This window comes from Thermoflexus sp., from assembly GCF_040289485.1.
Lineage (GTDB): Bacteria > Chloroflexota > Anaerolineae > Thermoflexales > Thermoflexaceae > Thermoflexus.
Genome location: NZ_PSLG01000009.1, coordinates 8,896 through 59,915 on the forward strand (window position 1 = coordinate 8,896; position 51,020 = coordinate 59,915).

52 protein-coding genes, 2 tRNA genes and 1 pseudogene are annotated in these 51,020 nt (G+C 69.9%); 26 read left to right on the forward strand and 29 right to left on the reverse strand.

All coding sequences use genetic code 11. From position 1 onward, the window contains the following. The first annotated feature begins 46 nt into the window (after nt 1-46). Both C4313_RS02685 and C4313_RS02690 read left to right on the forward strand, forming a co-directional pair. A complete protein-coding gene (locus tag C4313_RS02685) occupies nt 47-364 on the forward strand; it encodes an anti-sigma factor (protein WP_352428334.1) in 318 nt (105 codons plus the stop codon). 34 nt (nt 365-398) lie between these two features. Continuing rightward, nucleotides 399-1,982, forward strand: a complete 1,584-nt coding sequence (locus C4313_RS02690) for an amidohydrolase (protein ID WP_352428335.1) — start codon at nt 399-401, stop codon at nt 1,980-1,982. A gap of 13 nt (nt 1,983-1,995) precedes the next feature. On the opposite strand, the gene C4313_RS02695 is transcribed toward C4313_RS02690, so the two are convergent. From C4313_RS02695 to C4313_RS02745, 11 genes are all read right to left on the reverse strand, one after another. Continuing rightward, nucleotides 1,996-2,835, reverse strand: a complete 840-nt coding sequence (locus C4313_RS02695; RefSeq protein WP_352428336.1) for a DMT family transporter — start codon at nt 2,833-2,835, stop codon at nt 1,996-1,998. Next, nucleotides 2,832-3,827 (reverse strand): tRNA (adenosine(37)-N6)-dimethylallyltransferase MiaA, encoded by a 996-nt coding sequence (gene miaA / locus C4313_RS02700; RefSeq protein WP_352428337.1) that lies wholly within the window; start codon nt 3,825-3,827, stop codon nt 2,832-2,834. Before miaA ends, C4313_RS02695 begins: the two co-directional genes overlap by 4 nt. Before the next feature lie 13 nt (nt 3,828-3,840). Continuing rightward, nucleotides 3,841-4,071, reverse strand: a complete 231-nt coding sequence (locus C4313_RS02705) for a hypothetical protein (protein WP_352428338.1) — start codon at nt 4,069-4,071, stop codon at nt 3,841-3,843. Between the two features lie 12 nt (nt 4,072-4,083). Continuing rightward, nucleotides 4,084-5,481 carry a GTPase HflX gene (hflX, locus tag C4313_RS02710; RefSeq protein ID WP_352428339.1) on the reverse strand — a complete coding sequence of 466 codons (1,398 nt, stop codon included), beginning with the start codon at nt 5,479-5,481 and terminating at the stop codon, nt 4,084-4,086. A 94-nt stretch (nt 5,482-5,575) separates the two neighbouring features. Next, complete coding sequence (locus C4313_RS02715; RefSeq protein WP_352428340.1) at nt 5,576-6,751, reverse strand: aminotransferase class I/II-fold pyridoxal phosphate-dependent enzyme; 1,176 nt, start codon at nt 6,749-6,751, stop codon at nt 5,576-5,578. 53 nt (nt 6,752-6,804) lie between these two features. Then, a complete protein-coding gene (locus C4313_RS02720; RefSeq protein ID WP_352428341.1) occupies nt 6,805-7,629 on the reverse strand; it encodes a PHP domain-containing protein in 825 nt (274 codons plus the stop codon). Beyond that, nucleotides 7,626-7,886, reverse strand: a complete 261-nt coding sequence (locus C4313_RS02725; RefSeq protein WP_352428342.1) for a stage V sporulation protein S — start codon at nt 7,884-7,886, stop codon at nt 7,626-7,628. Before C4313_RS02725 ends, C4313_RS02720 begins: the two co-directional genes overlap by 4 nt. 210 nt (nt 7,887-8,096) lie before the next feature. Then, a complete protein-coding gene (gene infA, locus C4313_RS02730; protein ID WP_088572070.1) occupies nt 8,097-8,333 on the reverse strand; it encodes a translation initiation factor IF-1 in 237 nt (78 codons plus the stop codon). A gap of 85 nt (nt 8,334-8,418) precedes the next feature. Further along, nucleotides 8,419-8,787 (reverse strand): septum formation initiator family protein, encoded by a 369-nt coding sequence (locus C4313_RS02735; RefSeq protein ID WP_352428343.1) that lies wholly within the window; start codon nt 8,785-8,787, stop codon nt 8,419-8,421. Nucleotides 8,788-8,836: 49 nt separating this feature from the next. After that, nucleotides 8,837-8,920, reverse strand: a tRNA-Leu gene (locus C4313_RS02740). Between the two features lie 114 nt (nt 8,921-9,034). Beyond that, the gene (locus tag C4313_RS02745; RefSeq protein ID WP_352428344.1) at nt 9,035-11,299 is read right to left on the reverse strand and encodes an NADP-dependent malic enzyme; all 2,265 of its coding nucleotides are present in this window, start codon (nt 11,297-11,299) and stop codon (nt 9,035-9,037) included. A 467-nt stretch (nt 11,300-11,766) separates the two neighbouring features. On the opposite strand from C4313_RS02745, the gene C4313_RS02750 reads away from it, so the two are divergent. The 11 genes from C4313_RS02750 to C4313_RS02800 all read left to right on the forward strand — a co-directional run bounded on the left by C4313_RS02750 (nt 11,767) and on the right by C4313_RS02800 (nt 20,628). After that, nucleotides 11,767-12,867 (forward strand): M24 family metallopeptidase, encoded by a 1,101-nt coding sequence (locus C4313_RS02750; protein ID WP_352428345.1) that lies wholly within the window; start codon nt 11,767-11,769, stop codon nt 12,865-12,867. A 27-nt stretch (nt 12,868-12,894) separates the two neighbouring features. Next, entirely contained in the window at nt 12,895-13,938 is a 1,044-nt protein-coding gene (locus C4313_RS02755) for a hypothetical protein (RefSeq protein WP_352428346.1), read from the forward strand. A 69-nt stretch (nt 13,939-14,007) separates the two neighbouring features. Then, complete coding sequence (locus C4313_RS02760) at nt 14,008-14,220, forward strand: hypothetical protein (RefSeq protein ID WP_352428347.1); 213 nt, start codon at nt 14,008-14,010, stop codon at nt 14,218-14,220. Between the two features lie 64 nt (nt 14,221-14,284). Next, nucleotides 14,285-15,283: a 2-hydroxyacid dehydrogenase gene (locus tag C4313_RS02765; RefSeq protein WP_352428348.1), complete on the forward strand. Its 999-nt coding sequence runs from the start codon at nt 14,285-14,287 to the stop codon at nt 15,281-15,283. A gap of 136 nt (nt 15,284-15,419) precedes the next feature. Then, nucleotides 15,420-15,998 (forward strand): HDIG domain-containing metalloprotein, encoded by a 579-nt coding sequence (locus tag C4313_RS02770; protein WP_352428349.1) that lies wholly within the window; start codon nt 15,420-15,422, stop codon nt 15,996-15,998. After that, nucleotides 15,995-17,101, forward strand: a complete 1,107-nt coding sequence (locus C4313_RS02775; RefSeq protein WP_352428350.1) for a LysM peptidoglycan-binding domain-containing protein — start codon at nt 15,995-15,997, stop codon at nt 17,099-17,101. Before C4313_RS02770 ends, C4313_RS02775 begins: the two co-directional genes overlap by 4 nt. A gap of 53 nt (nt 17,102-17,154) precedes the next feature. Then, a complete protein-coding gene (locus C4313_RS02780) occupies nt 17,155-17,625 on the forward strand; it encodes a cold shock domain-containing protein (RefSeq protein WP_352428351.1) in 471 nt (156 codons plus the stop codon). A 13-nt stretch (nt 17,626-17,638) separates the two neighbouring features. Continuing rightward, entirely contained in the window at nt 17,639-18,436 is a 798-nt protein-coding gene (recO, locus tag C4313_RS02785) for a DNA repair protein RecO (RefSeq protein WP_352428352.1), read from the forward strand. An 84-nt stretch (nt 18,437-18,520) separates the two neighbouring features. Then, entirely contained in the window at nt 18,521-19,165 is a 645-nt protein-coding gene (locus tag C4313_RS02790) for an MSMEG_4193 family putative phosphomutase (protein WP_352428353.1), read from the forward strand. A gap of 54 nt (nt 19,166-19,219) precedes the next feature. Continuing rightward, complete coding sequence (locus C4313_RS02795; RefSeq protein WP_352428354.1) at nt 19,220-19,747, forward strand: DUF3090 domain-containing protein; 528 nt, start codon at nt 19,220-19,222, stop codon at nt 19,745-19,747. Between the two features lie 77 nt (nt 19,748-19,824). Then, a complete protein-coding gene (locus C4313_RS02800; RefSeq protein WP_352428355.1) occupies nt 19,825-20,628 on the forward strand; it encodes an SCO1664 family protein in 804 nt (267 codons plus the stop codon). A gap of 18 nt (nt 20,629-20,646) precedes the next feature. Here C4313_RS02800 and C4313_RS02805 read toward each other — a convergent pair whose 3' ends face one another. From C4313_RS02805 to proC, 6 genes are all read right to left on the reverse strand, one after another. Continuing rightward, a complete protein-coding gene (locus tag C4313_RS02805) occupies nt 20,647-21,690 on the reverse strand; it encodes a molybdopterin-dependent oxidoreductase (protein ID WP_352428356.1) in 1,044 nt (347 codons plus the stop codon). A 9-nt stretch (nt 21,691-21,699) separates the two neighbouring features. Then, nucleotides 21,700-23,496, reverse strand: coding sequence for a thioredoxin domain-containing protein (locus tag C4313_RS02810; protein WP_352428357.1), 1,797 nt, complete (start codon nt 23,494-23,496; stop codon nt 21,700-21,702). A 114-nt stretch (nt 23,497-23,610) separates the two neighbouring features. Then, nucleotides 23,611-24,399 carry a GGDEF domain-containing response regulator gene (locus C4313_RS02815; protein WP_352428358.1) on the reverse strand — a complete coding sequence of 263 codons (789 nt, stop codon included), beginning with the start codon at nt 24,397-24,399 and terminating at the stop codon, nt 23,611-23,613. Further along, a complete protein-coding gene (locus tag C4313_RS02820) occupies nt 24,372-25,409 on the reverse strand; it encodes a carbohydrate kinase family protein (RefSeq protein WP_352428359.1) in 1,038 nt (345 codons plus the stop codon). The genes C4313_RS02815 and C4313_RS02820 overlap by 28 nt, the downstream gene beginning before the upstream one ends. Nucleotides 25,410-25,424: 15 nt before the next feature. Further along, entirely contained in the window at nt 25,425-25,952 is a 528-nt protein-coding gene (locus C4313_RS02825) for a TIGR00725 family protein (RefSeq protein ID WP_352428360.1), read from the reverse strand. Beyond that, the gene (gene proC, locus C4313_RS02830) at nt 25,927-26,781 is read right to left on the reverse strand and encodes a pyrroline-5-carboxylate reductase (protein ID WP_352428361.1); all 855 of its coding nucleotides are present in this window, start codon (nt 26,779-26,781) and stop codon (nt 25,927-25,929) included. The genes C4313_RS02825 and proC overlap by 26 nt, the downstream gene beginning before the upstream one ends. Nucleotides 26,782-26,942: 161 nt before the next feature. On the opposite strand from proC, the gene C4313_RS02835 reads away from it, so the two are divergent. Continuing rightward, nucleotides 26,943-27,884, forward strand: a complete 942-nt coding sequence (locus C4313_RS02835) for a hypothetical protein (RefSeq protein ID WP_352428362.1) — start codon at nt 26,943-26,945, stop codon at nt 27,882-27,884. Nucleotides 27,885-27,894: 10 nt separating this feature from the next. Here C4313_RS02835 and C4313_RS02840 read toward each other — a convergent pair whose 3' ends face one another. The 6 genes from C4313_RS02840 to C4313_RS02865 all read right to left on the reverse strand — a co-directional run bounded on the left by C4313_RS02840 (nt 27,895) and on the right by C4313_RS02865 (nt 33,694). After that, on the reverse strand, nt 27,895-28,659 hold the full coding sequence (locus C4313_RS02840) for a response regulator transcription factor (RefSeq protein ID WP_352428363.1): 765 nt from the start codon (nt 28,657-28,659) through the stop codon (nt 27,895-27,897). Nucleotide 28,660: 1 nt separating this feature from the next. Further along, on the reverse strand, nt 28,661-28,906 hold the full coding sequence (locus tag C4313_RS02845; protein WP_352428364.1) for a hypothetical protein: 246 nt from the start codon (nt 28,904-28,906) through the stop codon (nt 28,661-28,663). Between the two features lie 17 nt (nt 28,907-28,923). Then, nucleotides 28,924-29,421, reverse strand: a complete 498-nt coding sequence (locus tag C4313_RS02850; RefSeq protein WP_352428365.1) for an FHA domain-containing protein — start codon at nt 29,419-29,421, stop codon at nt 28,924-28,926. Continuing rightward, complete coding sequence (locus C4313_RS02855) at nt 29,418-30,908, reverse strand: DnaJ domain-containing protein (protein ID WP_352428366.1); 1,491 nt, start codon at nt 30,906-30,908, stop codon at nt 29,418-29,420. The genes C4313_RS02850 and C4313_RS02855 overlap by 4 nt, the downstream gene beginning before the upstream one ends. Continuing rightward, nucleotides 30,905-31,693 carry a PP2C family protein-serine/threonine phosphatase gene (locus tag C4313_RS02860; RefSeq protein ID WP_352428367.1) on the reverse strand — a complete coding sequence of 263 codons (789 nt, stop codon included), beginning with the start codon at nt 31,691-31,693 and terminating at the stop codon, nt 30,905-30,907. The genes C4313_RS02855 and C4313_RS02860 overlap by 4 nt, the downstream gene beginning before the upstream one ends. Nucleotides 31,694-31,831: 138 nt before the next feature. Next, the gene (locus C4313_RS02865; protein ID WP_352428368.1) at nt 31,832-33,694 is read right to left on the reverse strand and encodes an outer membrane protein assembly factor BamB family protein; all 1,863 of its coding nucleotides are present in this window, start codon (nt 33,692-33,694) and stop codon (nt 31,832-31,834) included. Nucleotides 33,695-33,838: 144 nt separating this feature from the next. Between C4313_RS02865 and C4313_RS02870 the strand changes: the two genes are divergently transcribed. The 4 genes from C4313_RS02870 (at nt 33,839) to hisB (ending at nt 38,695) form a co-directional block, all read left to right on the forward strand. Next, nucleotides 33,839-35,827: a helicase-associated domain-containing protein gene (locus C4313_RS02870; RefSeq protein WP_352428369.1), complete on the forward strand. Its 1,989-nt coding sequence runs from the start codon at nt 33,839-33,841 to the stop codon at nt 35,825-35,827. Nucleotides 35,828-35,942: 115 nt separating this feature from the next. Next, nucleotides 35,943-36,962, forward strand: coding sequence for an ATP phosphoribosyltransferase (gene hisG / locus C4313_RS02875; RefSeq protein WP_352428370.1), 1,020 nt, complete (start codon nt 35,943-35,945; stop codon nt 36,960-36,962). Between the two features lie 37 nt (nt 36,963-36,999). Further along, on the forward strand, nt 37,000-38,118 hold the full coding sequence (hisC, locus tag C4313_RS02880; RefSeq protein WP_352428371.1) for a histidinol-phosphate transaminase: 1,119 nt from the start codon (nt 37,000-37,002) through the stop codon (nt 38,116-38,118). After that, nucleotides 38,105-38,695 (forward strand): imidazoleglycerol-phosphate dehydratase HisB, encoded by a 591-nt coding sequence (hisB, locus tag C4313_RS02885; protein ID WP_352428372.1) that lies wholly within the window; start codon nt 38,105-38,107, stop codon nt 38,693-38,695. Before hisC ends, hisB begins: the two co-directional genes overlap by 14 nt. A 26-nt stretch (nt 38,696-38,721) precedes the next feature. Here the strand turns inward: hisB and C4313_RS02890 are convergent, their stop codons facing one another. The 6 genes from C4313_RS02890 to pdxS all read right to left on the reverse strand — a co-directional run bounded on the left by C4313_RS02890 (nt 38,722) and on the right by pdxS (nt 43,547). Continuing rightward, the gene (locus C4313_RS02890; protein WP_352428373.1) at nt 38,722-39,357 is read right to left on the reverse strand and encodes a LysE family translocator; all 636 of its coding nucleotides are present in this window, start codon (nt 39,355-39,357) and stop codon (nt 38,722-38,724) included. A 49-nt stretch (nt 39,358-39,406) separates the two neighbouring features. After that, complete coding sequence (gene glnA / locus C4313_RS02895) at nt 39,407-40,897, reverse strand: type I glutamate--ammonia ligase (RefSeq protein ID WP_503012442.1); 1,491 nt, start codon at nt 40,895-40,897, stop codon at nt 39,407-39,409. 193 nt (nt 40,898-41,090) lie between these two features. Beyond that, nucleotides 41,091-41,182: transfer RNA gene (locus C4313_RS02900), tRNA-Ser, on the reverse strand. A gap of 13 nt (nt 41,183-41,195) precedes the next feature. Beyond that, entirely contained in the window at nt 41,196-41,987 is a 792-nt protein-coding gene (locus tag C4313_RS02905; protein WP_352428374.1) for a hypothetical protein, read from the reverse strand. Nucleotides 41,988-42,025: 38 nt separating this feature from the next. Next, nucleotides 42,026-42,619 carry a pyridoxal 5'-phosphate synthase glutaminase subunit PdxT gene (pdxT, locus tag C4313_RS02910; protein WP_352428375.1) on the reverse strand — a complete coding sequence of 198 codons (594 nt, stop codon included), beginning with the start codon at nt 42,617-42,619 and terminating at the stop codon, nt 42,026-42,028. 28 nt (nt 42,620-42,647) lie between these two features. After that, nucleotides 42,648-43,547 (reverse strand): pyridoxal 5'-phosphate synthase lyase subunit PdxS, encoded by a 900-nt coding sequence (gene pdxS / locus C4313_RS02915; protein ID WP_352428376.1) that lies wholly within the window; start codon nt 43,545-43,547, stop codon nt 42,648-42,650. Nucleotides 43,548-43,749: 202 nt separating this feature from the next. On the opposite strand from pdxS, the gene C4313_RS02920 reads away from it, so the two are divergent. From C4313_RS02920 to C4313_RS02955, 8 genes and pseudogenes are all read left to right on the forward strand, one after another. Continuing rightward, the gene (locus tag C4313_RS02920; protein WP_352428377.1) at nt 43,750-44,103 is read left to right on the forward strand and encodes an Asp23/Gls24 family envelope stress response protein; all 354 of its coding nucleotides are present in this window, start codon (nt 43,750-43,752) and stop codon (nt 44,101-44,103) included. 24 nt (nt 44,104-44,127) lie between these two features. Further along, nucleotides 44,128-45,813 (forward strand): DAK2 domain-containing protein, encoded by a 1,686-nt coding sequence (locus tag C4313_RS02925; protein WP_352428378.1) that lies wholly within the window; start codon nt 44,128-44,130, stop codon nt 45,811-45,813. A 43-nt stretch (nt 45,814-45,856) separates the two neighbouring features. After that, nucleotides 45,857-46,693: a DegV family protein gene (locus C4313_RS02930; protein ID WP_352428379.1), complete on the forward strand. Its 837-nt coding sequence runs from the start codon at nt 45,857-45,859 to the stop codon at nt 46,691-46,693. 149 nt (nt 46,694-46,842) lie between these two features. Beyond that, nucleotides 46,843-47,550 (forward strand): TIGR01906 family membrane protein, encoded by a 708-nt coding sequence (locus tag C4313_RS02935; RefSeq protein ID WP_352428380.1) that lies wholly within the window; start codon nt 46,843-46,845, stop codon nt 47,548-47,550. A gap of 10 nt (nt 47,551-47,560) precedes the next feature. Next, on the forward strand, nt 47,561-48,532 hold the full coding sequence (locus C4313_RS02940) for a UDP-glucuronic acid decarboxylase family protein (protein WP_352428381.1): 972 nt from the start codon (nt 47,561-47,563) through the stop codon (nt 48,530-48,532). A 25-nt stretch (nt 48,533-48,557) separates the two neighbouring features. Then, entirely contained in the window at nt 48,558-50,159 is a 1,602-nt protein-coding gene (locus tag C4313_RS02945) for an O-antigen ligase family protein (RefSeq protein ID WP_352428382.1), read from the forward strand. Next, on the forward strand, nt 50,081-50,542 hold the full coding sequence (locus C4313_RS02950; RefSeq protein ID WP_352428383.1) for a GtrA family protein: 462 nt from the start codon (nt 50,081-50,083) through the stop codon (nt 50,540-50,542). Before C4313_RS02945 ends, C4313_RS02950 begins: the two co-directional genes overlap by 79 nt. A 70-nt stretch (nt 50,543-50,612) precedes the next feature. After that, nucleotides 50,613-50,807, forward strand: a pseudogene (locus tag C4313_RS02955) (SelT/SelW/SelH family protein); the annotation flags it as partial. Nucleotides 50,808-51,020 lie beyond the last annotated feature (213 nt).

A 51,020-nucleotide genomic window follows, 5' to 3' on the forward strand; every position in this document is an offset into this window, starting at 1 on the left:
TCTCTGGATCTTACCGACCGTGTCCGTTCCAGGGGCGGGTCCTCGCGTGGTTGTCTTGCGGGGCACGGAGGCGGCCCCAGCGGCCGAGGGCTATCTGATCCTGGAAGATGGCCAGGGCCTCCTGGTGATCCGCGGGCTGCCGCCCCCCCCAGAGGGCCATGCCTATCAAGTCTGGTTCGGGGACGACACGTCCCGTCGGATGAGCGGCGGTCTCTTCCGCACCACCGAGCGACGCTACGGCCTCTACCGGATCACGGTCCCAGCGGACCTTTGGGCTTACCGCCGCGTGGGGGTGACCCTGGAGCCGGAGGGGGGCAGTCCGCAGCCCACCGGACCCCGGATGCTGCACGGCCTCCTGCGCTAGGCCCGGGGACCCCATTTCCTCGGAGGAGGCATCCGTGCGCGAGGCGGATCTGATCCTCATCAACGGCCGGATCTACCCGTTGGACCCGGAGTCTCCGGTGGCGGAGGCCCTGGCGGTGGTCGGCGAGGAGATCGTGGCGGTCGGCGCAGCGGAGAGGGTCCGGGCCTGGCGGGGCCCCCGCACCATGGTAGTGGATGTGGGCGGGGCGGCGGTGCTCCCGGGCCTGATCGATGCCCACCTGCATCTGGAAGGCTATGCCCGCGCCCGGATGGGAGTGGCGGTCGACACACCGACCCTTGAGGAGGCGCTGGAGCGGGTGGCCCGGCGGGCGGCTCTGACCCCGCCGGGCGAATGGATCGTCGGCCGAGGCTGGCTCCAGGAGCCCTGGGGCCGCTTCCCCACCGCAGACGACCTGGATCGGGTGGCGCCGAACCATCCCGTGGCCCTGTGGGCCCGCAGCGGCCACGCCCTTTGGGCCAACCGCGAGGCCATGCGCCGGGCCGGCGTCACCCGGGAGACTTCTGATCCGCCCGGCGGGCGCATCGGGCGGGGGCCCGACGGCGCCCCCAACGGCCTGTTCTTCGAGCAGGCGACCGCCCTGATCGCCCGGGTTCTCCCGGAGCCCACCGTGGAGGAACTGGCCGAAGCCCTCTATGAGGCCCTCCACGAACTGGCGGCCCTGGGGCTGACGACCGTGCACAACTTCGACGGCCCTCGGAGCCTGGCTGCCCTGCAGGTCCTCCATCAACGGGGCGACCTCCCCGTGCGTGTCATCCAGCATCTCCCCCTGGAGGTCCTGGACCATGCCCTGGCTGTGGGGCTGCGGACGGGGTTTGGGGACCCATGGCTGCGGATCGGGGCGGTGAAGATCTTCGCCGACGGGGCCCTAGGACCCCGCACCGCGTGGATGCTGGAGCCCTATGAGGGCGAGCCCGAGAACGTGGGAATGGCCTTCACGCCGCCGGAGGTCATGCGGGAGGCAGCCCGCCGCGCCACCGCCGCCGGCCTGTGGCTGGCCATCCACGCCATCGGGGATCGGGCCAACCGGGAGGTGCTGGATCTGTATGAAGAGGTGCGGGCGCTGGAGGCCCGCCTAGGGATCCCGCCAGAAGCCCGGCGCCACCGCATCGAACACGCCCAGCGGGTCCACCCGGAGGATCTCCCCCATTTCGCCCGCCTGGGGATCATTGCCTCGATGCAGCCCATCCACGCCGTTTCGGATCGGCCGATGGCGGAGCGCTACTGGGGGAAGCGCTGTGCCACCGCCTACGCATGGCGTAGCCTGAAGGCCCATGGGGCGCGGCTCGCCTTCGGCTCCGACGCCCCCGTCGAATCGCCGAACCCCTGGTGGGGACTGCACGCCGCCGTGGTCCGCGAGGGCTGGTATCCAGAGCAGGCCCTCTCCCTCCTGGAGGCCCTGGAGGCCTACACGGTGGGCCCGGCGTGGGCTGCCGGTCTGGAGCGCCGGCAGGGACGGCTGCGGCCCGGGATGTGGGCCGATCTGGTGGTGCTGGAGGCGGATCCCTTCCACATTCCGCCGCAGGACCTGCCTTCGATGGGCGTGCGGGGGACGCTGGTCGGCGGCCGCTGGGCGTATCGGCGGCACGATCTGGGGTGAGGCGGGGCCGTTTTTATCCCCGCATCAGGATCCCCACCCCCAGGAGAATGAGGGCCGCCCCCAGGACCCCGAGGGGCCCTAACCGCTCTCCCCACACCAGGTAGGAAACCACCGCCGCGACCACGGGCTCCACGGTGGCGACCACTGCCGCCCGGGTGGCCTCCAGCCGCTGCAGGCCGGCAGAATAGGCCAGGTAGGCCAGGTAGGTAGAGCACACGGTGAGGAAAAGGACGGCCGCCCATGCCACCCCGTCCGCGGTGGGGAAACGGAGGGGGATCAGGGGCAGGAGGCTGAGGGCGCCGGTGGGCATGGCGTAGGCGAAGAGGGTGGGGATCTCGTAGCGCCCCAGATAACGCTTCCCGAACAAGTAGTAGAGGGCGTAGGTGAAGCCGGAGATCAGGCCCCAAAGAATCCCCGCGCCGTGGAGGCGGACCTCGCCGCCCTGGAGGCTGACGCCGGCCACGCCGGCCATGGTGAGGACCAGCGCCAGCCCTTGGCGGGGGCCAAGGGGCTCTTTCAAAAAGAGCCAGGAGAGCACGGCCACCCACGCCGGGGCGGTGTAGAGGAGCACGGCGGCCATGGCCCCGCCGCCGGCCCGCACGGCCAGTTGGTAAGCCGCGTAGAATCCTCCCACACCTACCAGCCCGAAGCCCAACACCGTGGGCAGGTCCCGTCCTGCCACACGGAGCTGGCCCCTACACGCGGCGTGGAGCCCGAAGAGCGCCCCGCCCAGCACGGCCCGCCAGAAGGCCACCTCCAACGGCGCCATGCCGTGGGCGAAGGCCAGCCGGCTCGTCGGGCCGATCAGCCCCCACAGGAAAGCCGCCGCCAGCATAAAACCATACCCGCTCATCCAGAGTCCTCCGCCTCCGAAGGATGAGGGGGCAGGGCCGGTCCTTCCCCCTCCGCCTCCCGCCTGAGTTCCCCGGCCAGCCATCCGGCGATCTCCTCCACCGTTTGGTGGCTGAGGTCGAACCAGCGGATCCGCGGGTCGCTCAGACGGAACCAGTTATACTGATGGTGCACGAAGGTCCGCGTGGCGGCCTTGATCCGGCGGACTGCTTCCTCCAGCGGGATCTCCCCCCGCAGGTAGGCGCCGATCTGGCGATAGCCCAGACCGGTCATGGCCGGCAGATCCCACGGATAGCGCTCGGCCAGCCGGCGGACCTCCTCCACCAGCCCCTGGGCGATCATGCGATCCACGCGCTCGTCGATGCGTCGGTAGAGTTCCGCCCGGGGCCGGGTCAGGCCGATCAGGATCGTCCGGTAAGGCGGGGGCTGCTTCCGCCGCTGGGCCGAGAAGGGCTGTCCGGTCCGGTAACAGACCTCCAGGGCCCGGATCACCCGGCGGACGTTGCGGGGGTCGATGCGGGCGGCGGCCTCGGGGTCCCGGCGCTGGAGTTCTTCGTAGAGGGCGAGGGAGCCCTCCCGGCGGGCCCGCTCCTCCAGGGCCTGGCGCAGCACAGGGTCCGGCGGCGCCGGAGGGATCTGCCAGCCTTCCACCACCGCCCACACGTAAAGGCCGGTGCCCCCCACCAGGAAAGGCAGCCGCCCCCGCCGGTGGACCTCGTCGATGGCGGCGTAGGCCAAGCGCTGGTATTCGGCCAGGGTGAGGGGGCGATCCGGGTCCGTGAGGTCGATCAGGTGATGGGGGACCCGGGCCCGCTCCTCGGGGGTGGGCTTGGCGGTGCCGATGTCCATCCCTCGATAGATCTGGCGGGAGTCCGCGGAGAGGATCTCCCCGTTGAAACGCTCGGCCAGGGCGAGGGCCACTTCGCTCTTGCCCACCGCCGTGGGCCCGACGATGACCACGAGGGGTCGAGGGGGGTCGGGGCGCAGGGTCATCCGGCCGGCCGCTTCAAAGGACTTCGGCGATCAGCCCGCCGAGCAGGGCCACGATCAGGCCCAGATAGAGGAAACAGTTGAAGGCCGCCACCGTCCCCAGGAGGGGCAGCCCGGGGACCAGGCGGTCCAGGAGCATCAAGAGGAAGTCCAGGGCGATCAGGGCGACCCCCACCAGGATGGGGAGACCCTTGTGGTGGGCCAAGAACTCCGCGGTCTGATCCACCCAGCGGTTGATCCGGGACACGGCGCCCTCGCCTCACGCCACAAAGATCTGTTGGGCGGCCTCCGACCCGGCGTGCTCCAGGTAAGGGCGGAAGGCGGCCAGCAGGCGGCCCGGCAGGCGTCCCGAGAGGGTCACCTCGTTATCAGTATGGGCCTCCCACTCCACCACCCCCTGTTCGTAGAACAGGGCGATGAGGTCCCCGCGGCCCAGGGGCAAGCGCACCCGAACCGGCGTCAGGCTCTGATAGAGGATGGCCTCCACCTTGCGCAGCAGGTCCTCAAGGCCGATGCCGTAGGCTGCTGAGATGGCGACGAAGTCCGGGTGCTCCGCCGCCAGGGCCCGGACCTGCTCCGGGTCCGGCATGCGGTCGATCTTGTTCAGGGCAGTGATCATCGGGATGTCCTGCACCCCGATCTCCCGCAGGGTCTGGACCACCACGCAGGCCTGTTGGAGGGCGTTGGGGTGGGTGATGTCCAGGACGTGGAGGATGAGGTCGGCGTCGTTGATCTCCTCGAGGGTGGCCCGGAAGGCGGCCACCAACGGGTGGGGGAGTTTCTGGATGAACCCCACCGTGTCGGTGAACAGGGCCACGCCACCGTTGGGCAGCTTCACCCGACGGGTGGTGGGGTCCAGGGTGGCGAAGAGTTGATCGGCCACCAGGACCTGGGCGCCGGAGACGGCGTTGAGGAGGGTGGATTTGCCGGCGTTGGTGTAGCCCACCAGGGCAACCACAGGGATCTGGGCGCGGCGGCGGCGCTCCCGATAGCGCTGGCGGTGGGCCCGCATCGCCTCCAGTTCCCGCTTGAGGTGGGCGATACGCTCCTTGATGCGTCGGCGGTCGATCTCTAGTTGCTTCTCGCCGGGCCCTCGCAGGCCGACGCCGCTGATGCCGCCCCGCCCGAAGGAGCCGCCGGCCTGCTGGGCCAGGTCCTGCCAGCGCCGGGTCAGACGGGGCAGCCGGTATTCGTATTGAGCCAGTTCCACCTGGAGGGCGCCCTCGCGGGTGTGGGCGTGTTGGGCGAAGATGTCCAGGATCAGGGCGGTGCGGTCCAGCACCCGGACGGCTTCGCCGAAGGCGTTCTCCAGGTTGCGTTGTTGGGAGGGGGAGAGTTCGTCGTCGAAGATAACCATGTTGGCGTTCATAGTCCGGACCAGGGCTTTGATCTCCTCGACCTTGCCCGGGCCGATGTAGGTGGCCGGATGGATACGGCGCAAGCGCTGCACCGCGCGGCCCACCACCTCCACGCCGGCTGTGCGGGCCAGTTGCGCCAGTTCATCCAGAGAGTCCTCCACCGACAACAGCCCCGGCTTCCCGTAGACCTCGATCCCCACCAACACCGCCCGGTCCACCGGGGCCACGGTTTCATACGCCTCGCGGCCGATCCTGCACCTCCTGCGCTCAGGGTGGGAAGGGGCGACCCCCCGGCTCATCGGGCCGGGCGGCTCTCCCGATAGGCAATCCAGATCGCCCATCCGAAGACCAGGATCTCCAGCAGGGCGGCGGCGACCAGATAAGGAACGTGGCTCATGGCGATCCCCGATGGAAAGCCTGGAGGCGCCGCATCGCCTCCTCCAGGCGGGGGACCGGCTGGACCAAGGAGATGCGGATGTAGCCTTCGCCGGCCTCCCCGAACATCGCCCCGGGGGCCACCGAGACCCCCGTGGCTTCCAGGAGGCGGGCGGCGTAGTCCGCGCTGCGCCATCCCTCGGGCAGGCGCGCCCAGATATAAATCGTGGCACGGGGCCGCTCGGCCGTCAACCCCGCCGCCCGCAGCCCCTCCACCACCACGTCCCGCCGCCGGGCGTATTCCGCGTTCCGTTCGGCCATCCACTCGTCGTCGTGGGTCAGGGCGATGGCGGCGGCCTCCTGGATCGGGCGGAAGTGCCCGGAGTCGATGTTGCTCTTCAGGCGGGCCAGGGTCCCCACCACCTCGGCGTTGCCCACGACCATCCCAACGCGCCAGCCGGCCATGTTGTGGGACTTGGAGAGGGAATAGAACTCGACGGCCACTTCCTTGGCCCCCGGGATGCTGAGGATGCTAGGGGCCCGGTAGCCATCGAAAGCCACGTCGGCATAGGGGTTGTCGTAGGCGAGGAGGAGGTTGTGCTGCCGGGCGAAGGCCACCGCCTCGGCCAAGAACTCCGGGGTGGGGCAGGCGGCCGTGGGGTTATTGGGATAGTTCAGCCAGAGGATACGGGCCCGGGCCAAGATCTCCGGTGGGATCGCACGGAAATCGGGGAACCAGCCCCGCTCCGGTCGCAAGGGCATGTAGAAAACGTCCGCCCCCGCGGCCAGGGCGCCGTCGGTGTAGGTGGGGTAGCCCGGCGAGGGGACCAGGGCCACATCCCCTGGGCCCAGGTAGGCCAGGCTCAGGTGGAAGAGGCCCTCCTTGGAGCCGATGAGGATGAGGACCTCTCGATCGGGGTCCAGGTCCACCCCGAAGCGGCGGGCGTAAAAGCGGGCCACGGCCTGGCGCAAGGCGGGGATCCCCCGATAGCCGGCGTAGCCGTGGGCGTGGGGATCCCGCGCGCTCCGCTCGAGGGCCTCTAGGATGAAAGGGGGTGGCGCCATGTCCGGGCTGCCGATGTCCAGGCGGATCAGGTCGCGGCCCTCCGCCTGGAGCTCCGCGATGCGTCGCTCCAGGGCGGCGAAGGGATAGGGCTTGAGCCGCCGCATCCGCTCCGCAGGGGCCGGAGGCATCGTCGCTTCCACCTCCAGGGTTTCCCCTATTTTAGCACGCCGCGCGGAGATTCTCAGCGCGGGCGGCGGTCCCGCAGCCGATCCAGGGTGTGGTCGGGGACCGGCAGGGTGCCCAGGAGGATGCGGCCGTCGGGCTCGGGGCCGTGGAAGTCGCTCCCCCCCGTAGGGACCAGGTTGTAGGTCTGAGCGAGGACCATCAGCCGGGCCGTCTCGTCGGGGGAGTGGTCCGGGTGGAAGACCTCGAGGCCGGCCAGGCCGGCCCGCCAGAGGACTTCGAAGTTCCCCGGGATCCCGGTGCGGCCTGGGTGGGCCAGCACCGCCACCCCGCGGGCGGCCCGCACCAGGGCGATCACCTCGCGGGGATCCACGGGGCGCCGGGGGACATAGGCCGGGCGCCCGCGCCCCAGCCAGCGCCGGAAGGCTTCGGCCTCATCGGTAACGTAGCCATGTCGCACCATCGCCCGGGCCAGGTGGGGGCGGCCCAGCACGTCCCCCCGCGCCAGTTCCACCACCTCCTCCCATGGCACCGGCAAGCCCAGTTGGGCGAGACGCTCCGTCATCGCCTGGATGCGCTCCACCCGCTCCGCCCGCATGGCCTCCAGCAGCCGCTGCAGGTCGGGGTGGTCCGGGTCGATGAAATAGCCCAGCAGGTCGATCTCCTCCTCCGGCCCCCCGACGCTGATCTCCACCCCGGGGATCACCTCCAGGGGGGTCCCCTGGGCCGCAGCCTGTGCCTCGGCCACGCCCGCTGTGGTCTCGTGGTCGGTCAGGGCGATGGCCCGCAGGCCGCGGGCGACAGCTTCCTGCACCACCCGGGCGGGGGTCCACCAGCCATCCGAGGCGGTGGTGTGGACATGCAGGTCCAGGCGGGGGCTCATCGCTTCTCGATCACGAAGCGGATCGCCGTCCGCTCCTGATCGTTGATCTTCACATCGGTGAACTCGGGGACACAGATGATGTCGATGCCGTCCTGGGCCAGGTAGGTACGGGCGATGCAGATGGCCTTGACGGCCTGGTTGACCGCGCCGGCGCCGATGGCCTGCACCTCCGCCCGCCCCCGTTCGCGGATCACCCCGGCGATGGCTCCGGCCACGGCTGTGGTGCGCGACTTGGCGGCCACTTTAATCGTGTTCATCGTGCTCCCTCCGCGAGGATCCAGGATGGTGGCAGGTGGTCCCGTTCCCTTTCGGCGGCTGACGATCCGTGCGGTTCCGCGGCGAACCTCCTCGGCTGGGGATGGCAACGGAGGGAGAATCCCGCCCGTTGCGGCCGGCTTTTTCCTAAAGATTATACTCACCCACGCCGCCGGCGCACGGAAGGAGATCCCCTGGGGGCCCCCGCGCGGTCACCGGGAGAGCCGGCGGACGATGCGGCCCCGGCTGAGGTCATAGGGGGAGAGTTCCACCAGCACCCGGTCTCCCAGGAGCACGCGGATGTAATACATCCGCATGCGGCCTGAGAGATGGGCCAACACCTCGTGGCCGTTGTCCAGGCGGACCTTGAACATCGTGTTCGGAAGGGTCTCGACGACCGTCCCTTCCACCTGGATGACGTCCTTGGCTTTCTCGCCGCCTTTGGCCATCGAGCCTCCCTGAGCGGTCCTGTTCATCTAGATTCTACCAAAATCTGAGCGATTCCGGGGCGGCCCCCTCGGTCGCTCGAACAGCTCAGCGGCCGCGAAGGAGAGCCTCCCAGGCCTGCCAGGGCATGGGGGTGGGGGTGGGCAGGGCCAGCGGGGTGGAGGTGGGGGTTGGCCGCGAAAGGCGGAAAGGGGTCTCTCGAGGGCGGACCATGCCGGCCTCCACGCGGGCCCAGCGAGCGACGAACTCGTCGCTGCGCACGTAGCGGGCCTCCTCGGCCAGGCGGGTGGCCTGGGCCTGCAGGGTGGCGATGGCCCGCTGGAGCCGTTCGGCCTGCTCCACCCGCCGTCGGTAGCGTTCCAGGTTCTCCCAGGCGTGGTCGGCCAGGAAGGCCAGGGCCAGCAGCACCGCCACCCGGACCAGCCAGCGCCCCCCCACCGTCCAGCCGCAGGCCACAAGCGTCCTCCGGAAACAAAAAATCCCGAAGGGCGATCCCTTCGGGCAGTGCCGGGGGCGGGATTTGAACCCGCACGGGCGTGCGCCCACTACGCCCTGAACGTAGCGCGTCTGCCAGTTCCGCCACCCCGGCGTTTCAATGTTAATTCTACCAGGGCCCATCTCGCTGTCAAATCCGCCCCGCCGATGGAGGGCCCGGACGAAGCAAGCGCCACCCGGGCCCGGAGCGTCAGGGATGCGGTGGCCCTCAGGCGGGGACGGGGGTCGGCGGTCGGGCCCGCTCCTGGGCGTCCAGCGCGGCGATGGCGGCGATGAAGACGATGTCCTGGACCTCGTCCCCGGTCTGGAGGACGTGGACGGGCTTGCCCATCCCCAGGAGGATCGGCCCGATGGCCTGGGCGTTGCCCAGCCGCTGCAGCAGTTTGTAGGCGACGTTGGCCGCCTCCAGGTCCGGGAAGACCAGGACGTTGGCGTCCTTCACCCGGCTGAAGGGGTAGCGTTCTTCGATGATCTCCGGCACCACCGCGGTGTCGGCCTGCATCTCCCCGTCGATGAGGATATCCGGCCGCCGCTGGTGGACGATCTCCACTGCCTGGCGCACCTTCTCGGAGAGGGGGTGGCGGGTGCTGCCGAAGTTGGAGAAGGAGAGCATGGCCACCCGCGGCTCGATGTCGAAGCGGCGGGCGAAGTCGGCCGCCATGATGGCGATCTCCGCCAGGTCCTCGGCGGTGGGCTCGATGTTCACCGTGGCGTCGGTGAAGAAATAGACTTTCTCCTTCACGATCATGATGTAAAGCCCGGCCACCTTGCGCACCCCCTCGCGGACCCCCACCACCTGCAGGGCGGGGCGGATGACGGCGGGGTAATCGTAGGTGAGGCCGGAGATGAAGGCGTCGGCGTCGCCCATCTCCACCATCATGGGGCCGAAGTAGTTCGGCTCCAGGAGCAGTGTCCGCGCCAGGGCCAGGGTCACGCCCTTGCGCTGTCGCTTCTCGAAGAGGCGCCGGGCGTATTCCTCCAGCCGCGGGAAGGTCGGCGGATAGACCACCTGGGGGCTGCAGCGCAGGCCCAGTTCCTCCATCCGCTGCCGGATGACCTCGGGGCGGCCGATGAGGATGGGCTGGCCGATCCCCTCCTCCTGCACCAGGGCCGCCGCCCGCAGGATCTTGGGCTCCTCCCCCTCGCCGAAGGCGATACGCTTGGGGGCCGCCTTCGCCTTGTTGATGATGAAACGCATCACCTGGGTGCCCTTGCCCAGCCGGGCCGCCAGCCGCTCCCGGTATTCCTCGAGGTCGATGCGGATGCGGGCCACCCCGGTCTCCATGGCCGCCTGGGCCACCGCCGGCGCCTCCCACAGCATCACCCGCGGGTCCAGGGGCTTGGGGATGATGTAATCCGGTCCGAACCGCAGGCTTTCCAGCCCGTAGGCCTTCAGCACGCTGTCGGGCACGTCCTCCCGGGCCAGGGCGGCCAGGGCCCGCGCCGCCGCCAGTTTCATCTCGTCGTTGATGGCCCGGGCCCGCACGTCCAGGGCCCCCCGGAAGATGAAGGGGAAGCCCAGGACGTTGTTGACCTGGTTAGGGTAGTCGCTGCGCCCTGTGGCGACGATGGCGTCGGGCCGCACCTCCTTGACCAGTTCGTAGCGGATCTCGGGGTCCGGGTTGGCCAGGGCGAAGATGATAGGCCGCTCGGCCATCGAGCGGACCATCTCCGGGGTGAGGACGTCGGCCACCGAGAGGCCCAGGAAGACGTCGGCGCCCCGGATGGCCTCGGCCAGGGTGCGGGCGTCGGTGTCGGCGGCGAAGCGCTCCTTGTAGGGGTTCATCCCCTCCTTGCGGCCCTTATAGATCACCCCCTTGGTGTCCAGCACGATCAGGTTCTCTTTGCGCACCCCCAGTTTGACCCACAGGTCGGCGCAGGCGATGCCCGAGGCCCCGGCGCCGTTGATGACCACCTTGATCTCGTCGATGCGCTTGTCCACCAGTTCCAGGGCGTTGAGCAGCGCCGCCGCCGAGATCACCGCTGTCCCATGTTGATCGTCGTGGAAGACCGGGATGTCCAGGGTGGCCCGCAGCGTCTCCTCGATGTAGAAGCACTCGGGAGCCTTGATGTCCTCCAGGTTGATCCCTCCGAGGGTCGGGGCGATGGCCTGCACCACTCGGATGAACTCGTCAGGATCCCGCGTGTTCACCTCGATGTCGATGGCGTCCACGTCGGCGAACTTCTTGAAGAGGACGGCCTTGCCCTCCATCACCGGCTTGGCGGCCAAAGCCCCTCGGTCCCCCAGCCCCAGGATGGCGGTGCCGTTGGAGATGACGGCCACCAAGTTCCCCTTGATGGTGTATTCATAGGCCAGGTCCGGGTTTTTCTCGATCTCCAGGACCGGATACGCGACCCCCGGGCTGTAGGCCAGGGAGAGATCCCGCTGGGTGATCATCGGCTTGGTGGGGACGATCTCCAGTTTCCCAGGGCGACCTTTCCGGTGATATTCCAGGGCGTCTTCGCGGAGCATGGGAACCTCCTGGGATTCGGGCTTTTCCCCTCGCCGAGCGGCTTTTACCTTATCGGATCTCTGGGGAGCCGGCAACACCCTGGCCAGGTCGCTGGCTTCCTTAATTTCATCAACGGCGCGGTGACACGGATGTTACACGAGAGAAAGGCCTCCCGGGCGTCGCGCGCGACCCGGGGGCCCGCCAGGGCCGGGTATGGGGGTCCGGTTGCTCTTCAAAGCCCGAGCGTATAGATGAGGTCTTCCCGATCCGGCGGCACGGACCGCAGCACGGCCATAGTCGGTGACGTGGGCCTCGGCGAAGCGATCCCCCTCCAGATGCGCCTGGAAGCCCTCCGGGGAGCGGACCCGGTAGGGCGCCTGGCGGTAGAACTCGCAGGAGATATCGGTTATAAAACGGGGGCGGCGGCTTGCGGGTCCGCCGGGGTTCGGCTACCATAAGGAATCAATCTGAACCGGGAGCCAGCGCGATGGCGGCCCTTCACCTCCGGCGCGTCGAGGCCCTGCGCCGGCGCATGGTCGAGGCGAACCTCGATGCCTTGTTCATCACCGCCCTGCCCAACGTCCGCTATCTGTCCGGCTTCACCGGATCGGCGGCTGTCCTCTGCCTCACCCGCCAGGGGGCCTGGATCCTCACCGATTTCCGCTACTGGGAGCAGGCCGCCCGCCAGGCGCCGGATTTCACCCTCTACCGCCTTCAGAACCGCCGGTTCTCACAGATCCTCCCGGAGTTCTGGAAAGAGATCGGTTCCCCCCGCCGCGTGGGCTTCGAGAGCGCCCATGTGACGGTCGACCAGTGGCTGACCTGGAAGGAGGCCGTCCCTGAGGTGGAGTGGGTCCCGGTGAAGGACTGGGTGGAGGCGCTGCGGGCGGTGAAGGATGCGGAGGAACTGGCTCGCATCCGGGAGGCCGCCCGCGTCGCCGACGCCACCATGGCTTATCTGCGTCGCCGCCTGAGGCCGGGGATGACGGAGCGGGAGGCGGCGTGGCTGGCCGAGCAGTATCTGCGCACCCACGGGGGGGAGGATGTGGCCTTCGACATCATCGTCGCCTCGGGCCCCAATGGGGCGATGGCCCACCATCGTCCGGGGGATCGCCGGCTGCGGGCCGGCGAGCCCATCGTGGTGGACCTGGGGGCGCGGGTGGATGGATATCACTCGGACCTCACGCGCACTTTTGTCCTGGGGCGCATGCCGCGGCGGTTCCGGGAGGTCTACGCGGTGGTGCTGCGGGCCCAGGAGGCGGCCCTGCGTGGGATGCGGGCGGGAATGACGGGGAAGGAGATCGACGCCCTGGCCCGGTCGGTGATCGAGGCGGCCGGGTATGGGGAGGCCTTCGGTCACGGTCTGGGCCATGGGATCGGGCTGGAGATCCACGAGAAGCCTGCCGCCGGGCCCATCGCGGAGGACCCGGTGCCGGCTGGCGCCGTCCTGACGGTGGAGCCCGGCATCTATCTGAGCGGGTGGGGTGGCGTTCGGATCGAGGACATGGTCGTGGTCGGCGAGGAGGGGGTCCGGGAGATTCTCACGCAGGCCTCCCGGGATCCTCTGATCCCGGCCCGATCGGCGTGATCCCCCAGAAGCGAGAAGGAGGCCGCCGTGGGAACGCTCATCCAGGCGATCGGGATCCTGCTCCGACCGCACCGTCGGACCCTCCTGGTGGGAGGAGGGGTCTTCCTGCTGGGCCTGGCCGTCGGCCTGGTTTACGGCTGGTATATCGCCCCGGTGGAATGGACAGACGCCGCGCCAGTGGATCTGCGCCTCGATTACCGAGATCGATATTTGCGCTTGTTGGTCATGGCCGTGCAGGGCGGTTTCCTTCGTCCGGAGGAGGCCCACAACTGGCTGGGGGAGCGCTGGCTTCTTCGAGACGCCGCCCAGCGCCTCCGGAGCCTGGCGAACCAAGAAGCGGACCCGGGGGGCCGGGCGGTCATGGCCCAACTGGCCGCCCTCTGGGAGCAACAGGCGCCGCCGTCGCCCCCTGCCCGAGGGGGAGGGGGATTCTCGCTTCCCACCTGTCTGCTAGGGCTAATCGGCCTGGGGCTGATCCTCCTGGTGTTCTTCCTCCTCTTTCGCTGGCGCCGGCCGGCGCCGGCCCCGGCGCGCCGCCCCGCGGCGGGGACGCCGGCCGGGACCCATGCTCCTGCGGCGGTCCTCGAGATCCCCGAGCGGCCGGAGGTTCGCCCCGGTGTTCCGGAGCCGCCTCTCTCCCAGCACCGGGTGACCTATAAACTGGGTGACGACGCCTTCGACCTCTCGTTCCCCATCGAGCTGCCCAGCGGGGAGTTCCTGGGCGAATACGGCGTGGCCATCTCCGAGACCATCGGGGTCGGGGATCCCGCCAAGGTGACGGCTTTTGAGGTCTGGCTGTTCGATAAGAACGACATCAAAACGGTGACCCGGGTGCTGGCCAGCGAGCACGCTTATCGGGATCCGGCCCTGCAGGCCCGGTTGCGGCCGAAGGGGGATCTGGTGCTGGCGACGCCCGGAGGCCGGATTGAATTGGAGACGCGGGACCTCCGGCTGGAGGCCCGGGTGGTGGAGATGGAATACGGCACGGGAGCGCTGCCTCCCAACAGTTTCTTCAACCGCCTTACCCTGGAACTGGCCGCGTGGCGGAAGGCAGCGCCCCCCGAGGCATGAGGGAGCGACGACCCTCGCAGGAGCGCGCGGCCGGACGGGGGATCCCATCCTGAGCCAGAAAGGAGCGCCATGGTTTTCCCAGGAGAGCCCGAAGAGGAGTTCTCGATAGAGACGCTGGCGGAGACCGAGCATTTCACCCTCTGGCGCAGTGCGGACCAGGAGGGTGAGATGCTTTTCCACCTGGAAATGGGCAACATGTCCATCCATCTCACCGAGGAGGAGTGGGAGGAACTGGTCTCGCTGGTGGAACAGGCGCTGGAGACGCTGGAGGGTGGCCGGTGAGCCCACCGGGAGGCGGCCTTCCCGGCGGCGGCCGTCTTCCCTCATCCCGAACGGAGGTCTTGCCATGGCCAGGCCCAAGGTCTACATCACCCGGCGGATCCCGGAGCGCGCTTACGAGATCCTGCGCGAGCACGCCGACCTCAAGATCTGGGACAGCGACCTGCCGGTCCCGCGGGAGGTGTTGCTGCGGGAGGTGGCCGATGTAGAGGGGCTGCTCTGCCTGCTCACCGAGAAGGTGAACGCGGAGCTCCTGGACGCCGCCCCGCGTCTGAAGGTGGTCAGCAACATGGCGGTGGGGTTCGACAACATCGACGTGGCGGAGTGCACCCGGCGGGGCATCCCGGTGGGCAACACCCCCGGGGTGCTCACCGAGGCCACCGCCGATTTGACGTGGGCCCTGTTGCTCGCCGCGGCCCGGCGCCTTCGGGAGGGCATCGATTACGTGCGGGAGGGCCGTTGGGTGACCTGGGGTCCGCTGCTCCTCCTGGGCCAAGACGTCTATGGGGCCACGCTGGGGATCATCGGGATGGGCCGCATTGGCACCGCCGTCGCCCGCCGCGCCCGTGGGTTCAACATGCGCATCCTCTACCACGACGTGCGCCGCAACGAGGCCGCCGAGGCTGAACTCGGTGCCGTCTTCGTGGACTTGGACACCCTCTTCCGGGAGAGCGATTTCATCACCATCCATACGGACCTCAACCCCTCCACCTACCGTCTGGTGAACCGAGAGGCCTTCGCCAAGATGAAGCCGACGGCGGTGCTGGTGAACGCCGCCCGGGGGCCGATTGTGGACACCGATGCGCTCTACGAGGCCTTGATGGAGGGTCGCATCTTCGCCGCCGCCCTCGACGTCACCGACCCGGAGCCGCTCCCCGCGGACCATCCGTTGTTGACCCTGCCGAACTGCATCGTGGTCCCCCACATCGGCAGCGCCACGGTGACCACGCGCAACCGGATGGCGGAACTGGCTGCCCGGAACGTGCTGGCCGGCCTGCGGGGGGAGCGGCTCCCCCACTGTGTGAACCCCGAGGTCTACGAACAGGCCCGCCCAGCCGCCTCGTAGACCCCCTGACGCCACCGGGTCGGGGCGGGCCCGCCGCCCGCCCCGACCTTGACAGCCCCATGGAACCGCCGCACAATCCTACCCCGATCCCCCTGCGTCATCGGCGGGGGCCATTTTGGCACTGAGGTAGGCGGAGATGCCCACGCGGGAGGAAGCCTGGGCCCTGGTTTGTGCGTTCACCCAGAGCGAGAACCTGCGCCGTCACATGTTGGCGGTGGAGGCCGCCATGCGGGCCTACGCCCGCTACTTCGGTGAGGACGAAGAGGTCTGGGGGATCGTGGGGTTGTTGCACGATTTCGACTACGAGCGCTATCCCCACGTGGCGCCGGATGGCCATCCCAACCAGGGCGCCCGTATCCTGCGGGAGCGCGGGTGGCCCGAGGACATCATCCGCTCCATCCTCTCCCACGCCACCGAGGTCACCGGCGTCCCGCGAGTGACCCTGCGGGACAAAGCCCTCTACGCCGTGGATGAACTCACCGGCCTGATCACCGCCGTGGCCCTGGTCCGGCCGGACCGCAGCCTGTACAGCGTGACGGTGCCTTCGATCTTTAAGAAATGGAAGGACCGGCGGTTCGCAGCCGGGGTGAACCGGGAGGACATCGAGCGGGGCGCGGCGGAACTGGGCGTCCCCCTGGAGGACCATGTGGCCCGGGTCCTCCAGGCCATGCAGGGCATCGCCCCCCTCCTGGGCCTGGATGGATCGTCGCGATGAGCGCGGCGCCGCCTGCCGGCCCCTTCCGCCGTTGCCCGCAGTGCGGCGTGCCGGTCTCCCAGCGCGCCCGCACATGTTGGCGCTGCCGGGCGGATCTCACCCGGCCCCCGGAGGTGGAGCCGGAGCCCGAGCCCCCCGTCCCATGGCGATCGGCCCTGTTGGGCGCAGGGCTGGTCCTCTTGGCCCTCATCGCCGCCGGGTGGCTGGCGCTGCGCCTGGCGCGGGCCGCGCAAACCCGTCCGACCCCCACGCCGGCCCCAACGCCCACGCCGACCTCGACCCTGCCACCGACCCCCACGCCCACGCCGACCTGGACCCCCACGCCCATCCCGCCGTTGCAGCACCAGGTCCAGGCTGGGGAGACGCTCTCCGAGATCGCCTTGCGGTATGGGGTTGCAGTGGAGGAGATCCGCCGGCTCAACCATCTCTCCGGGGACCTGATTGTGGCCGGCCAGGTGTTGCTGGTGCCGGTGTATACGCCTACGCCGATCCAGGCCACCCCGACGCTGCCGCCGGGGGTGACGCCTCCGCCCACTCCGCGGCCGGACAAGGTCCTCCACGTGGTGCAGCCCGGAGAGACCCTGTTGGCGATCGCCCAGCAATACGGGGTGTCCATGCGGGCCCTTCAGGAGGCCAACGGCATCGCCAACCCAGAGCGCATCCAGGCGGGCCAGACCCTGGTCATCCCCCTGGCGACGCCCACCCCGGCCCCGGGGCCCACCCCCACCCCGACCCCGGCTCCGACCTATCCACCGCCGCCACTGCTCCGCCCGTCGGACGGCGCCCTGGTGGAGGGGGCGGGCCTGCCGGTCCTGTTGCAGTGGGCCTCGGTGGGGCGGCTGGAGATCGACGAGTGGTATGAGGTGCGGGTGTTCCGGGAGGATGGGGGGGAAGTAGGGATGCTCCGCACCCACGCCACGGCCTGGCATCTCCCGGCCGCGTTGCTCCAGGCGGCCGTCGGCGAGGGGACGGGGCCGCACCGGTTCCGATGGACCGTCCAGGTGGTCCGGCGGGTGGTGGAGCGGGACGGCTCCGTCCGGTATGAGCCGGCGGGGCCAGCAGCCGCCCGGACCTTCCGCTGGCGTCCGGGGGGCACCCCGTGATCCAGCCTCTCCCGCGTCCCCGCGCGCGGGCGGATGGCCGGTGGAGGTGTAAGATGGAGGCAGGGAGCGCCCGCCGGTTGGACCTCGACGGGAGGTGGAGCGCGATGCCGTTCGCCGACAAGTTGCTGACCTGTGAGCGATGCGGACGCCCGTTCGTGTTCACCGTCACCGAGCAGCGGCGGATGGTGGAGGCCGGTCAGCCGCTGGTGGAGCCCACCCTCTGCCCGAAGTGTCGGGCGGAGGCAGCGCGGCCCCGGCGGAAACTGGAGCCTGGCCAGGTCTACGAGGGCCGGGTGAAGTGGTTCAGCCCGGAGAAAGGATATGGGTTCATCCGGTGCGAGGACGGCACCGAGATCTTCTTTCACCGCACCGGCATCGTGCGCCCCGGCCTGGTCCTGGAGGCCAACCAGCCGGTGACCTTCGAGGTGGAGGTGACCCCCAAGGGCCCGCAGGCCGTCCGTGTCACGCCCGTCCCGGCCTCCGCGGCCGCTGGCCCGGCCGAGGGCGGCCGGCCGCCCTCGTGATCGGCACCGGTCGATGGATCGGGGACGCCTGTATCGGACAGAGGCCATCATCCTGCGGCGATCGGACTTCGGGGAGGCGGATCGGCTGTTGGTCATCCTGACCCCCGAGTTCGGCAAGCGCCGCGTGCTGGCCCGCGGGGTCCGGAAGATCCGGAGCCGCAAGGCCGGCCACCTGGAGCGGTTCATGCAGACCTCGCTGCTGCTGGCCCGGGGGCGGGAACTCGACGTGGTCAGCCAGGCGGAGGTCATCCACGCCCATCCCCACCTGCGGGAGGACCTCGCCCGCAGCGCCATGGCCCACTACGCGGCGGAACTGGCCGAGGCCTTCGCCCCCGAGGGCGAGGAGGGCCGCGATCTCTACCGGCTGCTGGCGGAGACCCTAGACCGCCTGGACCGGGAGGAGGACCCGAACAAGGCCCTCCGCTACTACGAGCTCCATCTCCTGGAGGTGGCTGGCTTCCGTCCCCAGGTGGAGTTCTGCGTCCACTGCGGGGAGCGCCTCCGGGAGGAGCGGGGGCCTTATGGCTTCGACCTGGGGCGGGGCGGCGTGCTGTGTCCCCGGTGTGCGCCCCGCTTTCCGGCTGTCCGCCCCCTCAGCCGTCAGGCCCTCAAAGGCATCCGATGGATCCTGCGGACACCCTATCCGACCTTCCGGGCCTCGCCGATCTCCGCAAGGACCCTGGAGGAGATCGGCGAGGTGATCGCCCGTTATCTCCTGGCCGTCCTGGAGCGCCGCCCCCGCGCCGCCGCCTTCCTCGACCGGCTGGCGCCGCCGGAGCGTCCCGCTGGGGAAGCCGGTGCCTCCTCGTGATCGATCGGGCTGCTCCCGTTCGTGAGGGCGGAGAGGATCTGTATTATACTTGGCGTGGAAGAGACCGCGGCCGGGGTGGCCCGGATGGCCCTCATCCTCTTGATCCGCCATGCGGCGAACGACTCCCTGGGGAAGTGGCTGGCCGGGTGGACGCCAGGGGTGCACCTGAACGAGAAGGGCCGTCGGCAGGCGGAGGACCTGGCGGAGCGCCTGGCCTCGCTGCCCATCCGGGCCATCTACAGCAGCCCGCTGGAGCGCGCGGTGGAGACCGCCGAGCCGCTGGCCCGGCGGAAGGGGCTGCGCATCGAGATCGTCCCTGAACTGGGAGAGGTCCGCTACGGCGCGTGGACGGGGAAATCCCTGAAGCGGCTGCGGCGGCAGAAGGCCTGGCAGCGCCTGGTCAGCGTCATCAGCCGGGCCCGTTTCCAGGGCGGCGAGGCCATGGTGGATCTGGTGGCCCGAGCGGTGAACGCCGTGGAGGCCATCGCCGGGCGCCATCCTCGGGAAATGGTGGCCCTTTTCACCCACGGCGATCTGATCCGGGCGGTCACCGCCTACTACCTGGGGATGCCGCTGGATCTCTACCACCGCCTGATGATCGCCCCGGCCTCAGTGACGATCTTCTGGCTGGCCGAGGGGCCGCCGTTGCTGCTCCGGCTGAACGACACCGGGCCGCTCCAGTGGCCGCTGGAGGATCTGGCCGTGCTCTCGAAGGGGCGTAAGCGCTGACGGGGCCCTCGGCGGCCGGGCGTCCGCCCCCAAGATCCGTCCGGGCAGGAGGAGATGCCGCGCTTGATTTACGATCTGCGGCCGGTCGATCGGATCACCACCGACGCCGTCGGCGAGCCTGGGAGGCGCACTTTCTACATCCAGGCCCGCCAGGAGGACGTGCTGGTTACCATCCTCTGCGAGAAGGAGCAGGTGCGGGCGCTGGCCCGTTCCCTGGAGGAACTGCTGGAGGAGATCAACGCGAAGTTCCCTCGTCCCCTGGGCCGGGAGCCCGGCGAGGAGGAACTGCGCCTGGAGGAACCCCTGGAGCCCCTCTTCCGGGCAGGACGGATGGGGCTGGGCTATGAACCGCACGGGGACTGGGTGGTCCTGGTCATCCAAGAACTGCCGGAGGCCGATCAGGACCCCGACACGTTGCGGGTGGTCCGCTTCTGGGCGACGCGGGAGCAGATGCACGCCCTCAGCCGCCGTGGCGCCGACGTGGTCGCCCGCGGACGCCCCCTGTGCCCCCTGTGCGGCCGGCCGATAGATCCCCAAGGACACATCTGCCCGCGCCGCAACGGCAAGGCCGTGGTCTTCTGAATCGGGCGGCGACCCCGCCCACCGGCATCCGCCGGCACGCGAACCGGAGACCTCCGTTCCGATCGGCGATGGAAGAGATGGACGGGCGGAAGGGACGGATCGGACGGCGGCCCCACGAGGGTCGGGAGATCCCCATCCCGGACCCGCTGTCCCCCGATACGCCCAAGGATCGGGTCTTGCGGTGGCTGGCCGAGGGGGCGATCCGACCCCTGGGCGTGGTGCCCTGGGGCTCCAACTATACGTTCCTGGCCGCCGTCTACCATGACGCCGTGGCCGGCCTGGCCATCTACAAGCCGCAGCGCGGGGAGCAGCCCCTGTGGGACTTCCCGGAGGGCACCCTGTGCGATCGGGAGGTGGCCGCCTATGTGGTCAGCGAGGCCCTGGGCTGGGGGCTGGTGCCGCCCACCGTGCTGCGGGAACATGGCCCTTACGGTCGGGGAGCGCTGCAGCTGTTCATCGACGCCGACCCGGATGCCCACTATTTCACCTTCTGCGACGAGCCCGCCCTGCAACCGACCTTGATGCGCCTGGCGGTCTTCGACCTGATCGTCAACAACGCCGACCGCAAGGCCGGCCACTGCCTGCGGGACCGGAGCGGGCGGATCTGGGCCATCGACCATGGGATCTGCTTCCACGCCGAGCCGAAACTGCGCACCGTGATCTGGACCTATCAGGGGCAGCCCATCCCCGAGGACATCGTGGCGGAGGTCCGCGCCTTCTACGAGCGGCTGCGGGGGGACGCCGCGCTGCGGGCGGAACTGGGCCGGCTGCTCCGCGCGGAGGAGATGCGGGCCCTGGAACGGCGCACGGCGGATCTGCTGGCCCACCCGGTCTTCCCCCGCCCGGGCCCCTGGCGCGCCGTCCCATGGCCCATGATCTGAAGGAGGGGTCGGTTCGGACTACGGCGCGGCGATCACCACCCGTACCGCGTGCTGCTCGTCGGTGCCGTCGGGGAAGGTGCCGCCCAGCAGGCGGCCACGGCCCCGGGGCTGGACGTAGCCGTCGTTCTGGACCACCCGGGCCCGGATCACTGCCTCCCCGGCCGGGGGGTGCTCCCACCAATAGCGCCAGACCGTCCAAACATAGGGCGTGGGCCCGCGGGTCAGGGAGGCCTCCTGCCATGTCCGGCCGTCGTCCACGCTGACCTCCACCCGGGCGATGCCGACCGGTCCGGAGAAGGCGATCCCATGGATCTCCACCGGCCCGGCGGGGATCATCCCCGGGCGGGGCTGGTCGATGCGGGAGTTGGGCTTGATGATGGCCTCCTTCGACCAGCCCTGCCCCTCCCAGTAGCCCGTGTGCTCGCCCCGGATGAGTTCGATGCGCGTGATCCATTTGGGTTGCTTCATCCCGTAGCGCCCCGGCCACAGCGCCCGCAGGGGAAACCCGTGCTCCGGCGGGAGGACTTCCCCGTTCATCATGTAGGCCAGCAGGGAATGGGGGTCCTGGGCCAGCGAGAGGGGGATGCTGGTGTGGTAACCGTCGGCGGCGTAGAGGACCACCTCGCGGGCGGTGGGCCGGGCTCCTGCCCGCTCCAGCAGGTCGGCCATGCGCACGCCTTTCCACAGGGCGTTGCCGATGAGATCGCCGCCCACCGGGTTGCTGATGCACTCCAGGGTCCGCATCTCGATGACCGCCGGCATGGCGAGGAGGTCCGCGTAGGTGAGGCGGAGGGGCCGCTCCACCTCCCCGACGATCTCCAGGGCCCAGGCCTCCACGTCCACGCGGGGGATGGTGCTGTATTTCACCTCGTAGAATTCCGAAGTGGGGGTGATGGGGACGGCCGCCTCGACCGGCCACTGCTCCGGGCCCGGCAGCCGCACCGGGGTGTGGGGAACGGCTGGAGCCTCGGGGGAGGGGAGGCGACGGGCACAGGCGGCCGCCAGCGCTCCCGCGGCGCCACCGATCAGCAGGCGCAACACCTCCCGCCGTCGCCAGTCCATGCCGCCTCCTTATGCCTCCACCTCTTGCAGCCGCTGGCGGACCTCTTCGGGGGTGTGGGCGGGCGGGAGGCACCGCGTCCCCACGCAGACGTAGGCGGCTGGGGTCCCGTCGGGTGAGAAGCCCTGGGCCGCGATGGCCTGGCGGTCCCCCTCGGGATCCAACGGGATCACCACCCGGGTGAAGGGATCCCCCTGCCAGGCCGCCGCGAGCAACGCCTGGGTGCGAGGATCTTCCATCGGACCGATGACGTGGATCCGGATGGGCTCGGTCAGCGCCCGCTGCACCGCCAGCCCATAGGGAGCCGCCGCGAAATCGTATTTCCCATATTCCGCCTCGAAGGCCAGCAGGGTCCGCTCGGCGATCTCCCGCGCCCTCCGGTCGCCGGTCAGGTCATACAGCATGAGGTAGAGCTCGGCGGCGGCGGCGTTCTCGTCCAGGGGCTTCTGGCGGATGCGCAGGGCGCCGAGGGCCTGCGGGTCCTCCGGCCGGTCGAAGAACCCGCCCTCCGGGTCGGCCAGGGCGGATTCCAAATAGTCCCGCAGCCGCAGGGCCCGCTCCAAGAAGCGGCGGTCCCCGGTGCGCTGGAAGGCCATCAGGGCCGCCCGGGCGTAGTGGACCTGATCGCCCAGCAGTGGTGGTACCCCCTTCTGCGCGGCCCGCTCGCCGTGGACGTCCACGTAGTGGTCGAGGGCGCCGCGGGCCTCCTCGAACGTCAGATGCCACACAGCCTCCAACGTCCGCAGGGCCATAGCCGTGAGGTCCGGTTCCTTCAGCCGATCCCCAGCGATCAGCAGCGCGATGGCCATGAGGCTGTTCCAGTTGGTGTAGACGGTGCGGTCCACGGCGGGCGGCGGGCGCTGCGCCCGCTCCGGGCCCGAGCGGGCGTAGTAGTCTTCATCGGCGTCCTGGCTGCCCCAGAAGACCCCCCTTTCGGGATCGTAAAGGGTCCGCCGGACATAGGCCAGGGCCCGGACCGCCGCCGTCCGCAGCCCTTCGTCCTCCAGGAGGTCGGCGGCGTGCAGGTAGAGGGGGATGAGGCGGGCGTGGTCCTCCAGCATCTTCTCGAAGTGGGGCACGCTCCAATCCCGCGTGGTCGAATACCGGAACCAACCCCCCTCCACCGGATCGAACATCCCGCCATCGGCCATGCCGTGCAGGGTGCGCCCGACCATCTCCGCCAGCCGCTCGTCCCGTCGCCCGCCCCGTCGGTATTCCAGGAGCAACAGCCAGCAGGCGTCGGGGTGGGGGAACTTGGGGGCTTCGCCAAAGCCCCCGTAAACCGGATCGTAGTCCCGGGCGATCAGGCCGACCAGGTGCAGGGGGATGGTCCAGGAGAGCCGGGCGCCGGGCCGGGCCACCGGGCGGCTGAGGGCCTGACGCCGGCGGGCGATCTCCTCGGCCCGCCGCCGGATCTCCTCCCGGCCGGCCCGGTAGTATTGCAGGACTTGAAGGAGCACCTGACGCATCTGGTGGGGCGGGATGTAGGTGCCGCCGGTGAGGATCTCGCCATCCGGGGTCAGGAAGACGGTGGTGGGCCACCCGCCCATGTTATAGCGGGCGTTGATGTCCGGCCGGCGATCGGTGTCCACCCGGATGGGAACGAAATAGGTGTGGATGAGTTCGGCGATCTCTGGATCCGAGTAGGTGCCGGTGTGGACTGGATCACCGGGGAGGCCGCGGTCCATGACGTGACACCAGTGGCACCAGGTGGCAGAGATGCTGAGCAGGATCGGCTTGTCCTGCCCCTGCGCCTCCCGGAAGGCCTCTTCTCCCCACTCCCGCCAGCGCACCCGGCTCTCCCCCATGGCCCCTCCCGCGGGTTTCGGTCGTGCGCATCGTTTTCATCCTACAGGAGGCGAATCCGATGCGCAACTTTCCCCCGCGCGGCCGATCCATTTGGAGTAAACTGATAAAGCGCTTTATCCCACAAGGGGAGGTGGCGGATGCGCGGGCGTGGGGTTCACCACGCCGCCGATGATGGAGACGGAGAGTTCGGGGGCCTGGACGACCTCGGGAAAGCGCTCCAGGACGTGACGGGCGACCGGGCTCAGGACATGGGGACGGGTCAGCAGCACGAAGTCGTCGCCGCCGATGGGGCCGAGGAAGTCCTGAGCGGGTTCCCCCTCCTGGAGCAGGTGGGCGAAGCGCTGGAGCACCCGATCGCCCTCCCGGAAGCCGTGGCGGTCGTTGAAGGCCTTGAAGGCGTTGAGATCGATGTAGGCGATCCCGAAGGGCTGGCCTTCCGAGAGGCGCCGGCGGATCTCCGCCTCGATCTCGGGGTTGTCAGGGAGGCCGGAGAGGGGGTTGGTGGCCTGCTCCCGCTGGGAGCGGCGCAGGTGCATCTTCACCCGGGCCAGCAGTTCCGGGATGGCCACCGGTTTGGTCAGGTAATCATCTGCCCCCGCCTCGATGCCCTGGAGTTTGTCCTCGATCCGCCCCATGGCGGTCAGCATCAGGATGGGGACGGTGCGGAGGGGCCAGAGGGTCCGCAGCCGCCGGCAGACCGCGAAGCCGTCCATGCCCGGCAGCATCACATCCAGCAGGATGAGATCCGGCTTGCGGTCCCGGATCCAGTCCAGGGCGGCGGGGCCGTCCGCTACCGCCTCCACGCGGTAGCCGGCCCGGCGCAGCGCCAGCGCCAGCGACAGCAGTTCCCGCAGTGCGGGCTCGTCTTCGACGATCAGGATCGTGGCCTTGGCCTCATCCATGGTCCCCTGGCCGTGGAAATGTCGGGCGGCTCCGAGCCCAGAAGCCCCAGCGCCTCCTCCAGCGCATCGCCCCATGGCCGCCAATCCGGGCTCGACCGGGCGCGGGCCAAAAGCCCACGGACGGCGGATCGGCCGGGGAAGGCGCCGATGATCCCCCAGACGGTGCATGCGAGGGCGCCGGCGGCGTTGCCCAGCAGGGCCGCGGCGGCGGGGCTGGCCCCCCGGACCATCGCCATCAGAAAGCCGGCGGCGAAGGCGTCCCCGGCCCCAGTGGTGTCCATGGCCGCGACGGGGAAGGCCGGCGCCTGGAGCGTCTCTCCCATCCGCCCGAGGACCTGGCAGCCGCGGGCGCCCTGCTTCACGACCACCCAGCGCGGCCTCTCCTCCTGAAGGGCCTGGCAGGGGTTGGAAGCGAAGAGGAGGGCCGCCTCGGCCTCGGTGAGCAGGAGAACGTCGACCTGCCGCGCGGCGGCCCGCACGGCCTCCGGCGCCATCCGGCAGGCCGGCAGCCCGGGATCCAAGGCGCACAGCCGGCCCCGGCGCCGGGCCTCATGGAGCAGGGCCGTGGCCGTGTGGAACAGCGGCCCCTCGTCCAGGAGGGCATAGCCGGAAAAGTGAAAGGCCGTCGCCCGGTCGAGGCTCTCCCAGGCCGTGGGGTTCAGAGCGGCAAGCCGGCTGGCGCCGCGGTAGGAGATCATTGTCCGCTCCCCGTCCGGGGTGACCAGGATGGCGATGAGCGAAGTGGGGGCTTCGGGGCGGCGCTGGAGGTTGGAGATCTCCACGCCGGCGGCGGCCAGTTCCCGCAGGGCCCATTCCCCCAGCGGATCGGTGCCGACCGCGCCGATGAGGCCAGCGGGCCAGCCCAGGGCCGCGGCGACGGCAGCGGTGTTCGCCGCCGAGCCCCCCGCCCGCAGGCGCATCTGGCTCCCGTGGACATCCCCGCCCGAATCCGGCAACCGCGGGAGGGCCAGGAACAGATCGACGGTCACATCCCCGACGGTTAACAGCAACCGGCGCGTCCCCCGTTACGGACCGGCGGCGGGCCTCCCCCGGCGGACGGCCTCCGCCTGGGCCAGCGCGCGGGCGACCGCTTCCTCGGGGGTGGCGGCCGTCTCCAGCGGCACCGACACGCCGGGGCGGTGCACCGACCAGGTGCCCAACCCGATCACCGGGATTCCCCATTTCAGGGCTAGGGCGATCTCCGAAAGGGTCCCGAACTCCCCGCCGATGGCGATCACGGCGTGGGCGGCCCGCACCACCAGGGCGTTGCGGACCTCCCCCAAGCCGGTGGGGAGGGGGAGGCGGACGTAGGGGTTGGCCTCCCGGTGATCGATGCCCGGCAGGATCCCCACTGTCCACCCGCCAGCCTCCACGGCCCCTCGACAGACGGCCTCCATCACGCCGCCGCGGCCGCCGCAGATCACCACCGCCCCGGCCTCGGCCAGGCCCCGTCCCACCCGATGGGCCCATTCCGCTTCCTGGGGCGTGGCCTCGCTGCTCCCCACCACAGCGATCAACAGGGGCGGGTCAGCGCTCCAGCCGTTCCACCTCATCGGCCGCTCCCCGTCCCAACTGGCGGGATCGCACATAGGCGGCCCAGATCGCCCGGGAGATCACCGTGCGGAATCCCCCTTTCTCCAGATGATAGAGGGCCTCCGCCGTCGTCCCCCCGGGGGAGGTGACCTGGTTGCGCAGCGCCGCCAGGTGCAGGCCCGACTGCCGGGCGTAAAGGGCGGAGCCGATGACGTTCTGGTAGACCAGTTGTTCGGCCACCCGGCGGGAGAAGCCGAGGTGGACCCCGGCGTCCACCATGGCTTCCATGAACAGGAACACGTAGGCCGGCCCGGTGCCGGTCAGGGCGGTCGCCATATCCAGGTAGCGCTCGTCGTCGACGTAGACCTCCTCGCCCATGGCCCGCATGAGCATCACGGCCTGCTCCCGCTGGCGGGGGGTGACCTCCTCCGTGGCGGTCCAGACGGTGACCCCCTGGCCGATCTGGGCCGGGGTGTTGGGCATCGCCCGGATGATGGCCGGCACCCCGAGGCCCTCCCGCAGGGTAGCGATGCGCACGCCGGCGGCGATGGAGAAGATGAGGGCTCCCGGGCGGATGTGCCCGCGCAATTCGGGCAACACGCGGGGGATCACCTGCGGCTTCACCGAGAGGACGACGATTTCGGCCTCCTCCGCCGCCTCAGGGTTCGACGTGGTGGCCCGCACGCCGTAGCGGCCCGCCAGTTCCTGCCCGCGCTCGGGGCGGGGCCCGCTGGCGATGATCTCCGCAGGGTCGATCAGGTTGTCCCGTAAGAGGCCGCGGATCATGGCCTCTGCCATCACGCCGCTGCCGATGAAGGCGATCCGCGGCAGACGGTGATCAACGGACATCTGCCCCTCCTTCCAGATGCTTCGCGCCCCGATCTGGCTCCCCTTATGGGAGTAGAGTATAAAAAGCTCGGGGAACCGCGGCAAGAGCCCGCGCCCGTGGGGCATAGGATGCGCGTATCATCCGTCCGATCGCCGACAGGGACCTTCGCCAAGGAGGAGGGATGGGATCGAAGGGGTGGTGGCGCGGGGGGCTGATTTTGGGGCTGCTAGCCCTGACGAGTGGGTGCGCGTCGCGGGCGGTGCCGACGTCATGGCCCCCTCCCTTCGCGGAGATTCCCTTCCAGTCCCTGTGGGAGGAAGCCTTCGCCGCCGCGTGGGCAGGCTGGGCGCCCCAGGCCCGCGCCTGCGGGGAGGCCGGCGCCGCGGCAGCGGCCTGCTGGCAGGCCCTGCGGCCCACCCTGTCCGAGCGGGTTGGGGAGGCGGCCGCGCAGCGGAAGGAAGCGCGGGGGATCACCGCGCCGTATGTGGCCAGCATCCTGGAAGGATGGGCCCAGCGCCCTGAGCAGGCCGCCGGGCTGCTGGTCCTGGCGATGGCGGGATCCCCGCCCGGGGAGCGCCGGGAGCGGCTGCGGGCGGCCTTCGAGACCCTTCCCCAGCGGTTCCAGCGGCTTGCCCTCTCGCCGCGCACCCGGGTCCGGCCCCTTTCCCATCCCGGGGCGGGGGCGCCGCCCGAGCGCTGGGCTCAGTATTATCTCTCCCAAGAGTGGGGCCTGCTGCGGGCTGCGGTGGCGGTGTGGCGTCCTCCCCTCGAAGAGGAGATCGGGTGCGCCGATCTCATCAGCGGCGAGTCCCTGTGCCCGTTGCTGGCCCAGGTGCGTCCCCCTTCCGCGGATGTGGCCTTCGACCGCCGGCTGGAGGAACTGTTCCGGGGGGCCTTCGATGATGCGGACGCCTTCGCCCGCTCCGAGCGGTTCCTGCAAACGGATCCAGCGGCGGTGCGGGCGGCGCTGGCCGGCATGGTCCGGGAGGCCCAGGAGGCCCTCGCCTCCCACGAGGGAGCAGCGGCCCGGGAGCGCCTGGCGGGGAAAGGACGGGGCGCGGCGGACCTGGAGGCTGCCTGGGATCAGGTGGAGGCACGGCTGTTCGGGCCGGCCGGGCAGTGACGAACAGCCCTCATCCGCCGGCGGCGGCCCGCTTGAGGCGTTCCAGTTCGTTGCCCCGGAAATCTACGAAGCGGTAGCCGACGCCCCGCTCCGTCAGAATGTAGCGAGGGCGCGAGGGGTCCGGCTCGATCTTCTGGCGGAGGTAGTTGATGTAGAGGCGCAGGTAGTGGGTCTCCTCCCGGTATTCGTAGCCCCACACCTTGGCCAGCAGGCTCTCGTGGGGCATGGTCTTGCCGGCGTTGTTCACCAGGTGATAGAGCAGCCGCCACTCGGTGGGCCGCAGTTTGATCTCCTTGTCCCCCGCGATGACCACCCGCCGGTTGAAATCGATGGTCAGGTAATCGTCGATGCGCACCACGCCCCCCACGGTGGCCGGGGTTTCCACCCGGCGCAGGACCGCTTTCACGCGGCTGACCAGTTCCCGGGGCGAGAAGGGCTTGGTCACGTAGTCGTCGGCTCCCAGTTCCAGCCCCCGCACCCGGTCCGCCTCGTCGCCCCGCACCGTGAGCATGATCACCGGGACGTTGCTGATCTCCCGGATCATGGCCAGGGTCTCGAACCCGTCCAGTTCGGGCATCATCACGTCCAGGATCACCAGATCCGGGAGCAGCTCTTTGATCTTCTCCAAAGCCTCCAGGCCGTTGGAGGCCTCGAAGACCTCAAAGCCCTCCAGTTCCAGGTTGAGGCGGACGAACTGGCGCACCCGCGCCTCGTCGTCCACCAGCAGGATCCTTCGCCGCTCGGGGACCTCCCCCCGGATCGGGCGCTGGGCCATCTCACCGCTCCCGCACGAAACTGATGATCTCCGCCTCCTCGCGGGTGCTCAGGACCTCCACGAAAGAGATCCGATGCCATGGGATGATCACCTGGACGGCCTCCGGGTCCAGGTAGTGGACCTCCTTCCCGTCCCGGAGGCGGATGTTGGTGCAGATCAGGACCTGGTCCTGGGGGTCTGGCAGCTGCTCCACCTCGGCCAGGATCGGGTCGGCGTTCACCAGATGGATAAGCACCGTGTAGGCCATCGCCGCACCTCCCCTCTTTATGCGAATCCGACCCGGATGGGGATCTGCCCGAGGCGCAGCTCATCGCCCTCTTTCAGGATATGAGGGGAGTAGGGGGCAAGCCGGAGGCCATTGAGATACGTCCCGTTGGTGCTGCCCAGGTCCTCCACGTAGAAGCCTTCCTCCTGGAAGAAGATGCGGGCGTGGCGTCGGGAAACCCCGCCCTCCAGCCCGCCGTCCGGCGTCAGGTCCACCTCGGGAAAGATCCCCCGACCCACATCCAGGCGCCCCAGCATCACGTCCTGGTCCGGCCGGATCACCACCCGGCGGCCGCTGGTCAGGATCTGCAGGACAAGGCTCTGGGGCGCCGCGGGGGCTGGGGGCTCCGGCCCCGTGGCGGCCTCGATGGGGAGGGCGGCTCCCTCCGGGAGGGGCTCTGTGCGCAGGGGGCCGCCGGTGAGCAGGTAGACGCCGCACTCCGGGCAGAAGAGCGCGCCGACCGGGTATTTCCGTCCGCACAACGGACATTGGATCATGCCTCTCCTCCCTTCGGCGGGGGCGGAAGCATGCGCATCCGCGTCCCGTATTTTAAGGCGAGTTGCCGGCTTCGAGGAACCGGCTGGCCACGGAGCAGTTGGGTGACGATCTCGAAGGCCTCCCGACCCAGTTCCCAGGCCCCCTGTTCAAGCAGGCGCGTCCCCAGTTGCTGGAGCCGCCGGGCGCCTTCCTCCCGCCGCCCAGCTTGGAGGGCAGCCCAGGCCTGGTCCTGCATGCGATACAGGACGACGCGGGATAGGGCCTCCCGCAGCGGGGCGGGCGGCGTCACCGTCAACGGCTCCTCCGGGAGGACGCTGGTCTGGAGGGCGCGCCGCAGGCGCTCCACCCGCGGGGGATCCCGCGTGAGGTAAATGTGGAGATCCAGCATGGCGATCTCCAGGAGGCCGGGCTCCAGCGGGGGGAGGGCGAACTCCATCAGGACCTGAAGGGGCGTGGCGCCGGGCATCGGCCCCAAATACCACCCGCCCTCCGCTCGGGGAGGGATGCGCAGGTCCGGCGCCACCTGATACAGGCCGGTGAGGAGGACCCTCTCGGCGGGCTCGAGGTCCATGCGGACCTCCTCGGCGAAGCGGTCCTGCAGGAGGGCCAGGTGTTCTAGGAAGCGGCGGCGGATCTCTTCGGGGGAGGCGATATAGCCGGAGATCCCGCCGCCCCGCGCGGCCAGTTCATCCAGCAGGACATCGTTCCAGTCCTCCCCGATGCCGAAGGCGCTGATCCCGATCCCGGCCGCCCGGGCCTGGTCGGCCAAGGCCAGGCATTGGGCCTCGTCTCCGTAGGTCCGGCCGTCGGTGAGGAGGATCAGGTGGGCGCGGGCGCCCGGGCGCTGGGCCCGCAGCAACTCGTTGAGGCCCGTCGCGAGCCCGTGGTAGATCTCCGTCCCCCCCTCCGCTGTCACGGCGTCCAGGCAGGCCCGCAGGCGGTGCCGCTCCGCGGGGGGGCTCATAGGCCAGATCACCTCGGCCCGATCGTGGAAGGCCACCACCCCCAGGCGATCCTCCGGCTCCAGGTGATCGGCCAGTTCCATCGCTGCCGCCTTCGCCTGTTCCAGGCGGGGCCCTTTCATCGAATTGCTTCGATCGATCACCAGGCACAGGTGCAGCGGCGGGCGCGGGCCCGCAGCCGGCCGGGCCGGCTGGAGGATGAGGAGGACGTAGAGGATCTGGGGGGCCGCCAGGGCGGGCAGGGCCGGGCGGCTGAGGAGCACCTCTGCCTGCACCAGGGCCTCGGGGCTCCCCCAGCGGGCCTCCCGGAGCCGATCGTATTCGGCCCGCCGCTCCGGGTCGCTGAGCACCGTGTAGGCTTCGTGGACCAGGCGGAAGAGCATGGCGGTGCCGGCCCCTGGAAGGACATCGGGGTGCACCTTCCGGACGATCGCCCGGTAGGCCTTTTTGATCTCCTCCAGGCTGGCCGAAGGAGGGACGCCCAGGATCGCGTAGTAATCGGGGAAGGCTTCGTCGGGTCTCATCGCCCCACCAGGATCACCGAGATGTTGTCGTGGCCGCCGGCCTCGTTGGCCAGACGGACCAAGCGCTGGCAGGCCTCCTGCGGGGAGGTGCTTCCCCACACCGTCTGCAGGATCTGTTCTTCAGAGATCTCCCCCCACAGGCCGTCGGTGCACAGCAACAGCCAGGCATCCGGGGGAAGGGCGATGCGGCGGTAGCTGGGGTGCAGACGCCCGGTGTGCCCCAGGGCCTGGTAAAGGACGTTGCGGGGGATGCCGGCCGCCTGCTCCTCGCTCAATTCCTGGAGAGAGATCATGCGCTGGACCAGCGAGTGATCCTCCGTCAGCCGTTCCAGATGGTCCGGCCAGACCAGGTAAGCCCGGCTGTCCCCCACATGGATCAGGTGGACGCTCTCCCCAAGGACCAGGGCGCAGACCACGGTGGTCCCCCCGCCGGGGACCGCCTGTAGGATCTGGGTGTTGGCGGCCTGAAGGGCTTCCTCCAAGAGTTCCTTGATCGGGTGGTCAGGTCCTCGGCCGGCGAGGTGCGGGATCAGGAGCCGGGCGCTCAGGAAGCGGGCGATCTCCCGGACAGCCAGGTCGCTGGCCTGCTCGCCGCCGCGATGGCCGCCCATCCCGTCGGCCACCACGAACAGCCCCAGCGGCATCCGCTCCCCGATCCCCTCGTAGGTCGTATACAGGATCAGGAGGGCGTCCTCATTGTGGGGACGGACCAAGCCCGGATCCGTCGCCCAGCCGAAGCGGAGGCCCGCCCCGGCCGGCTGCGCCGGGAGCGGGGGCAGCGGCATGGTCCCGCCCGGAGGGGCTTCCGGGGAAGGCGGAGGGGACGCCGGAGTCGGGGTGGGGGGCGGCGGTGGCGATGCCGGCTCCGGGGCGGCTTTCGCCCGCTTCAGGAAGCGCCGCAGCCATTTCATGCGATCCTCGCCTCATGAGAGATCTAGGGCATACACGCGGCGGTCCATGGAGGTCACATAGAGCATTCCTTCCGCCACCTCAGGCGCCGAGACGATAGGGCCTTCTGTCGGGAAGGACCAGAGGGCGGTCCCGCTGCGGCGGTCGATGGCGTAGAGGCAGCCATCGGTGGCTCCCACCAGGACCTGGCCGCCCAGCACACTGGGAGGGGCGTTCACCTGGCCGCCGGTCTGGAAGCGCCAGGCCGGGTTCCCGGTTCGCGCGTTCAGGGCATAGAGGGCGCCGTCCGCTGAGCCCACGTAGATGATGCCGTCGGCCACGACGGGGGAAGAGAGGACGGGCCTCCCGGTTCGGAAGCGCCAGATCGCCCATCCGGTGCGGGGATCGAGGGCATAGACGTGCCAGTCCCACGACCCCACCACCACCATCTCGTCATCGATCCATGGGGAGGCGGTGACCCCCCGGCGGGCGGTGAACTGCCAGCGGAGGTTCCCCCGCAGGTCCAGGGCGTAGACCCCGCCGTCCTCGGTGCCCACCACCAGGGTCTCCCCATGGAAGCCGGCCGAGGACCGGATGGGGGCAGCCAGGTTCATCCGCCAGACCACCCGGCCGCTCTCGAGGTCCACGGCGTAGAAGAAGCCATCGTCGGCGCCGAAGAAGGCCAGCCCGGCGGCGATGCGGGGGGTGGTATAGATCGGCCCGCCCACCTCCAGCGACCACAGGGGCCGGCCGTCGGCGATGCGGAGGGCATACAGGCGGCGATCGGTGGAACCCACCAGAACCCGATCGCCGGCCACCGCGGCCGCCCCCCCGATCCCGCCGCCGGTGGCGAACTTCCAAAGCAGACGCCCATCGGCCCCGTCCAGCGCGTAGAGGTTGTGGTCGTAGGCCGTCACGAACAGGACCCCCGCGGCCCAAACCGGGCGGGAGCGGATCTCGTCCTCGCAGGCGAAGGTCCATTTCACCCGGTAGCGAGGCCGCCCGGCCCCCTCGGCCCGCGGGGCGGGCCGGCCGCCAGCCGCCGTCATCCCCATCGCCGCCATCAGGGCCTGCTTCATCTCCAGGGCCGACTGGAACCGCCGGTCCGGGTCGTATTCCAGGGCCCGCATGATCACCTGGGCCAGGGCCTCGGGGACGGCGGGGTTGGCCCGCCGGATCGGGCGCTCGTGGAAGGAGAAGGGGGGCTCCAGGCGCGGATCCTGGCGGGTGAGCAAGTGGTGCAGCGTCGCCCCCAGGGCGTAGATGTCCGTGCGGGGATCGGCTACCCCTCGGTATTGCTCCGGGGGGCTGTAGCCCTCCGTTCCCACCATCGTCCCTCGCTGGCCGCCCTGGAACAACTTGGCGATCCCGAAGTCGACCAGGAAGACCCGCCCCTGGGCATCGACCATGATGTTGGAGGGCTTGAGATCCCGGAAGATGATCGGCGGGTTGTGGGAATGCAGATAGTGCAGCACATCGCAGATCTGGAGGGCCCAGCCGACCACCTCCTCTACCGGCAGCATCCCCCCGGTTTGCTGGAGAAGGGATTCCAGATCTTGGCCTGGGATATACTCCATGATGAGGTAACTGCGCTCTCCCTCGATGAAGTAGTCGAAGATCTTGGGGATGGCCGGGTGGCTCAGGGTGGCCAGGAGGGCCGCTTCCCGCTCGAAGCTCTGCTGAGCCAGGGCCCGCATGCGGGGGTCGGCGATGTGGCTGATCATCTCCTTGACCGCGCACAGCCGCCGCACCTGGGCGAACCGCAGGTCCAGGGCCAGATACACGGTGCTCATCCCACCGGTGCCGAGCACCCGCTCGATGCGGTAGCGGCCCTGCAGGATCTCCCCGGGCTTGAGGAGGGAGGGCCTCTGCATCGGGTCCAGTTTCCGGGTTTCCATATCGGGCGTCCCTTCCCGGGCCTCCGGAGGACCGGGGATCGGTTCAAGGATTCCGACAACAATATCGCCCAGGTTCGATGGTTCAGACCATGACTTTGGTCACCGTCCCAGGCCCGGAGGCTCCGGGGCGGTGGGGGGAATAGGATGCGGTTATTGGAAGTGCTCTCCCAGTATGAGCCGGCGTTGCTGGCCCGCCTGCTGGATCCGCGGGACCGCGGGGCGGGAGCCCCTTCCGGGGAAGGGGACCTCCTCCGTCGGCTGGCGGATCCGGATCGGCTCCGGGCCCTCTGGCCCCAGTTGCCTCCGGAATCCCGTGAGGTCCTCCGCTGGCTGCGTCAGGCCGGAGGTCGTATGCCGGCCTTCCTCCTGGGGATTTTATATGAAATCCGGCGGGCCGACCCAGCGGCCCCGGCCTTTGAGGAAGTGGGCATCCGCCTGGCAGCCGCCGGCCTGGTGTATTGGCGCTACCCCGGCCGGCGCGTCCGCTCTTTCCTCCCCCAGGGGGAGGCCGTCCTCCCGGAGGAGGTGGCGGCGGCGTTGCCCCCGCTAGAATCCATTGACGGGCTTCGATGGATCCCGGCCTCCCCCCAACGGCTGGCGCGGGACCTGGGCCGGTATGGCCGGTTCCTCCGGCGGCATCCCGGGATCGCCTTGACCCGAGAGGGCCGCCTGCCGGTCCGCTGGGTCCGCCAACTGGGCCGCTGGCTGGGAGGGGCCGCCGCTGGGCCGGATGGGGCCTACATCGTCTTCCTCCACCGGATCCTGGAGCGCATGGGGGTGATCCGGACCCAGGGGGCGGCGCTGGTGGTGGAGCCGCTGCATCCGTTCTGGGAGCAGCCGCCGGCCGAGCGGGCATGGGCCGCCTTCCAGGCGTGGAGGGGAGAAGCCGTCCTGGAGGCGGCGGAGAATCCCCTTTCCCGGGAGGCCCTTCGGGCGGGCATCGAAGCGGCGCTCCGGCAGTGGGAGCCGGGGGCTTGGATCCCGCTCCCGGCGCTGCTGGTGGCGGCGTGGCCCCACGGGCCGGAGCGCCTCCCGGATCCCCTCTCGCCGGCCGGACGGGAGCAGGCCGAGGCGTTCCGGCGTTGGCTGATCGAGGAGACCCTGTGGCCGCTGCACTGGCTGGGGGTCCTGGATCTCGGGCTGTGGGAGGGCCAGTGGGAGGCGGTGCGCTTGACGCCCTTCGGGGCTTGGGCCCTGGGGGTGGGGGCGCCGGTGGCCTTCCCCGAGGAGAACGGCCGGCTGGTGGTGCAGCCGGATTTTCGGATCTTGGCCTTTGAGCCGTTGCCCGAGGCCACCCGGGCTGCCCTGGAGGCCTTTGCCGATCCTGTCCCCGGCGACACCGTCTCTATCTATCTGCTCTCCCGCGAAAGCGTGTATCGGGGGCTCCAGGAGGGCTGGGAGGTCCCCCGGATCCTGGAGTTCCTGGAGGGGCTCAGCGGGGAGCCCCTGCCGCCCAACGTCCGTCGTTCGCTGGAGGATTGGCATCGTCGGTTCCGCCAGATCCGGATTTACCCGCGGGTCACCCTGGTGCGCACCGCTGGGGAGGCCTTGCCCCCGGGGGAAGGCCTCCGGCCCCTGGGGGAGACCATGGGATGGACCTGGGAGGGAGCCGAGACCCTCCGGGCGCGGTGGCGCATGCGGGGGATCCGCCCGTGGGTGACTGGGTTCCGGCCCGAGGATCTGCGTCATCAGGTCGTGGCCGACGCCTCGGGACGGCTGCGCTGGACGGGGCCCTTCCCCCATCCCGGGGTGGCCCATCTGCTGGCGCCCTTCGCCGAGCCGACCCCGGAGGGGTTCCAAATCACACGGGACTCCCTGCGAGCGGGGCAGGCGGCCGGTCTGAGCCTCTCGGAGATCCTACAGCGCTTGCAGCACGTGCACCGCGGGCCGCTGCCGGTCGGCCTGGTGGCCCGGTTGCTGGCATGGAGCGAGCCGCGGCTCCGGGCCCGGTGGGAGCCGGTGATCCTGCTGCGCATGGAGCGCACGGAACTTCTGGAGGCCCTGGCGCAGGAGCCGGAACTGGCCCCCTGGGTCCGCCTGCTGGATGCCCACACCCTGATGGTGCGGGCTGACCATGCCCCGGCCCTGAAGGCATGGCTGGAGGCCATGGGGATCTCGGTGGAGGAAGTGTAAGGACCTCCTGCGGTGGCCCCTTGTCCTCCGGATGGGAGCGGGACCCCTCCGCCGCCTCCTGGGGCCGGGGGCGTGTAAAATGGTCCACCGATCGGGCATGCGGGAGGCATCGGTGATGGACCGAGGGGAGATCCGGATCGCGTTGCCCAGCAAGGGCCGCCTGGAGGAGCCGACCCTGGAGTTCCTGGCCGCCTGTGGCCTGCGGGTGGAGAAGCCGAACCCCCGCCAGTATATGGCCCGCATCCCCGCCCTGCCGGGGGTGGTGGTGCTCTTCCAGCGGGCCGGCGACATCCCCTTGAGCGTGCGGGACGGCGGGGTGGACTTCGGCATCACCGGATACGATGTGGCGCTGGAGCGGGTGGACGAGGATCCCCGCGTGGTCCTCCTCCACGAGGCCCTCAACTACGGCCACTGCGATCTGGTCCTGGCGGTCCCCGAGGCCTGGCCGGTGGAGACGGTGGACGAACTGGCCGAACTGGCCCGGGCCCGCGCCCGGGAGGGCCGTCCCCTGCGCATCGCCACCCGGTTCGTCCACCTGGTGGGCCGCTTCCTCCAGGAGCGCGGCTTCCCCGAGGTGCACCTGGTGATCTCGGAAGGGACCCTGGAGGTGGCCCCCAGCATCGGCTATGCCGACCTCATCGCCGATCTGACCACCACCGGGACCACCCTGCACGACAACCGGCTGCGGCCCCTGCGGGACGGCGTGATCCTGCACGCCCAGGCTTGCCTCATCGCCAACCGCTCCGCGCTGCAGGACCGCCCGGAGGTCCTGGAGGTGGCCCAGCAACTGGTGGAGCTCTTTGAGGCCCATCTGCGGGCCGAGGGCCACTACATGCTCTTCGCCAACATACGCGGGGAGTCGGCCGAGGCCATCGCTGCCCGCCTCTTCGCCCAAACCGAACTGGGCGGCCTCCAGGGCCCGACCATCTCCCGGGTCTACGTCCGGGAGGGGGACCCCGGCTGGTTCGCCATCCACATCATCGTGCGCAAGGACCGCCTGGGCGAGGCCATTCGGCAGTTGCGGACCGTGGGCGGGAGCGGTGTGGTCGTGGCCCCGGTGACATATATCTTCGAGGAAGAGCCCCCGCGTTGGCGTCGCGTGCTGGAGCGGCTGTCGGCGGACGCGGCGGGCTGACCGACGCCCGCCAGGGGATCGGCGGCAGGAGGGTGGGATGGCAGAGCGGGATTTCGTGGAACGATGGATCCGCCCGGATCTCCGGGACATGCTGGCGTACAGCATGTCGACCTCCCCGGAGGCCTTGGCAGCGGCCTACGGCCTCTCCCCGGACCGGCTGATCCGGCTCCACGCCAATGAGAACGTCTACGGGCCGTCGCCCTGCGTGCGCGCCGCGCTGGAGGCGGGGAACTGGGCAGGGTATCCCGACCCCCAGGGGCGGGCCCTGCGGCGCGCCCTGGCCGATTACACCGGCCGCCCACCGGAAGAGATCGCCCTGGGCAACGGTGCTGACGATGTGATCGATCTGCTGGCCCGGCTCCTGGTGGGGCCGGGGCGGACGGCCCTCATCGTGGAGCCCACGTTCGAGATGTATGCCCTTTCGGTCCGCTGGCACGGGGGGCGGGTGGCCGTCCTCGAGCGGGAGGCCGATTTCCGGGTCCCATGGCCGGGCCTCCAGGAGGCGGCCCGTCGTCTGCAGCCGGCGGCCATCTTCCTGGCCTCTCCCAACAACCCGGACGGCGCCCTGCTCCCTGAGGAGGTCCTGCGGGGCCTGTTGGAGGATGGGTGGATGGTCGTGGTAGACGAGGCCTATTACGAGTTCGCGGGCCACACCTTCGCCGGGTGGCTGGATCGCTATCCGAACCTGGCGGTGGTGCGGACCTTCAGCAAATGGGCGGGGCTGGCCGCCCTGCGCCTGGGCTATGCCCTGATGCATCCCGTGTTGGTCCGGGCTTACGACCAGATCCGCCCGCCGTTCCATGTGAACCTGGCCGCCCAACTGGCGGCCCTGGCCTCCCTGGAGGATCGGACGGCGCTGCTGGAGAACGTCGCCCGTCTAGTGGCCGAGCGGGAACGGCTCTATCGGGCCCTGCAGGCCTTCCCCTTCCTGCAGCCGCTTCCCAGCCGCACCAACTTCCTCCTGTGCCGGGTGGTCGGGCTGGACGCCCACCGCCTGTGGGAGGGGCTGTTGCGTCGGGGGATCCTGGTCCGACGCTACCACGCGCCGCGGTTGCGGGATTGCCTGCGCATCTCCGTGGGGCGGCCGGAGCACACCGAGGCCCTGCTGCACGCCCTGTCCGAAGCTGCCGAGGAGGTCGGCGATGGGCGCGCGTGAGGCCCGCTGCTACCGGCGCACCGCCGAGACCGAGGTCCAGGTCTTCCTGCGGCTGGACGGGCGGGGGGAGGCCCGGGTGGAGACCGGGATCGGCTTTCTGGACCACATGCTGCGCCACCTGGCCGTCCACGGCCTGTTCGACCTGGAGGTCCAGGCGCGGGGAGATCTGGAGGTGGATCCACACCACACGGTGGAAGACGTGGCCATCGTGTTGGGGCAGGCTCTGGATCAGGCGTTGGGGGATCGCCGGGGGATCGTGCGGATGGGGCACGCGTGGGTGCCGATGGATGAGGCCCTGGCCTTCGTGGCGGTGGATCTTTCCGGGCGGCCTTATGCGGTGCTGGACCTGACCTTCACCGGGCCCACGGTGGGGACTTTGCCGGTCTCGCTCCTCCCTCATTTCCTGGAGACCCTCGCCGTCCACGCCCGGATGAACGTGCATGCCCGGCTGCTCTCCGGCCGGGACGACCACCATCGGGCGGAAGCCCTCTTCAAGGCCCTGGGCCGGGCCCTGGATGTGGCCACCCAACGGGATCCCCGGCGCTGCGATATCCCTTCCACCAAGGGGACTTTGTGAGGCTTCCGCCTGGGGAAGCGTGGGCTTCAGGCCAGGGGCGGCAGCAGCCCGACGAGGCGCAGACCGCTCCATCCCCCCATTCCCAGCAGCGCGAGGCCGCACAGGGCGGTCAGGGCCCGCAGGAGGGTCGGAGGCAGTTGCTGCAGCCCGCGGGCGACGACCAGACCCAGGATCCCCACCCACAGCAGGCTGCCGGCCAGGAAGCCGCCGTAAAACACCGCCACCGCTGTGGGGGTCACCTGGGGGAGGCCCAGCCGGAGCATCGTGGTGGCAATGGCGGCGAACCAGAGGAGGACCATCGGGTTGGTCAGGGTGATGGCCAGCCCGGTGAAGAAGAGGCGGGAGGGGACGCCGTCGGGGTGGAGAGAGACAGACCCTCCCCGCCACGCGTCGCGTATGGTATGGATCCCCAGCGCCACCAGAAGGAAGGCGCCCAGGGCCGAGAGCAGGGTCCCCAGAGCTGGCCAGCGGACGAGGACAGTGGCCGCTCCCCCCAGGCCCAGAGTGAAGTAGGTGAGATCCCCGGCCACCGTGCCCAGGCCGGTAAGGAGAGCGCCCCTCCACCCTTGGCGCAGCCCGGCCCGCAGGATGGCCAGGTTCCCGGGCCCCAGGGGGATGGAGAGGGAGAGGCTCAGGAGCAAACCCCGCCAGAAGATGGCCATCGGCCGTGCGCCTCCGAGAAGGATCTCCAGGAGGAACCCCCCACCCGGCTTACGCGCTGTAGTAGAGATAAAACTCATAAGGGTGCGGCCGAAGGCGGATGGCGTCTACCTCCTTCCGCTTCAACGCGATCCACGTTTCGATGACGTCGGGGGTGAAAACGCCCCCCCTGAGGAGGAACTCATGGTCCCGCTCCAGGGCCCGCAGGGCCTCCTCCAGGGACCCGGGCACTTGCCGGATCTGCCGGGCCTTCTCCGGCGGCAGTTCGTAGAGATCCTCGTCCACGGGATCCCCGGGGTCGATACGGTTCTGGATGCCGTCCAGCCCGGCCATCAGGATGGCGGCGAAGGCCAGGTAGGGGTTGGCCGAGGGATCGGGGCAGCGATACTCGATGCGCTTGGCCTTCGGGGAATCCGAATACATCGGGATGCGGATGCCGGCGCTGCGGTTGCGCCGGGAGTAGACCAGGTTCACCGGCGCCTCGTAACCGGGCACCAGCCGCCGATAGGAGTTGGTGGTGGGGGCGCAGAAGGCCAGCAGCGCCGGCGTGTGGTAGAGGATCCCGCCGATATAATAGCGAGCCAGTTCCGAGAGGCCGGCGTAGCCCCGCTGATCCCAGAACAGGTTGCGCCCCTCCTTCCAGAGGCTCTGGTGCACATGCATCCCCGAGCCGTTGTCCCCGAAGAGGGGCTTGGGCATGAAGGTGGCCGTCTTGCCGTGGGCGCGGGCCACGTTCTTGATGATGTATTTATACATCATCACCTGATCGGCCATGCGGGTGAGGGTCTTGAAGCGCATGTCGATCTCGCACTGGCCGCCGGTGGCCACCTCGTGGTGGTGGGCCTCCACCTCGATGCCGGCCTGTATCAGCCGCAACACGATCTCCGAGCGGAGGTCCTGCAGCGAGTCGGCGGGAGGCACCGGGAAGTAGCCCTCCTTCCAGCGGGGGCGGTGGCCCAGGTTCGGCCGGCCCTCGTCCCGGCCGCTGTTCCAGATGCCCTCCTCGGCGTCAATGAAATAGAACCCGTAGTGGGCTGCCTGGTCGAAGCGGATGCTATCGAAAATGAAGAACTCCACCTCCGGGCCCCAGTAACTGACCTCGGCGATCCCGCTCTGCTTCAGGTAGGCCTCCGCCTTCTGGGCGATGTAACGAGGGTCCCGGGTGTAGGGCTCGCGGGTCACCGGGTCGTAGACGTTGGCGATCAGGCTGAGGGTGGGGACTTCACACACCGGGTCCACCACCGCCGTGGTGGGGTCAGGGATCAGGATCATGTCGCTCTCGTCGATGGATTGGAAGCCCTGGATGCTGGACCCGTCGAAGCCCAGCCCCTCGGTGAAGACGTCCTCGGTCAATTCCGTGATGGGGATACTGAAGTGCTGCCAGGTGCCCAGCAGATCCACGAACTTCAGGTCCACGATGACCACGCCCTGGGCGCGGGCGTATTCCAGGACGTCCTTCGGTTTGGTCAGCGGCTTGGGGGCTTTGCCGTCGGCGTTCGCCAGCACCTCTTGGGCGATCTGCGCGATGCGCTGCCGGTCCATCGTCCCCTCCCAGGCCATCGATTTGGCCCCAATTGTAAGGAGGTTCACGAAGACCGGATACGGGCGGGGCGCCCAAAATCCAAAGGCAGAATGTTGTGCATGATGCACAAAAACCCCCTGTTCGGGGGCCCTCCCGGGGTCTAACGGAACGCACCGGCCCGGGGACGGCACCTTGTCCCCGGGCCGGTGGATGTGGCGGAGGGGGTGGGATTCGAACCCACGAGGAGCGAACACGCCCCTACGCGCTCTCCAGGCGCGCGCCTTCGTCCACTCGGCCACCCCTCCGGGCCCATGGAGATTATACACTGGGGTAGGCCCGGCTGCGGCCTTGGGCGATGCGCGGGAACTCGAGGGCTGGCCGGGCGGGGAGGACCGTCTCGACCTCCTCCCCGGCCCAGAGGGCCGGGAGGGCGACCCAGCGCACCATCCGCCACACCATGAAGGCGGGCTGCAGGCCGAGGGCCCGCAGGGCCTCCTGGATCTCTGGGTGCTCCCAGCGGGTCAGGACGTAGACCGGCTGTCGCCAACGAGGGCCCAGGTCGGCCAGGGTGTGGGCCAGATCCCAAAGGGGGCTCCCAGCGGCGTTCCGGATCTCCTCGATCCAGGCCCCCCGCGCCCCCCGATGGAGGGCCCACGCGGAGGCCCGAGGCCGCTCCTGGCCCCGCCCGATGTGGCGGAAGGCCTCGGCCACCACCTCGGCCGGGCCGGACCAGACGGTATAGCGCCGCACCCGGCGGAAGCCCATCTGGCGCAGGAGGGCGGGACGAAGGTCCTCCGCTGCCACCTCGGCCACCAATCGGGTGATCCCCTGGGCGGCCGCCCACCCCGCTATGGCTTCGATGATCTCCGCCCAAGGCCGGAAGGCCTCCGCATCGACCGCGGCGGGGGCCGGCGCCATGAACAGCAGCCGGGCTTCCCCCTCCCGGGGAGGCCAGGTGACCTGGAGGAACCGGTGGCCAGGGCCATCGGCCAGCGTGAGGACCGGGCTCAGGTCGGGGAAGAACAGGGCCACCGTAGCCGCCTCCATCGGCCGGAAACGGCTCACCCGTGCCGTCCGCTCGTCCAGGTAGAGGCCCGCGCGGGCGGCCATCAGAAACCGATGGCCGTCCTTCCACCGTAGGGGGCGGATCATGGACCAGAAGCCTGGCGGACCAGTTCGAGGAAATATCGGTGGAAGCGGAGATCCTCCGTGAGTTCCGGATGGAAGGCGGTGGCCAAGAGGCCGCCCTGCTGGGCGGCGACGATCGTCCCGTCCTCCAGCCGGGCCAGGACCTCCACCCCGGGCCCGACCGCCTCGATCAGCGGGGCCCGGATGAACACCCCATGGAAGGGGCGGGGGTCCCCCACCCGGGCCAGGGCCGGGACCTCCAGATCGACCTCAAAACTGTCGATCTGGCGGCCGAAGGCGTTGCGGCGCACCCGGATGTCCATCCGGCCTAGGGTGGGCTGGGGGCGGCCGACGTCTTTGGCCAGGAAGATCATGCCCGCGCATGTCCCCCAGATCGGCCTCCCCGCCGCGGCCATGCGGCGCAGCGGCTCCAACAGCCCGTAGCGCTCGGCCAGGGCCCCGATGGTCGTGCTCTCCCCGCCCGGGATGATCAGGCCCTCGATCCCCTCCAGATGCTGGGGCAGGCGGACGTCCACCGCCTCCACGCCCAGCCGGCGGAGCGCATGGAGGTGTTCCAGATAATCCCCTTGCAGACCCAGGACGCCGATCCGCACCGGAGCCTCCCTCCTTCGAGATGGATCCTCACCAGCCCCGCAGGGCGAGGCGCTGGGCTTCGGTCAACTGGCGCACATCGATCCCATACATGGGCTCGCCCAGGTTCCGGCTGACCATGGCCAGGATCTCCGGCTCCTGCCAGTAGGTGACCGCCTCCACGATGGCCCGCGCCCGCTGGTAGGGCTTCTCGCTCTTGAAGATCCCGCTGCCCACGAAGACCCCGTCCATCCCCAGCCACATCATCAGGGCGGCGTCGGCGGGGGTGGCGATCCCGCCGGCGGCGAACAGGACCACCGGCAGCCGCCCCAGGCGTTTGGTCTCCAGGACCCGTTCGTAGGGCGCGCCGATCTCTTTGGAGAAAGCCACCAGTTCCTCGTCGGCCATCATCTGGACACGACGGATGGCGCCGATGATGGCCCGGGCGTGACGCACCGCCTCGACCACGTTGCCGGTCCCTGCCTCGCCCTTAGAGCGGATCATCGCGGCGCCCTCGGCGATGCGGCGCAGGGCCTCCCCCAGATCCCGCGCCCCACAAACGAAGGGCACTTTGAACTCCCATTTGTTGATATGATACTGCTCGTCGGCAGGGGTCAGGACCTCGGATTCGTCGATGAAGTCCACCCCAAGGGCCTCCAGGATGCGGGCTTCCATATAATGCCCGATCCGACATTTGGCCATGACCGGGATGGTCACCGCTTCCATGATCTCCAGGATCTTCTCGGGGTCCGCCATGCGGGCCACCCCGCCTTGGGCGCGGATGTCCGCCGGGACCCGCTCGAGGGCCATCACGGCCACCGCCCCGGCCTCTTCAGCGATCTGAGCCTGCTCGGCGTTGGTGACGTCCATGATCACGCCGCCCTTGAGCATCTGGGCCAGGCCCCGCTTCACCGTGATCGTCCCGTAGGTGCGTTGCGTCCCTGCCGTCATCGTAGCCTCCCTTCCCCTCCGGATCGCCTGTGCTTTTCATTTTAGCCCACCCGGCGGCCCGCGGCCGCTTTCTGGTTTATTTTAAACCCATCCGAGGGGAAAAGGCCCTCCGGCCCCTTTCCTCTTGCGGGATGGGTTAAGATAGAGTAAACAAGGGAGGGTTCGCAGAGGACCTCCTGGGGAGCCAGCGGGGTGGGCGTCGATGAAGGAACAGACAGAACGGGGGCGGATCGAGGTGCTGCCCTCGGCGATCGCGGCCGTGGTCGCCCAGGCCCTCTCCCAGTGCTACGGGGTGGTGGGCCTGGCGCCGCACACTATGGCGGACGCGGTGGCCAACTTCTTCGCGCCGGACGCCCGGCGCAGCATCGCCGTCCGTGAGCGCCCTGACGGGCTGGTGATCGATGTCCACCTCATCTTGGCCCATGGGGTGCGGCTGATCGCGGTGGCCCGCAGCGTCCAGCATGCGGTCAAATACCACGTGGAGCGGGTCGTGGGCCTGCCCGTGGCCGAGGTGAACGTCCACATCCGCGGCCTCCAGGCCCCGCCCGGGCCGTGAGGGCAGCGGCGGGGCAACGATCCGATGGTGGAGCGGGAGGAAAGCGCGGTGGAGGGGATGCGGCCTCAGCGGCCTGTTCTGCAAGCCGTGGATGGCCCGACGTTCAAAGGGATGGTCCGCGCGGCGTTGCTCTGGCTGCGCCGGCACCACGAGCAGGTGAATGCCATGAACGTCTTCCCGGTCCCGGACGGGGACACGGGGACGAACATGCTCTTGACGATGGAGGCGGCCTGGCGGGAGATCGCCGAGGCGCCGGAGGGGGAGGTCGGGGCGCTGCTGCAGCGGGTGGCCCGTGGGGCGCTGATGGGGGCCCGAGGGAACTCCGGTGTGATCCTCTCCCAGATCTGGCGGGGGATGGCCCAGGCCGTCGACCACCGCCCGACCATGGGCGCGGAGGACCTGGCCCTGGCCCTGCAGGAGGCCACGCGGACGGCCTATCGTGGGGTGATGAGGCCGGTGGAGGGGACCATCCTGACGGTGATCCGAGAGGCCAGCGAGGCGGCCGCTGAGGCGGCCCGGGCGGGCGGCGACTTCGTGGCGGTCCTCGAGCGGGCGGTGGCCCGGGCCCGGGAGGCCGTCCGGCGCACGCCGGACCTGTTGCCCATCCTGAAGGCGGCGGGGGTGGTGGATTCCGGGGGGCAGGGTCTCTGCCTCATCTTGGAAGGGATGTGGCGCTACCTGTGCGGGGAGCCCGTCGAGGCCGAGGCGGCAGTGGCCGCTGCAGAGCCGGTCGAGGGCCCGCGGGCCGCTGAGGCCCTGGAGCCCGGGGCGGCGGGCTACGGCTACGACGTCCAGTTCCTCCTGGTCGGCCGGAACCTAGACGTGGAGCGGATCCGCCGCGACCTGGAGGCGATGGGGGACAGCGTCCTGGTGGTGGGGGACGCTCACACGGTGAAGGTCCACCTGCATGTCCACGACCCGGGGCGCCCCCTCAGTTACGCGGTGCGCTGGGGGAGCCTGCGGGATGTGGTGGTGGAGGACATGCAGGCCCAATATGAGGCCTTCCTTGGGGAACGGTCCAGCAGCCCTGGCCCCTCTCCAAGGCCGCCCGGCTCGGTGGCAGTGCTGGCGGTCGTCCCCAGCGAGGGGTGGGCCCGTCTCTTCGAGAGCCTGGGCACGAGCGGAGTGATCCGGGGGGGTCCGACCATGAACCCCAGCACCGGGCAGTTCGTGGCCGCCCTGGAGGCGACCCTCACGGATGCGGTCATCGTGCTGCCGAACGACCCCAACGTGAGGCTGGCGGCGCAGCAGGCCGCCGATCTCGCCCCGGGGAAGCGGGTGGTGGTTCTGCCGGCCCACACGCTGCCGCAAGGGGTGGCGGCGATGGTGGCTTATCGGGCGGAGGCGGATCTGGAGGACAACCTCCGTTCCATGCAGGAGGCTATGGGCACGGTCCGGAGCGGCAAGATCACCCGGGCCACCCGCGCCGTTACCCTGGAGGGGGTGTCCGCCCGCCCGGGGCAATGGATCAGCCTGGTGGAAGACCACCTGGTGGCCGCCGGCGACGCAGTGGAGGAAGTGGTCCTGAGGACCTTGGAGGCGATGGGGGCGGCCTCGGCGGAGCTGTTGACGATCTATGTCGGGGAGGAGGCCGATCCGGATCAGACCACCCGCCTGGTCCAGGCGGTCCGCTCCCGATATCCGGATCAACAGGTGGAAGTGGTGGAGACCGGACAACCGTATTATCCCTATCTTTTGAGCGCGGAGTGAGGCGGAAGCCGATCCGTAGCCATCGGCGATGCGGGGGAGGACGATGCCCGTTCGGGTGCTCACGGACAGCGCGGCCATCCTGAGCGCGGAAGATCTGCCGCAGGACCTCTTGGTCCGCATCCCGCTCACCATCCGCGCGGACGGACTGACGTTCCGAGAGGGCGTCGACGCGGTGCCGCCGGAGGTCTGGCCGCCCACTGACCGCTCTTGTGGGTTCTCCGTCGAGCCGCCCTCCGAGGACGAACTGCAGGCCCTCTACCAGCATCTGGCGCCCACCACCTCGGCCATCCTGGCCGTTTTGCATTCCGGGAAGCTCTCCCCGTTGGTCGCCCGCGCCCGATCGGCGGCCGCGGCGGTGTTGGGCCGGTGTCCTGTGCACGTCATCGACACCCAGACCATGGGGATCGGGCAGGGCTGGGTGGTGGAGACCGCCCTCCGTCTGGCCGCCCGGGGCCAGCCTCCTCAGGAGATCGAACGCGCCCTGCGGGGCCGGATCCCTCACATCTACACGGTGTTCGTCACTGAGAGCCTGGAGGCCCTGGAGCGGAACCGGCTGCTCAGCAAGACCCAGCAGATCTTAGGGACCATGCTGGGGGTCCGGCCGTTTTTGATGATGGAGGATGGGGCGTTGCTTCCGCTGGAGAAGGCCCGCTCCCCCGAGAAGGCCCTGGACAAGCTCTTGGAGTTCGCCACCGAGTTCTCGGACGTGAAGCGGGCAGCCGTCCTCTACGGCCCCGCTCGATCCCCGCAAGAGGCCCAGGCCTTCGCCCGGCGGTTGCGGGAGGCCCTGCGGATGCCGGGGATCCCCGTTTACCCCTACGGGCCGTCGCTGGCGGCGTGGGTGGGGTTCGACGGGCTGGGGGTGGTGATCGAGGAATAAGCCGCCCCCGGCGGGCGGGCGCGGCCGACCTCCCATCGGATGGGGTGGAGCGGGAAGGGCTCGTCGTGGGGCCGATCTACAGGTGCTTCGGATACGGGAACCGAGGGGGACGGCGCCGGACATGGGAGGGAGGCCATTGGGAGGTGCCGATGCTGACCCGTGTCTTCTCCGCCTGGGTGATGGTGGCCCTGCCGGCGGTGCTGCTCCTGCTGAGCGTCCGGCTCCTGATGGGGGAGTGGTTCATCCGGCTGGAGTATGCGCGGCCGGACTTCCCGCCGGATGTGTATGGGATGAGCCCTGCGGAGCGGCTGGGGCTGGCCCTGACCGGGCTGCGTTCGGTCACCCAGCCCCCCGGGGCCAGCATCCTGCGGGAGGTCCGCTTCGCCGACGGCCGGCCGGCCTTCAACGAGCGGGAGATCCGCCATATGCAGGATGTTTACCTTCTGCAGGGCGCCGCCTTTCGAGGGGGCGCCCTTCTGGCCCCTGGCGTGGCCGGCGCCTGGCTGTGCCTATGGTTCCCTCCGCCCACCCGCCGCCTGGCCTGGCGCAGCCTGGAGCGGGGCGGGCTGCTGACCCTGGCCCTGATCTTGATCCTGGTGCTCGGCTTCGCGCTGTATTTCGACACGGCCTTCACCCTGTTCCATCGGATTTTCTTCGAAGGGGACACCTGGCTCTTCCTGCCCACGGATACCCTCATCCGGCTGTATCCGGAAAAGTTCTGGTTCGACGCGGCCATGTTCATCGGGGGGCTGACGGCCCTGCAGGCCCTCCTCCTGATCGCCCTGGCCCGGTGGCGGCTGCGGCTCCATCCCCCGGCGTCCCTGCCGGGCGCGCGCAAACCCTCGCTCCCCGGATGAGGAGAACCCCATGCGGATCCTGATCACCGGCGCGGCGGGCTTCATCGGATCCCATCTGTGCGATCGCTTCCTGGCCGAGGGCCATGAGGTCATCGGGGTGGACAACTTCCTGACCGGGACGCCGGACAACATCGCCCACCTGATGGACCACCCCCGCTTCCGATTCCTCCGCCACGACGTCACGCACTTCCTTTATGTGGAAGGGCCCCTGGACGCGGTGCTGCATTTCGCCTCCCCCGCCAGCCCGGTGGATTACCTGAGGTTCCCCATTCAGACCCTGAAGGTCGGTGCCCTGGGGACCCATAACACGCTGGGCCTGGCCCGGGTGAAGGGGGCGCGCTATATGCTGGCCTCCACCAGCGAGGTCTACGGCGATCCCCAGGTCCATCCCCAGCCGGAGACCTACTGGGGCCACGTGAACCCCATCGGACCCCGTGGGGTCTACGACGAGGCCAAACGGTTCGCCGAAGCCATGGTGATGGCCTACCATCGGGTCCACGGCCTCAGCACGCGGATCGTGCGCATCTTCAACACCTACGGCCCCCGCATGCGGCTGGACGACGGCCGGGTGGTGCCGAATTTCATCGGACAGGCCCTCCGCCGGGAGCCCCTGACGGTATACGGGGACGGCTCCCAGACCCGCAGTTTCTGCTACATTGACGACCTGGTGGAAGGGATCGTCCGCCTGTTGGAGGCGGAAGAGCACGAGCCGGTGAACCTGGGGAACCCCGAGGAGGTCAGCATCCGGACCTTCGCGGAGATCATCAACCGGCTGACGGGGAACCCGGCCGGGATCCGGTTCCTGCCCGATCGCCGCATCCCGGGAGATCCCCAGCGGCGCTGTCCGGACATCACTAAGGCCCGCCAGCGCCTGGGATGGGACCCGCAGATCCCGCTGGAGGAGGGCCTGCGGCGGACGATCCGGTGGTTCCAGGAGCGCCTGGCCGGGGCGGCGTCCGGTCCTGCGGCGACGGTGGCGTGAAGACCGCAGGGGTAAAGCGGCGACGATGCACGGGGCGCAGGGGATCGGGGATCGATGGGGACGGCTCGGGGGCAGCGGGCGGTGGGTCTTCCCCGCCGCGTGGGCCGCCCTGGCGGCCGTCCTGGGCTTCGGGATCGGACGGGCCCCGGAGACGGTCCTGGGCCTCGGGCTGGCCCTGACGGGGGCGGGGCTCCTCCTTCGGATCCCCGAAACAGGGCTCGGGCTGGCCCTGCTCACCGGACCCTTCGCCCCGCTGGAGAACGAGCGCTGGGCCCCCCCGGTAAACAGCGCCCAGATCTTCCTGGCCCTCTCCCTCCTCGCCGGGCTCTGGCGCGGGCTGGCCCGGCGGGAGGGACGGATCCCGGGCTGGGGATGGGCCTGGGCCTATGGGCTTTTCCTGGGCTATGCCTTCCTCACGCTGGCCTGGGCGCCGTCGTGGGAAGAGGGGCTGCCGGAGGGGATCAAGTGGGCCCAAGTGGGGCTGGTGGTGATCTTGGTCCTTGGCGCCCCCCGGCCGGTCCAGCGGTTCCTGCTGGGGATGGCCCTGCTCTCCGGCGCGGTGCAAGCGGGCATCGGGCTTTGGCAGGCGGTGCTGCGAGGCGCCGGCCCAGCCCCTTTCCGGCTCCCGGGGCTGTCCCTTTACCGGGCCTACGGGACCTTCCAGCAGCCCAACCCGTTCGGGGGGATGATGGGCCTGATCGCTCCGGTGGCCCTCGGGCTGGGGATCGGGATGCTGGGGTCCGCGAAGGGCTCCCGGTCGATGGGACGGTGGGGGGCGGCCGTAGGGGCGCTGGCCGTGGGGGGGCTGGCCGGGGCCGGGCTGCTGGCCTCGGGATCGCGGGGGGCTTGGTTGGGGGCCGCTGGAGCGGGGGCAGTGCTGGTTCTTCTGCTGCCCCGGCGGGGTCGGGCAGGGCTGGCCGTTGGGGCCGCGCTCGGGCTGGCGGTCGGGCTGCTGGGGGGCAGCGGGTGGATTCCCCCTGTCGTTCAGGCTCGCCTCGCGGGGGTCCTCGAGGAACTTCGGGTCGCCGATGTGCGGGGCGTGGAAGTCAACGAGGCGAACTTCGCGATCATCGAGCGGCTGGCCCACTGGCAGGCGGCGGTGGAGATGATCCGGGCGCAACCGTGGTTCGGCGTGGGCCTCGGGAACTACGCGGTCGTCTACCCGCGCTACGCCCTGATCCGCTGGCCCCATCCGCTGGGCCATGCCCACAACAGCTACCTGAACATGGCTGCAGAGACCGGGCTGGCCGGCCTTTCGCTCTATCTTCTCTTCTGGGCCGTCGTGGGGGTGCGGACCTGGCGGGCGTGGCAGGGGAGCGCGGGCTGGCGGCGGGGCCTGGCGGCGGGGCTGATGGCGGCCTGGGCCCATTTGCACATCCACAATCTCTTCGATAATCTTTACGTGGCCAACCTGCCCCTGTTCCTGGCTCTTTACGGGGCGTGGGTGGAGATCCTGATCAACGAGAGGGAAAGCCCTTCGCCGCCGGACCCAGGTCCTTCGCATGGGAGGGAGGATCCTCCGTCGCTGCACGACCGAGGAGGCACGCCGTGGAAAGAAGGCTTCTGCTTCGCCCCGTCGTCGGCGAATGGTATCGCGCCTATCGCAAAGAGGCGGTCCGGTTCCTGAAGTTCTGCGTCGTCGGCGCGATCGGGTTTATCGTCGACACCGGGCTCTTGAACGCACTGGTCTTCCTCGCCGGTTTCCTTCCGGTGGCGGCCAAAGCCTGCTCCTTCGTGGCCGCGGTGTTGAACAACTTCCTGTGGAACCGCTATTGGACCTATCCGGAGTCCCGTTCCAAGCCCCTCGGGCAGCAGATCTCCCAGTTCTTCGTGATCAACACCATGGGCCTCGGGATCAACTTGGCGGTGTTCGGGACGGCCTCGGGGTGGTTGATCCCGCGCCTGGGGATGAAGTGGGGGGTCAACGCCGCTCAGGTGGTGGCGGTGGGCGTGGCCCTGTTCTGGAACTTCACCGCCAACCGCCTGTGGACGTATGGCGATGTTCCATAAGACCCATCTCCAGGAGGGCGCCATGTGGCGGGTGGAGATTGAGTATTGTGCGGTCTGAGGGTATCTCCCGCGCGCGGTCAGGTTGACCGAGGAACTACTGAAGGAGTTCGAGGCGCACATCGCCTCCTGGACCCTCATCCCGTCCAGCGGGGGGGTCTTTGAGGTCCGGGTGAACGGAGAACTGGTCTTCTCCAAGAAGCAGCAGGGGCGCCACGCCGAGGTGGAGGAGATCCGCCAGGCCCTGGCAGCCCGGCTCCCTCGCTAAAGCCCACCGGGCCCGTGTTCCCTCGGACCCACCCCGGGGGGCGCAGTGTCGCTGCGCCCCCTTCCACCCCCCGGCCGGGCGAGGCGCAGGATCTGGGCCGCCCACTCCCGGACCCGACGGGCGGTGGGGCTCTCGGGCTCGATGTCCTGGATCGGCCGACCGTTCCGTGGCGCATCGTCATCCCTTTCACCTTGCGAGGCGAAACGGATGACC

What these genes read in the sequence shown, in the direction of transcription:
- C4313_RS02695 (WP_352428336.1), bottom strand. Translation starts at nt 2,835, where the DNA reads ATGAGCGGGTATGGTTTTATGCTGGCGGCGGCTTTCCTGTGGGGGCTG.
- miaA (WP_352428337.1), bottom strand. Translation starts at nt 3,827, where the DNA reads ATGACCCTGCGCCCCGACCCCCCTCGACCCCTCGTGGTCATCGTCGGG.
- hflX (WP_352428339.1), bottom strand. Translation starts at nt 5,481, where the DNA reads ATGAGCCGGGGGGTCGCCCCTTCCCACCCTGAGCGCAGGAGGTGCAGG.
- C4313_RS02715 (WP_352428340.1), bottom strand. Translation starts at nt 6,751, where the DNA reads ATGCCTCCGGCCCCTGCGGAGCGGATGCGGCGGCTCAAGCCCTATCCC.
- C4313_RS02720 (WP_352428341.1), bottom strand. Translation starts at nt 7,629, where the DNA reads ATGAGCCCCCGCCTGGACCTGCATGTCCACACCACCGCCTCGGATGGC.
- C4313_RS02725 (WP_352428342.1), bottom strand. Translation starts at nt 7,886, where the DNA reads ATGAACACGATTAAAGTGGCCGCCAAGTCGCGCACCACAGCCGTGGCC.
- infA (WP_088572070.1), bottom strand. Translation starts at nt 8,333, where the DNA reads ATGGCCAAAGGCGGCGAGAAAGCCAAGGACGTCATCCAGGTGGAAGGG.
- C4313_RS02745 (WP_352428344.1), bottom strand. Translation starts at nt 11,299, where the DNA reads ATGCTCCGCGAAGACGCCCTGGAATATCACCGGAAAGGTCGCCCTGGG.
- C4313_RS02750 (WP_352428345.1), top strand. Translation starts at nt 11,767, where the DNA reads ATGGCGGCCCTTCACCTCCGGCGCGTCGAGGCCCTGCGCCGGCGCATG.
- C4313_RS02760 (WP_352428347.1), top strand. Translation starts at nt 14,008, where the DNA reads ATGGTTTTCCCAGGAGAGCCCGAAGAGGAGTTCTCGATAGAGACGCTG.
- C4313_RS02765 (WP_352428348.1), top strand. Translation starts at nt 14,285, where the DNA reads ATGGCCAGGCCCAAGGTCTACATCACCCGGCGGATCCCGGAGCGCGCT.
- C4313_RS02770 (WP_352428349.1), top strand. Translation starts at nt 15,420, where the DNA reads ATGCCCACGCGGGAGGAAGCCTGGGCCCTGGTTTGTGCGTTCACCCAG.
- C4313_RS02775 (WP_352428350.1), top strand. Translation starts at nt 15,995, where the DNA reads ATGAGCGCGGCGCCGCCTGCCGGCCCCTTCCGCCGTTGCCCGCAGTGC.
- C4313_RS02780 (WP_352428351.1), top strand. Translation starts at nt 17,155, where the DNA reads ATGGAGGCAGGGAGCGCCCGCCGGTTGGACCTCGACGGGAGGTGGAGC.
- recO (WP_352428352.1), top strand. Translation starts at nt 17,639, where the DNA reads ATGGATCGGGGACGCCTGTATCGGACAGAGGCCATCATCCTGCGGCGA.
- C4313_RS02790 (WP_352428353.1), top strand. Translation starts at nt 18,521, where the DNA reads ATGGCCCTCATCCTCTTGATCCGCCATGCGGCGAACGACTCCCTGGGG.
- C4313_RS02795 (WP_352428354.1), top strand. Translation starts at nt 19,220, where the DNA reads ATGCCGCGCTTGATTTACGATCTGCGGCCGGTCGATCGGATCACCACC.
- C4313_RS02800 (WP_352428355.1), top strand. Translation starts at nt 19,825, where the DNA reads ATGGACGGGCGGAAGGGACGGATCGGACGGCGGCCCCACGAGGGTCGG.
- C4313_RS02805 (WP_352428356.1), bottom strand. Translation starts at nt 21,690, where the DNA reads ATGGACTGGCGACGGCGGGAGGTGTTGCGCCTGCTGATCGGTGGCGCC.
- C4313_RS02810 (WP_352428357.1), bottom strand. Translation starts at nt 23,496, where the DNA reads ATGGGGGAGAGCCGGGTGCGCTGGCGGGAGTGGGGAGAAGAGGCCTTC.
- C4313_RS02815 (WP_352428358.1), bottom strand. Translation starts at nt 24,399, where the DNA reads ATGGATGAGGCCAAGGCCACGATCCTGATCGTCGAAGACGAGCCCGCA.
- C4313_RS02825 (WP_352428360.1), bottom strand. Translation starts at nt 25,952, where the DNA reads ATGAGGTGGAACGGCTGGAGCGCTGACCCGCCCCTGTTGATCGCTGTG.
- proC (WP_352428361.1), bottom strand. Translation starts at nt 26,781, where the DNA reads ATGTCCGTTGATCACCGTCTGCCGCGGATCGCCTTCATCGGCAGCGGC.
- C4313_RS02835 (WP_352428362.1), top strand. Translation starts at nt 26,943, where the DNA reads ATGGGATCGAAGGGGTGGTGGCGCGGGGGGCTGATTTTGGGGCTGCTA.
- C4313_RS02840 (WP_352428363.1), bottom strand. Translation starts at nt 28,659, where the DNA reads ATGGCCCAGCGCCCGATCCGGGGGGAGGTCCCCGAGCGGCGAAGGATC.
- C4313_RS02845 (WP_352428364.1), bottom strand. Translation starts at nt 28,906, where the DNA reads ATGGCCTACACGGTGCTTATCCATCTGGTGAACGCCGACCCGATCCTG.
- C4313_RS02850 (WP_352428365.1), bottom strand. Translation starts at nt 29,421, where the DNA reads ATGATCCAATGTCCGTTGTGCGGACGGAAATACCCGGTCGGCGCGCTC.
- C4313_RS02855 (WP_352428366.1), bottom strand. Translation starts at nt 30,908, where the DNA reads ATGAGACCCGACGAAGCCTTCCCCGATTACTACGCGATCCTGGGCGTC.
- C4313_RS02860 (WP_352428367.1), bottom strand. Translation starts at nt 31,693, where the DNA reads ATGCCGCTGCCCCCGCTCCCGGCGCAGCCGGCCGGGGCGGGCCTCCGC.
- C4313_RS02865 (WP_352428368.1), bottom strand. Translation starts at nt 33,694, where the DNA reads ATGGAAACCCGGAAACTGGACCCGATGCAGAGGCCCTCCCTCCTCAAG.
- C4313_RS02870 (WP_352428369.1), top strand. Translation starts at nt 33,839, where the DNA reads ATGCGGTTATTGGAAGTGCTCTCCCAGTATGAGCCGGCGTTGCTGGCC.
- hisG (WP_352428370.1), top strand. Translation starts at nt 35,943, where the DNA reads ATGGACCGAGGGGAGATCCGGATCGCGTTGCCCAGCAAGGGCCGCCTG.
- hisC (WP_352428371.1), top strand. Translation starts at nt 37,000, where the DNA reads ATGGCAGAGCGGGATTTCGTGGAACGATGGATCCGCCCGGATCTCCGG.
- hisB (WP_352428372.1), top strand. Translation starts at nt 38,105, where the DNA reads ATGGGCGCGCGTGAGGCCCGCTGCTACCGGCGCACCGCCGAGACCGAG.
- C4313_RS02890 (WP_352428373.1), bottom strand. Translation starts at nt 39,357, where the DNA reads ATGGCCATCTTCTGGCGGGGTTTGCTCCTGAGCCTCTCCCTCTCCATC.
- glnA (WP_503012442.1), bottom strand. Translation starts at nt 40,897, where the DNA reads ATGGACCGGCAGCGCATCGCGCAGATCGCCCAAGAGGTGCTGGCGAAC.
- C4313_RS02905 (WP_352428374.1), bottom strand. Translation starts at nt 41,987, where the DNA reads ATGGCCGCCCGCGCGGGCCTCTACCTGGACGAGCGGACGGCACGGGTG.
- pdxS (WP_352428376.1), bottom strand. Translation starts at nt 43,547, where the DNA reads ATGACGGCAGGGACGCAACGCACCTACGGGACGATCACGGTGAAGCGG.
- C4313_RS02920 (WP_352428377.1), top strand. Translation starts at nt 43,750, where the DNA reads ATGAAGGAACAGACAGAACGGGGGCGGATCGAGGTGCTGCCCTCGGCG.
- C4313_RS02925 (WP_352428378.1), top strand. Translation starts at nt 44,128, where the DNA reads ATGGTGGAGCGGGAGGAAAGCGCGGTGGAGGGGATGCGGCCTCAGCGG.
- C4313_RS02930 (WP_352428379.1), top strand. Translation starts at nt 45,857, where the DNA reads ATGCCCGTTCGGGTGCTCACGGACAGCGCGGCCATCCTGAGCGCGGAA.
- C4313_RS02935 (WP_352428380.1), top strand. Translation starts at nt 46,843, where the DNA reads ATGCTGACCCGTGTCTTCTCCGCCTGGGTGATGGTGGCCCTGCCGGCG.
- C4313_RS02940 (WP_352428381.1), top strand. Translation starts at nt 47,561, where the DNA reads ATGCGGATCCTGATCACCGGCGCGGCGGGCTTCATCGGATCCCATCTG.
- C4313_RS02945 (WP_352428382.1), top strand. Translation starts at nt 48,558, where the DNA reads ATGCACGGGGCGCAGGGGATCGGGGATCGATGGGGACGGCTCGGGGGC.